Annotated in this window: 57 protein-coding genes and 4 tRNA genes (2 of these 61 cut by a window edge); 24 read left to right on the forward strand and 37 right to left on the reverse strand. The window is 73.2% G+C overall.

Going from position 1 to position 56850, the window contains the following annotated elements:
* Window positions 1-768, forward strand: partial view of an aldo/keto reductase gene (locus tag ASG36_RS00555; protein WP_055758048.1) — the 3' portion only. 102 nt of this gene lie to the left of the window's left edge; only the last 768 of its 870 coding nucleotides appear in the window; the start codon falls outside the window, past its left edge; its stop codon occupies window positions 766-768.
* A gap of 285 nt (window positions 769-1053) precedes the next feature.
* On the opposite strand, the gene ASG36_RS22480 is transcribed toward ASG36_RS00555, so the two are convergent.
* Window positions 1054-1203: a hypothetical protein gene (locus ASG36_RS22480; protein WP_235494451.1), complete on the reverse strand. Its 150-nt coding sequence runs from the start codon at window positions 1201-1203 to the stop codon at window positions 1054-1056.
* A 343-nt stretch (window positions 1204-1546) separates the two neighbouring features.
* Between ASG36_RS22480 and ASG36_RS22485 the strand changes: the two genes are divergently transcribed.
* Entirely contained in the window at window positions 1547-1855 is a 309-nt protein-coding gene (locus tag ASG36_RS22485; protein WP_055758055.1) for a hypothetical protein, read from the forward strand.
* 81 nt (window positions 1856-1936) lie between these two features.
* Here ASG36_RS22485 and ASG36_RS00570 read toward each other — a convergent pair whose 3' ends face one another.
* From ASG36_RS00570 to ASG36_RS00590, 5 genes are read right to left on the reverse strand one after another with little or no spacing between them, the layout of a single operon-like run.
* On the reverse strand, window positions 1937-3022 hold the full coding sequence (locus ASG36_RS00570) for an alanine--glyoxylate aminotransferase family protein (protein ID WP_055758057.1): 1086 nt from the start codon (window positions 3020-3022) through the stop codon (window positions 1937-1939).
* Window positions 3023-3045: 23 nt separating this feature from the next.
* Window positions 3046-4785, reverse strand: a complete 1740-nt coding sequence (gene aspS, locus ASG36_RS00575) for an aspartate--tRNA ligase (RefSeq protein ID WP_235494453.1) — start codon at window positions 4783-4785, stop codon at window positions 3046-3048.
* A 31-nt stretch (window positions 4786-4816) separates the two neighbouring features.
* On the reverse strand, window positions 4817-5812 hold the full coding sequence (locus ASG36_RS00580) for an aldo/keto reductase (protein ID WP_055758063.1): 996 nt from the start codon (window positions 5810-5812) through the stop codon (window positions 4817-4819).
* On the reverse strand, window positions 5809-7074 hold the full coding sequence (gene hisS, locus ASG36_RS00585) for a histidine--tRNA ligase (protein ID WP_055758066.1): 1266 nt from the start codon (window positions 7072-7074) through the stop codon (window positions 5809-5811). The genes ASG36_RS00580 and hisS overlap by 4 nt, the downstream gene beginning before the upstream one ends.
* A complete protein-coding gene (locus ASG36_RS00590; protein WP_055758070.1) occupies window positions 7071-7754 on the reverse strand; it encodes an MBL fold metallo-hydrolase in 684 nt (227 codons plus the stop codon). The genes hisS and ASG36_RS00590 overlap by 4 nt, the downstream gene beginning before the upstream one ends.
* 143 nt (window positions 7755-7897) lie before the next feature.
* Here ASG36_RS00590 and ASG36_RS00595 point away from each other — a divergent pair, with 143 nt between their 5' ends.
* Together ASG36_RS00595 and ASG36_RS00600 are read left to right on the forward strand one after the other, a co-directional pair.
* Entirely contained in the window at window positions 7898-8743 is an 846-nt protein-coding gene (locus ASG36_RS00595; protein WP_055758074.1) for a peptidylprolyl isomerase, read from the forward strand.
* Window positions 8740-9300: a DUF3105 domain-containing protein gene (locus ASG36_RS00600; RefSeq protein WP_055758078.1), complete on the forward strand. Its 561-nt coding sequence runs from the start codon at window positions 8740-8742 to the stop codon at window positions 9298-9300. The genes ASG36_RS00595 and ASG36_RS00600 overlap by 4 nt, the downstream gene beginning before the upstream one ends.
* On the opposite strand, the gene ASG36_RS00605 is transcribed toward ASG36_RS00600, so the two are convergent.
* The 20 genes from ASG36_RS00605 to ASG36_RS00700 all read right to left on the reverse strand — a co-directional run bounded on the left by ASG36_RS00605 (window position 9290) and on the right by ASG36_RS00700 (window position 29034).
* Entirely contained in the window at window positions 9290-10375 is a 1086-nt protein-coding gene (locus tag ASG36_RS00605) for a DUF418 domain-containing protein (protein ID WP_055758081.1), read from the reverse strand. The genes ASG36_RS00600 and ASG36_RS00605 overlap by 11 nt on opposite strands.
* A gap of 178 nt (window positions 10376-10553) precedes the next feature.
* The gene (locus tag ASG36_RS00610) at window positions 10554-12983 is read right to left on the reverse strand and encodes a bifunctional (p)ppGpp synthetase/guanosine-3',5'-bis(diphosphate) 3'-pyrophosphohydrolase (protein ID WP_157498474.1); all 2430 of its coding nucleotides are present in this window, start codon (window positions 12981-12983) and stop codon (window positions 10554-10556) included.
* Window positions 12984-13073: 90 nt separating this feature from the next.
* A complete protein-coding gene (locus ASG36_RS00615) occupies window positions 13074-13670 on the reverse strand; it encodes an adenine phosphoribosyltransferase (protein WP_055758084.1) in 597 nt (198 codons plus the stop codon).
* Window positions 13667-15052, reverse strand: a complete 1386-nt coding sequence (gene secF, locus ASG36_RS00620; RefSeq protein ID WP_082522693.1) for a protein translocase subunit SecF — start codon at window positions 15050-15052, stop codon at window positions 13667-13669. The genes ASG36_RS00615 and secF overlap by 4 nt, the downstream gene beginning before the upstream one ends.
* On the reverse strand, window positions 15049-16869 hold the full coding sequence (gene secD / locus ASG36_RS00625; protein ID WP_055758087.1) for a protein translocase subunit SecD: 1821 nt from the start codon (window positions 16867-16869) through the stop codon (window positions 15049-15051). Before secD ends, secF begins: the two co-directional genes overlap by 4 nt.
* Window positions 16870-16880: 11 nt before the next feature.
* Window positions 16881-17252: a preprotein translocase subunit YajC gene (gene yajC, locus ASG36_RS00630; protein WP_055758090.1), complete on the reverse strand. Its 372-nt coding sequence runs from the start codon at window positions 17250-17252 to the stop codon at window positions 16881-16883.
* Window positions 17253-17409: 157 nt separating this feature from the next.
* Window positions 17410-18489, reverse strand: a complete 1080-nt coding sequence (ruvB, locus tag ASG36_RS00635) for a Holliday junction branch migration DNA helicase RuvB (protein WP_055758095.1) — start codon at window positions 18487-18489, stop codon at window positions 17410-17412.
* Window positions 18486-19133 carry a Holliday junction branch migration protein RuvA gene (gene ruvA / locus ASG36_RS00640; RefSeq protein ID WP_055758098.1) on the reverse strand — a complete coding sequence of 216 codons (648 nt, stop codon included), beginning with the start codon at window positions 19131-19133 and terminating at the stop codon, window positions 18486-18488. The genes ruvB and ruvA overlap by 4 nt, the downstream gene beginning before the upstream one ends.
* Window positions 19130-19729 (reverse strand): crossover junction endodeoxyribonuclease RuvC, encoded by a 600-nt coding sequence (gene ruvC / locus ASG36_RS00645; RefSeq protein WP_235494455.1) that lies wholly within the window; start codon window positions 19727-19729, stop codon window positions 19130-19132. Before ruvC ends, ruvA begins: the two co-directional genes overlap by 4 nt.
* Before the next feature lie 83 nt (window positions 19730-19812).
* A complete protein-coding gene (locus ASG36_RS00650) occupies window positions 19813-20571 on the reverse strand; it encodes a YebC/PmpR family DNA-binding transcriptional regulator (RefSeq protein ID WP_055758102.1) in 759 nt (252 codons plus the stop codon).
* Window positions 20568-21227 carry a pyridoxal 5'-phosphate synthase glutaminase subunit PdxT gene (gene pdxT / locus ASG36_RS00655; protein ID WP_055758105.1) on the reverse strand — a complete coding sequence of 220 codons (660 nt, stop codon included), beginning with the start codon at window positions 21225-21227 and terminating at the stop codon, window positions 20568-20570. The genes ASG36_RS00650 and pdxT overlap by 4 nt, the downstream gene beginning before the upstream one ends.
* Entirely contained in the window at window positions 21224-22129 is a 906-nt protein-coding gene (pdxS, locus tag ASG36_RS00660) for a pyridoxal 5'-phosphate synthase lyase subunit PdxS (protein WP_055758108.1), read from the reverse strand. The genes pdxT and pdxS overlap by 4 nt, the downstream gene beginning before the upstream one ends.
* A 45-nt stretch (window positions 22130-22174) precedes the next feature.
* A complete protein-coding gene (locus ASG36_RS00665) occupies window positions 22175-22714 on the reverse strand; it encodes a hypothetical protein (protein ID WP_055758111.1) in 540 nt (179 codons plus the stop codon).
* A 25-nt stretch (window positions 22715-22739) separates the two neighbouring features.
* Window positions 22740-23951: a glycosyltransferase family 4 protein gene (locus tag ASG36_RS00670; protein WP_055758113.1), complete on the reverse strand. Its 1212-nt coding sequence runs from the start codon at window positions 23949-23951 to the stop codon at window positions 22740-22742.
* Window positions 23948-24859 carry a phosphatidylinositol mannoside acyltransferase gene (locus ASG36_RS00675; RefSeq protein ID WP_055758116.1) on the reverse strand — a complete coding sequence of 304 codons (912 nt, stop codon included), beginning with the start codon at window positions 24857-24859 and terminating at the stop codon, window positions 23948-23950. Before ASG36_RS00675 ends, ASG36_RS00670 begins: the two co-directional genes overlap by 4 nt.
* Window positions 24856-25482 (reverse strand): phosphatidylinositol phosphate synthase, encoded by a 627-nt coding sequence (gene pgsA, locus ASG36_RS00680; protein WP_055758119.1) that lies wholly within the window; start codon window positions 25480-25482, stop codon window positions 24856-24858. The genes ASG36_RS00675 and pgsA overlap by 4 nt, the downstream gene beginning before the upstream one ends.
* Window positions 25482-26030 carry an HIT domain-containing protein gene (locus ASG36_RS00685; RefSeq protein WP_055758122.1) on the reverse strand — a complete coding sequence of 183 codons (549 nt, stop codon included), beginning with the start codon at window positions 26028-26030 and terminating at the stop codon, window positions 25482-25484. Before ASG36_RS00685 ends, pgsA begins: the two co-directional genes overlap by 1 nt.
* Entirely contained in the window at window positions 26027-28048 is a 2022-nt protein-coding gene (gene thrS, locus ASG36_RS00690) for a threonine--tRNA ligase (RefSeq protein WP_055758125.1), read from the reverse strand. The genes ASG36_RS00685 and thrS overlap by 4 nt, the downstream gene beginning before the upstream one ends.
* Before the next feature lie 63 nt (window positions 28049-28111).
* Window positions 28112-28651 (reverse strand): MOSC N-terminal beta barrel domain-containing protein, encoded by a 540-nt coding sequence (locus ASG36_RS00695; RefSeq protein ID WP_157498476.1) that lies wholly within the window; start codon window positions 28649-28651, stop codon window positions 28112-28114.
* A gap of 11 nt (window positions 28652-28662) precedes the next feature.
* Window positions 28663-29034, reverse strand: a complete 372-nt coding sequence (locus tag ASG36_RS00700; protein WP_055758128.1) for an HNH endonuclease — start codon at window positions 29032-29034, stop codon at window positions 28663-28665.
* Between the two features lie 116 nt (window positions 29035-29150).
* Here ASG36_RS00700 and ASG36_RS00705 point away from each other — a divergent pair, with 116 nt between their 5' ends.
* Entirely contained in the window at window positions 29151-30353 is a 1203-nt protein-coding gene (locus ASG36_RS00705) for an LLM class flavin-dependent oxidoreductase (RefSeq protein WP_055758130.1), read from the forward strand.
* Window positions 30354-30415: 62 nt separating this feature from the next.
* Here ASG36_RS00705 and ASG36_RS00710 read toward each other — a convergent pair.
* The 4 genes from ASG36_RS00710 to ASG36_RS00725 all read right to left on the reverse strand — a co-directional run bounded on the left by ASG36_RS00710 (window position 30416) and on the right by ASG36_RS00725 (window position 32521).
* Window positions 30416-30490, reverse strand: a tRNA-Val gene (locus ASG36_RS00710).
* A gap of 32 nt (window positions 30491-30522) precedes the next feature.
* Window positions 30523-30855, reverse strand: a complete 333-nt coding sequence (locus tag ASG36_RS00715) for a PGPGW domain-containing protein (RefSeq protein ID WP_235494457.1) — start codon at window positions 30853-30855, stop codon at window positions 30523-30525.
* A 149-nt stretch (window positions 30856-31004) separates the two neighbouring features.
* The gene (locus tag ASG36_RS00720; RefSeq protein WP_055758133.1) at window positions 31005-31874 is read right to left on the reverse strand and encodes an anti-sigma factor; all 870 of its coding nucleotides are present in this window, start codon (window positions 31872-31874) and stop codon (window positions 31005-31007) included.
* Window positions 31871-32521, reverse strand: coding sequence for a sigma-70 family RNA polymerase sigma factor (locus ASG36_RS00725; protein WP_235494458.1), 651 nt, complete (start codon window positions 32519-32521; stop codon window positions 31871-31873). The genes ASG36_RS00720 and ASG36_RS00725 overlap by 4 nt, the downstream gene beginning before the upstream one ends.
* Before the next feature lie 144 nt (window positions 32522-32665).
* On the opposite strand from ASG36_RS00725, the gene ASG36_RS00730 reads away from it, so the two are divergent.
* The 5 genes from ASG36_RS00730 to ASG36_RS00750 all read left to right on the forward strand — a co-directional run bounded on the left by ASG36_RS00730 (window position 32666) and on the right by ASG36_RS00750 (window position 34567).
* On the forward strand, window positions 32666-33118 hold the full coding sequence (locus tag ASG36_RS00730; protein WP_055758141.1) for an SsgA family sporulation/cell division regulator: 453 nt from the start codon (window positions 32666-32668) through the stop codon (window positions 33116-33118).
* 135 nt (window positions 33119-33253) lie between these two features.
* Window positions 33254-34147 carry a hypothetical protein gene (locus ASG36_RS00735; RefSeq protein WP_055758143.1) on the forward strand — a complete coding sequence of 298 codons (894 nt, stop codon included), beginning with the start codon at window positions 33254-33256 and terminating at the stop codon, window positions 34145-34147.
* 107 nt (window positions 34148-34254) lie between these two features.
* Window positions 34255-34326, forward strand: a tRNA-Gly gene (locus ASG36_RS00740).
* A gap of 39 nt (window positions 34327-34365) precedes the next feature.
* Window positions 34366-34436: transfer RNA gene (locus ASG36_RS00745), tRNA-Cys, on the forward strand.
* 56 nt (window positions 34437-34492) lie between these two features.
* Window positions 34493-34567, forward strand: a tRNA-Val gene (locus ASG36_RS00750).
* Window positions 34568-34609: 42 nt separating this feature from the next.
* On the opposite strand, the gene coaE is transcribed toward ASG36_RS00750, so the two are convergent.
* Window positions 34610-35203: a dephospho-CoA kinase gene (coaE, locus tag ASG36_RS00755; protein WP_055758146.1), complete on the reverse strand. Its 594-nt coding sequence runs from the start codon at window positions 35201-35203 to the stop codon at window positions 34610-34612.
* Window positions 35204-35396: 193 nt separating this feature from the next.
* On the opposite strand from coaE, the gene ASG36_RS00760 reads away from it, so the two are divergent.
* Window positions 35397-35663, forward strand: coding sequence for a hypothetical protein (locus tag ASG36_RS00760; protein ID WP_055758149.1), 267 nt, complete (start codon window positions 35397-35399; stop codon window positions 35661-35663).
* 182 nt (window positions 35664-35845) lie between these two features.
* On the opposite strand, the gene rpsA is transcribed toward ASG36_RS00760, so the two are convergent.
* Complete coding sequence (gene rpsA / locus ASG36_RS00765; RefSeq protein WP_055758152.1) at window positions 35846-37357, reverse strand: 30S ribosomal protein S1; 1512 nt, start codon at window positions 37355-37357, stop codon at window positions 35846-35848.
* Between the two features lie 200 nt (window positions 37358-37557).
* Here rpsA and ASG36_RS00770 point away from each other — a divergent pair, with 200 nt between their 5' ends.
* Window positions 37558-38400 carry a class I SAM-dependent methyltransferase gene (locus ASG36_RS00770; protein WP_055758155.1) on the forward strand — a complete coding sequence of 281 codons (843 nt, stop codon included), beginning with the start codon at window positions 37558-37560 and terminating at the stop codon, window positions 38398-38400.
* A gap of 3 nt (window positions 38401-38403) precedes the next feature.
* Here the strand turns inward: ASG36_RS00770 and polA are convergent, their stop codons facing one another.
* Window positions 38404-41157 carry a DNA polymerase I gene (gene polA, locus ASG36_RS00775; RefSeq protein WP_055762101.1) on the reverse strand — a complete coding sequence of 918 codons (2754 nt, stop codon included), beginning with the start codon at window positions 41155-41157 and terminating at the stop codon, window positions 38404-38406.
* Window positions 41158-41218: 61 nt separating this feature from the next.
* Here polA and ASG36_RS00780 point away from each other — a divergent pair, with 61 nt between their 5' ends.
* From ASG36_RS00780 to ASG36_RS00810, 7 genes are all read left to right on the forward strand, one after another.
* Complete coding sequence (locus tag ASG36_RS00780) at window positions 41219-41617, forward strand: PaaI family thioesterase (protein ID WP_055758157.1); 399 nt, start codon at window positions 41219-41221, stop codon at window positions 41615-41617.
* A 166-nt stretch (window positions 41618-41783) separates the two neighbouring features.
* Entirely contained in the window at window positions 41784-43157 is a 1374-nt protein-coding gene (locus tag ASG36_RS00785) for a branched-chain amino acid ABC transporter permease (protein ID WP_235494460.1), read from the forward strand.
* A gap of 4 nt (window positions 43158-43161) precedes the next feature.
* A complete protein-coding gene (locus ASG36_RS00790; protein WP_055758163.1) occupies window positions 43162-44160 on the forward strand; it encodes a branched-chain amino acid ABC transporter permease in 999 nt (332 codons plus the stop codon).
* Window positions 44150-45181: an ABC transporter ATP-binding protein gene (locus ASG36_RS00795; RefSeq protein ID WP_055758166.1), complete on the forward strand. Its 1032-nt coding sequence runs from the start codon at window positions 44150-44152 to the stop codon at window positions 45179-45181. The genes ASG36_RS00790 and ASG36_RS00795 overlap by 11 nt, the downstream gene beginning before the upstream one ends.
* Entirely contained in the window at window positions 45178-46029 is an 852-nt protein-coding gene (locus tag ASG36_RS00800) for an ABC transporter ATP-binding protein (RefSeq protein ID WP_200944297.1), read from the forward strand. Before ASG36_RS00795 ends, ASG36_RS00800 begins: the two co-directional genes overlap by 4 nt.
* 126 nt (window positions 46030-46155) lie before the next feature.
* Window positions 46156-46470 (forward strand): hypothetical protein, encoded by a 315-nt coding sequence (locus ASG36_RS00805; RefSeq protein WP_055758169.1) that lies wholly within the window; start codon window positions 46156-46158, stop codon window positions 46468-46470.
* Entirely contained in the window at window positions 46467-46892 is a 426-nt protein-coding gene (locus ASG36_RS00810) for a hypothetical protein (RefSeq protein WP_055758172.1), read from the forward strand. The genes ASG36_RS00805 and ASG36_RS00810 overlap by 4 nt, the downstream gene beginning before the upstream one ends.
* Window positions 46893-46911: 19 nt before the next feature.
* On the opposite strand, the gene ASG36_RS00815 is transcribed toward ASG36_RS00810, so the two are convergent.
* Both ASG36_RS00815 and ASG36_RS00820 read right to left on the reverse strand, forming a co-directional pair.
* Complete coding sequence (locus ASG36_RS00815; protein ID WP_055758175.1) at window positions 46912-47772, reverse strand: PaaX family transcriptional regulator C-terminal domain-containing protein; 861 nt, start codon at window positions 47770-47772, stop codon at window positions 46912-46914.
* A gap of 66 nt (window positions 47773-47838) precedes the next feature.
* The gene (locus ASG36_RS00820) at window positions 47839-48468 is read right to left on the reverse strand and encodes a GNAT family N-acetyltransferase (protein ID WP_055758178.1); all 630 of its coding nucleotides are present in this window, start codon (window positions 48466-48468) and stop codon (window positions 47839-47841) included.
* Between the two features lie 133 nt (window positions 48469-48601).
* Between ASG36_RS00820 and boxC the strand changes: the two genes are divergently transcribed.
* Genes boxC through fdxA form a run of 5 tightly spaced genes read left to right on the forward strand, consistent with a single transcriptional unit; the run spans window position 48602 to window position 54798 of the window.
* Window positions 48602-50311, forward strand: a complete 1710-nt coding sequence (boxC, locus tag ASG36_RS00825; protein WP_055758180.1) for a 2,3-epoxybenzoyl-CoA dihydrolase — start codon at window positions 48602-48604, stop codon at window positions 50309-50311.
* Window positions 50312-50313: 2 nt separating this feature from the next.
* A complete protein-coding gene (gene boxB / locus ASG36_RS00830) occupies window positions 50314-51795 on the forward strand; it encodes a benzoyl-CoA 2,3-epoxidase subunit BoxB (protein WP_082522694.1) in 1482 nt (493 codons plus the stop codon).
* Between the two features lie 3 nt (window positions 51796-51798).
* Window positions 51799-53445 carry a benzoate-CoA ligase family protein gene (locus tag ASG36_RS00835; RefSeq protein WP_235494462.1) on the forward strand — a complete coding sequence of 549 codons (1647 nt, stop codon included), beginning with the start codon at window positions 51799-51801 and terminating at the stop codon, window positions 53443-53445.
* Complete coding sequence (locus ASG36_RS00840) at window positions 53442-54446, forward strand: NAD(P)/FAD-dependent oxidoreductase (RefSeq protein WP_055758183.1); 1005 nt, start codon at window positions 53442-53444, stop codon at window positions 54444-54446. Before ASG36_RS00835 ends, ASG36_RS00840 begins: the two co-directional genes overlap by 4 nt.
* Window positions 54447-54468: 22 nt before the next feature.
* Window positions 54469-54798 carry a ferredoxin gene (gene fdxA, locus ASG36_RS00845; protein WP_055758185.1) on the forward strand — a complete coding sequence of 110 codons (330 nt, stop codon included), beginning with the start codon at window positions 54469-54471 and terminating at the stop codon, window positions 54796-54798.
* A 71-nt stretch (window positions 54799-54869) separates the two neighbouring features.
* Here fdxA and ASG36_RS00850 read toward each other — a convergent pair whose 3' ends face one another.
* Window positions 54870-56210 (reverse strand): ABC transporter substrate-binding protein, encoded by a 1341-nt coding sequence (locus ASG36_RS00850; RefSeq protein ID WP_055758188.1) that lies wholly within the window; start codon window positions 56208-56210, stop codon window positions 54870-54872.
* 249 nt (window positions 56211-56459) lie between these two features.
* Window positions 56460-56850 carry the 3' portion of an ANTAR domain-containing response regulator gene (locus ASG36_RS00855; protein ID WP_055758191.1) on the reverse strand. 212 nt of this gene lie beyond the right edge of the window, so 391 of the gene's 603 nt are visible here — the last part of the coding sequence; its start codon lies off the right edge, out of view; it ends in the stop codon at window positions 56460-56462.

A 56850-nucleotide genomic window follows, 5' to 3' on the forward strand; every position in this document is an offset into this window, starting at 1 on the left:
GACGCGGCCGACGCCGTCGTCCACGCCGCCCTCGACGCCGGGGTCACGCTGATCGACACCGCCGACGCCTACTGCCTGGACGCCTCCGAGGTGGGCCACAACGAGCGCACCGTCGCCCGCGCCGTCCGCTCCTGGGGCGGGTCGGCCGACGTCCTCATCGCCACCAAGGGCGGGCACACCCGGGAGGGCACCGAGTGGCTGCTCGACGGGTCGCCGGAGCACCTGCGCCGCGCCTGCGACGCCTCGCTGGAGGCCCTGGGCGTGGACGCGATCGGGCTGTACCAGTTCCACCGCCCCGACCCGGAGACCCCGTGGGCGGACTCGATGGGCGCCATGAAGGACCTCTGCGACGCCGGCAAGATCCGGATGATCGGCATCTCCAACGCCGACGTCGCCCAGATCGACGAGGCGCGCGCCATCTGCGGCGACGCCCTGGTCAGCGTGCAGAACCAGTTCTCCCCCGGCTTCCGCTCCTCGGCCGGCGAACTGGCGCACTGCGCGCAGGCCGGTCTGGCCTGGTTCCCCTGGAGCCCCTTCGGCGGCATGGGCGACGCAGGCTCGCTGGCCTCCACCGCGGGCGAGTTCGCCGCGGTCGCCGACGAGCTGGGTGTGTCGGTCTACCAGGTCACCCTGGCCTGGCACCTCGCCCAGGCCGACGTGGTCATCCCCATCCCCGGCGCCAGCAAGCCCAGGAGCATCCAGGACTCCGCCGGCGCCACCGAGGTCACCCTGTCCTCCGACCAGCTGAGCCGCCTGAACGCCGCCTGATCCGCCTCCCCACCCCGCAGTTGATCATCGTCAGGTGGTCGTCCGACACGCCCTTGAAGGGGTGTCGACGCCACCACCTGACGATGATCAACAGGGGGTGGCTGGTGGGAGCACACCCGGGCGGCGTGCGCTGGTCGGCGTCCCCGTCTGCGGGTCCCGTCCACAGATCACCCGCGGTCCGTGCGACGGTGCCGCCGGCGACCGAGGGTCCGCGGCATGGAGACACCCCGCGTCCTGACCTCCGCTGACGCCGGCGCGTTGGGGCTCAGCCGAGGGCAGCTGCGCTCACTGCCGTGGCTGCACCTCGCGCACGACCGGTGGGTCGACCTCGACGACGGCGTCGACCGGCTCGGTCACCTCGCCCTGCTGGCCCAGGGCCTGCCGGACGACGCCGCCTACAGCCACCTCACCGCCGCCTCGTTGCTCGGCGCGCACGTCGACGCTCCGACCCGCCCGTCGATCGTCCTGACGCCCCGGAGGGTGCTCCCCCAGCGGGCTGAGGTGCTCGTGCACGCCCGCCGACTCGAGGCGGGCGACGTCGTCCTGCACCGGGGGCTCCGGGTGACCAGTGGCGCCCAGACCTTCCTGGACCTGGCGTCCACGACGGGCCCGGCCGAACTGTGCGCGCTCGGGGACGCGCTGTGGCGGGCCGGTGCGCTCACCGCCGACAGCCTTGCCGAGAGACTCGCCCGGGCGGACCGGGTCCGGGGTGTGCTCCGGGCCCGCTTCGTCGCTCCCCGACTGGACCCGCGCGCGATGTCCCGGCCCGAGAGCCAAGGTGCGCTGGTGGATCGGACAGAGCGACCTGCCCCCGATCGAGGTCCAGGTGCCGGTCCTGGACGCGAGGGGCCGGGTGGTCGCGCACGGAGACCTCGGGTGGGAGAGGTTCCGGACGCTCGTCGAGTACGAGGGCCGGCAGCACGCGGATCCAGAGCAATTCGACCGGGACATCGACCGCTACTCGCTCATGGGCGCCGACGGCTACCTGTTGCTGCGCTTCGCTCGCCGCCACCAGCGGGCAGACGTCGTCGTCGACCGCTGCCGCCGCGCCCTGCTCAGCCGCGGCTGGGTGCCCCCGACCAGTTGATCATCGTCAGGTGGTGCCGGCGACACACCTCGACAGGCGTGTCACGCGACCACCTGACGATGATCAACTGCGGGAGGAGGGTCAGGCGAGGACGGCGTCCAGGGCCGCCAGGAAGGCGGTGACCTTGGCCTGGGTGGCGTTGTGGCCCATCAGGCCGATGCGCCAGACGGTGGCGGCGAACTCGCCGACGCCGCCGCCGATCTCCAGGTCGTAGTCGTCGAGGAGCTGCTTGCGCACGGCGGCGGAGTCCACGCCCTCGGGCACCCAGACGGTGGTGAGCTCGGGGAGCCGGTGGCCCTCGGCGGCGAACAGCTTCATCCCGCGCGCCTCCAGACCACCCTGCAGGGCGGCACCGGCGGCGGCGTGCCGGGCGTGCACCGCGTCCAAGCCCTCCTCCAGCACCCGGCCGAGGCCCGCGTGCAGCGACACGACCATGCCGGTGGGCGCGGTGTGGTGGTAGGTGCGGCCACCGGAGCCACCGGCCTCGCCCGCGTAGCCACCGAGCAGGCCGAGGTCGAGGTACCAGGACTGCGGGCGGGCGATCCGCCGCTCCCAGGCCCGGTCGTTGATCGTGAACGGGGCGAGCCCGGGGGCGACGCCGAGGCACTTCTGCGAGCCGGAGTAGGCGATGTCGACGCCCCACTCGTCCAGCGCGACCGGGATGCCACCGAGGGAGGTCACGCAGTCGGCGACCAGCAGCGCGTCGCCCTTGCCGGCACCCAGCGCGGCCATGTCGGACTCGACCCCGGTGGAGGTCTCGGCGTGCACCGCGGCGATCACCTTGGGCGAGGGGTGCGCCGACAGCACGCGGTCGGCGTCCACCGGCTGGCCCCACTCGTGCTCGACGGCCACGACCTCGGCCCCGGTGCGCGAGGCCACCTCGACCATGCGCTTGCCGAACAACCCGTTCACCGCGACGACGGCGACGTCGCCCGGGCCCAGGGTGTTGACGAACGCGGCCTCCATGCCGGCCGAACCGGTCGCCGACAGCGGCAGGGTGCGCCGGTTCTCGGTGCCGAACACGGTGCGCAACCGGTCGGAGGTCTCGTCGAGCACCTGGAGGAACAACGGGTCGAGGTGGCCCAGCAACGGCTGCCCGAGGGCGACCGTCGCCTCCGGGTAGGGGTTGCAGGGTCCGGGTCCGAGCAGGGTGCGGGCGCGCAGCATGTGAGCCACGCTACCCAGCCGGATCAGGCCTCCGCGGGGGCGGGCGGCGGCGCCGTCCAGTCGATGCCGGCTTCCTTGCGCTGGGCGTCCGAGATCGGCGTGGGAGCGCCGGTCAGCGGGTCGTAGCCGGCCCCGGTCTTGGGGAAGGCGATGACCTCGCGGATGGAGTCGACCCCCGCCAGCAGCGCGGTGAGCCGATCCCAGCCCAGGGCGGCACCGGCGTGCGGCGGCGGACCGTAGGCGAAGGCCTCCAGGAAGAACCCGAAGCGGTCCCGGGCCTCCTCGGTGGACATGCCCAGGGTCTCGAACACCCGCTCCTGCAGCGCGGCGTCGTGGATGCGGACCGAGCCGGACATGCACTCGTTGCCGTTGATCACCAGGTCGTAGGCGTCGGACAGCGCCGCGCCCTTGTCCTCGGTGAACCGCTCCCGCCACTCCGGGGTGGGTGAGGTGAAGGGGTGGTGCATGAAGGTCCACCCGCCGTCCTCGGTCTCCTCGAACATCGGGAAGTCCACGACGAACAGGAACGACCAAGACCCGGGCTCGATCAGCTCGAGCCGCTTGGCGATCTCGTTGCGGGCCGCCCCCAGCAGCTCCTGCGACGTCCGGCGCGGGCCGGCGGCGAAGAAGACGCAGTCCCCGGGGGAAGCCCCCACGGCCTCGACCAGCCCGGCGCGCTCGGCGTCGGAGATGTTCTTGGTGACCGGCCCGCCCAGGGTGCCGTCCTCGGCGACGGTGACGTAGGCCAGGCCCTTGGCCCCGCGGGAGCGGGCCCAGTCCTGCCAGGCGTCGAAGGTGCGGCGCGGCTGCGAGCCACCGCCGGGCATGACGACGGCGCCCACGTAGGGCGACTGGAACACCCGGAACGGGGTGTCGGCGAAGAACGAGGTCAGCTCGGTGAGCTCGAGACCGAAGCGCAGGTCGGGCTTGTCCGACCCGAAGCGGTCCATCGCCTCGCGGTAGGTCATCCGCGGGATCTCGCCCACGTCGTGCGTCGCGAGCTCCTTCCACAGCGCGGTGACCACGGACGAGGCGACGTCCAGGACGTCGTCCCGGTCGACGAAGCTCATCTCGAAGTCGAGCTGGGTGAACTCCGGCTGCCGGTCGGCGCGGAAGTCCTCGTCCCGGAAGCACCGGGCGATCTGGTAGTAGCGCTCCAGGCCGCCGATCATCAGCAGCTGCTTGAACAGCTGCGGGGACTGCGGCAGCGCGTACCAGGAACCCGGCTGCAGCCGCACCGGGACGACGAAGTCCCGGGCGCCCTCGGGGGTGGAACGGGTCAGCGACGGGGTCTCCACCTCGGTGAAGCCCTGGGCGGCCATCACCCCGCGGGCCACCCGGTTGACCTCGCTGCGCAGCTTGAGCACCGACGCCGGGCCCTGCCGGCGCAGGTCCAGGTACCGGTAGGAGTACCGGACGTCGTCCCCGGCGGCCTGGGTGGTCTCGATCGGGAACGGCAGCGGCGCCGAGGACGAGAGCACCTCCAGCGTCGTGGCGACGACCTCGATCTCCCCCGACGGCAGGTCGGGGTTCTCGTTGCCGGCCGGGCGGGCCTGCACGGCACCGGTGACGAGCACGCAGTACTCGTTGCGCAGGGCGTGCGCCTCCTCCTCCCGCACGACGACCTGGGCGTAGCCCGAGCCGTCGCGCAGGTCGAGGAAGACCACCCCGCCGTGGTCGCGGCGGCGCGCGATCCAGCCGGCCAGGGTGACGGTGGTGCCGGCGTCGGCGGCCCGGAGGGTGCCGGCGTCGTGGGTGCGCAACAAGGGAGTGCCTCTCAGAAGGGGTTCGGGGTCACCAGCGGTCGTGCACGTGGGCGCGGATGCGCTCGTCGTACACCCGCTCGCACGCGGCCAGCTGGTCTGCGGTGAGGGGGGCGAGGGTGGCCGCGGCGACGTTGCCGAGCACCTGCTCGACGTTGCGGGCGCCGGGGATGACGGCGGTGACGCCGGGCTGGTCGATCACCCAGCGCAGCGCGAACGCCGCGGTCGTCGTGCCCGCGGGCACGATCTCGGCGACCTCGCGGGCGGCGGCCAGGCCGACGTCGTAGGGCACCCCGGAGAAGGTCTCGCCGACGTCGAAGGCCTCGCCGTTGCGGTTGAAGTTCCGGTGGTCGTCGGCGGCGAACGTGGTCGACTCGTCGTACTTGCCGGTCAGCAGGCCCGAGGCGAGCGGCACCCGCGCCAGGATCCCGACCTGCGCGCGGACGGCTGCGGGCAGCAGCTCCTCCAGCGGCTTGCGCCGGAAGACGTTGAGGATCACCTGGATGGACTGCACGCCCTCGTGCTCCAGGGCGGTCAGGCCCTCCTGCACGGTCTCGACCGAGACGCCGTAGGCGGCGATGGAGCCGTCGGCGACGAACCCGTCGAGGGTGTCGTAGACGCGCTGGTCGGAGTAGACGGCCGGCGGCGGGCAGTGCAGCTGGACCAGGTCCAGGGTGTCCACGCCCAGGTTGCGGCGGGACCGGTCGACCCACGCCCGCAGGTTCTCCGGCGTGTAGGTGGCGGCCTCGAAGGGGTCGGCGCGGCGGCCGGCCTTGGTGGCCACGAAGGGCCGGTCCGAGCGGGTGGTCAGCGCCTGGCGGATCCGCTCCTCGGAGCGGCCGTCGCCGTAGACGTCGGCGGTGTCGAGCAGGGTGACGCCGGCGTCGAGGGCGGCGTCGAGGACCTCGGCGGCGGACTCCGAGGTCACGTCGCCCCAGTCGCCGCCGAGCTGCCAGGTGCCCAGGCCGACCACGGAGACGTCGGCGCCGGTGCGGCCGAGCGGGCGCTGTTCGAGGGAGGAAGTCACGGCAGAACCGTCGCACGCACGCGCTCGACGAGCTCACCGAGGGGGACGGCGACCTGCTCCCCGGTGGCCATCGTCTTCAGCTGCCCGACCCCGGCGGCGAGGTCGCGGTCGCCGATGACGAGGACCTGCGCAGCCCCGGAGCGGTCGGCGGCCTTCATGGCGCCCTTGAGCCCACGGTCGCCGTAGACGGTGTCGGCGGAGACCCCGGCGGCGCGCAGCTGCCCCACCAGCCGGACGGCGAGGGACTTGGCCTCGGCCCCCAGCGGGACGACGAAGGCCTGCACCCCGGGCTCGACGGCGATGTCGAGCCCCTCGGCCTGGACGGCCAGGATCGTCCGGTCCACGCCGACCGCGTAGCCGATGCCGGAGACGTCCGGGCCGCCCAGTGCGGCCGAGAGCCCGTCGTAGCGCCCGCCGCCGCCGATGCCGGACTGCGAGCCCAGCCGGTGGTGGACGAACTCGAACGTCGTCTTCGTGTAGTAGTCCAGCCCGCGCACCAGCCGGGGGGCCTCGACCCACGAGACGCCGAGGTCGGAGAGGTGCTGGCGGACGGCGTCGTAGTGCGCGCGGGTGGTGTCGGAGAGGTGGTCGACCATCAGCGGGGCGTCCACGAGCTGGGCCTGGACGTCGGGCCGCTTGTCGTCGAGCACCCGCAGGGGGTTGATCTGCGCCCGGCGCCGGGTGTCCTCGTCGAGGTCCAGCCGTGACAGGAAGTCCGTCAGCAGCTCGCGGTACTGCGGCCGGCAGGTGGCGTCGCCCAGCGAGGTGAGCTGCAGCTCGTAGTCGGTGAGCCCGAGGTCTCGGTAGCCCTGGTCGGCGAGCGCGACCATCTCGGCGTCCAGCGCGGGGTCGTCGACGCCCAGGGCCTCGACGTCGACCTGGGTGAAGTGCCGGTAGCGCCCGGCCTGGGGGCGCTCGTAGCGGAACGCCGAGCCGACGCTCCACAGCTTGACCGGCAGGGCGCCGGCGTAGAGCCGGTGCTCGATGAAGGCCCGCATCAGCCCGGCGGTGAGCTCGGGGCGCAGGGTCAGCGACCGGCCGCCCTTGTCGGTGAAGGAGTACATCTCCTTGCTCACGACGTCGGTGGACTCCCCCACCCCCCGGGCGAAGACCGCGGTGTCCTCGAAGACCGGGGTCTCCACGTAGCCGTAGCCGGCCCGGCGCAGCGGCGCGGTCAGCGTCTCCCGGACGGCGAGGAACCGGGCGGAGTCCGGCGGCAGGACGTCGAAGGTGCCCTTGGGGGCGACCAGGGAGTCGCTCACAGCCCGCGGCCCTTCGGCGCGCCCGCGGCCTCGGCCAGGTAGGGGTTGGTGGCCCGCTCCCGGCCGATCGTGGTGGCCGGGCCGTGCCCGGGCAGCACCACCGTGGCGTCGTCCAGCGGCAGGACGACGTCGCGCAGCGAACCCAGCATCGACTCCCACGAGCCGCCGGGCAGGTCGACCCGGCCCACGGAGCCCGCGAAGAGGACGTCGCCCGCGATCAGGCCGGGCGACTCGTCGAGGTCGAGGCTGAAGACCACCGAGCCGCGGGTGTGCCCGGGGGCGTGCCGCACGGTGAGGTCGACACCGGCCAGGGACAGCAGTGCCCCGTCCTCCAGCGCGCGGACCTCGGCGGGATCGGGCAGCGCCACGCCCTGCGCCAGCGGGGCCAGCGCGGGGCCGTGCCAGGCCACCGGGTCGCTGATCATCCCGAGGTCCTCGGGGTGCAGCCAGGCGGGGATGTCGTAGCCCTCGCAGACCGGGAGCACGGAGAACGTGTGGTCCAGGTGGCCGTGGGTGAGCACGACCGCGACGGGCTTGAGGCCCTCGTCGGAGAGCAGCTGGGCCAGCGGCTCCACGGCGTCCATGCCGGGGTCGACGACGACGCACTCCGAGCGGGGTCCGGCGGCGATCGCGTAGCAGTTGGTGCCGAACGCGCCGGCGGGGAAGGAGCGGATGAGCACCGGGCCAGGTTACGCGGGGCCTGGACGCTCCCGGTCTGCCTGCAGGGGACGCCCAGCACCGACACCTAGACTCCCCCTTCGACCAGCGGGGCCGGTGCGTGTGTGCTGTCCCCGAGCAGCCGCACCGAGGAGCCCCCAGACCCGTGCCCAGCAACAAGCAGCGCCGCCAGGCCGCCCAGCGTCACCTGCAGCGCCAACTGGAACGGCGGGCCGAGCAGGCCAAGAAGCGGCGGCGCAACCTGCTGCTCCTGGTGACCGTGGTGGCCGTGCTGGTGGTCGCCGGTGCGGCGTTCCTGGTCACCGGCCTCGGCGGGGACGACGACACGACGACGGCGAGCGGCACCGACGCGGCCGCGACGACGTCGGCCGCTGCGGCGCCGACCCCGGGTCCCGGTGCCGAGCGGGCCGGGCAGACCACCACCGCCGGGCCCTGCACCTACACCTACGACGCCCAGGGCAGCTCGGGCGTGGCCAACGACGCCCCCAGCGGCGACGTCGCCACCGAGGGGACGGTCGCCGAGACGGTGACCACCAGCGCCGGCGCGATCGGGCTGACCCTGGACCAGGCCGCCCCGGCCACCTGCGCCACGGCGAGCTTCGTGTCCCTGGCCTCGCAGGGCTACTTCGACGGCACCCCCTGCCACCGGTTGACCACCGGCGAGGGCCTGCAGGTGCTCCAGTGCGGCGACCCCAGCGGCACCGGCGGCGGTGGCCCTGGCTACGCGTTCCCGACCTCGACCGCCGGCAGCGAGACCTACGCCCGCGGCACCCTGGCCATGGCCAACGCCGGGCAGGGCACCGACGGCAGCCAGTTCTTCCTGGTCTACGGCGACAGCCAGCTGCCCGCCGACTACACCGTCTTCGGCACCATCGACGAGGCCGGTCTGGCCGTGCTGGACGGCATCGCCGCCGGTGGCGTGGCCGACGGCTCCTCCGACGGCGCACCGGCCAGCCCGGTGACGATCGAGTCGGTCACCCCCGCCGCGTGAGGTCCGCTCCGGCCTGGCTGGCCCTCGCGGGGCTGCTGCTGACCGGCTGCACCTCGACCGTCGGGGGCTCGGCGTCCCCGGCGGTCGAGGTGACCCTGGCCGACACCGAGGTGGCGGCCTACCCGCCCGGACAGCTGCACACCGACGAGGACGTCGACTACCCCGAGACCCCGCCGGTCGGTGGTGAGCACGACCCGCAGTGGGCCGACTGCACCGGGTCGGTCTACGACGTCGAGCTGCGTCGGGAGAACGCGGTGCACTCCCTGGAGCACGGCGCGGTGTGGGTGACCTACGACCCGGCCGAGGTCGACGCCGGCGGTGTGGCGACCCTGGCCGCGCTGGTCGAGGGCACGTCGGGGATGTTCCTGTCGCCCTACCCGGGGCAGGGGTCCCCGGTGTCGGCGCAGGCGTGGAACCACCAGCTGCGCGCCGACGACCCGGCCGACCCGCGGATCGAGGCCTTCGCGACGTTGCTGGTGTCCAACCCCGACACCACCCCGGAGCTCGGCGCGACCTGCGAGAACCCGGCCTTCCTGGCCGCCCCGCTCACCCCCTGAGCGCGCGGGCGGTCACCAGGCCGATCCCGCGTTCCAGCGGACCGCGGCCGAGGGTCTGCGACCACACGGTGCACACCACCAGCGCGGTGCCGGCGAAGAGCACCCAGTGCCCCACCCCGCCGTCGGCGGTGCTGAACACGCTGTCGCCGAGCAGGGCGATGCCGACCAGCTGCAGGCAGTAGGCGCTCAGCGGCATCGAGCCCACGGCGGCCAGCGGCAGCAGCACCCGGCGTAGCCGGTCGGCGACGAGCAGGCACACCCCGAGGACGGCGAGGGCGAACCCCCCGGAGGCGACCACCTCGGCCGGGGTGCCGCTGTGCGGTGCGGTGGACAGCAGCTGCCCGACCGGCGGCACCAGGTCCTGCCAGCGCGGCAGCTCGCCCAGCGCCGTCTCGGGGAACGTCTCGGCCTGCTCCCCCACCCCGAGCACCGGCCCGGCGGCGTAGCCGACGACCGCCCCCACGAGCCCGACGACGACGAGCCCGACGCGCACCCGGACCGCGGTGAGGTCGAGTCGGCCGACCCCCAGACCGACGACGAGGAACGCGACCCAGATCGCGACCGGGTACTGCCCGAGCAGCACGAGTCCGCCGAGGACTCCCCCGCCCCCGGTCTCGACGCTCACCCAGGGCACCAGCAGCAGGTGCACCAGCGGGTTGAGCACCACCACCACCCCGCCGGCCAGCAGGAACAGCGACCGGGGCCGCCAGCGCAGCAGCGGGACCGCCAGCACGAACAGCACCGCGTAGTACTCGAGGATCACCCCCACCGGCGTGATCAGCAGCTGCACCGCGGACCCCGCGGCGAACACCAGCACGGCCCGGACCAGCAGCACCAGCCGCGCCCGTACCAGCGCGTCCCCCGTGGGCGGCGACGTCCGCCCGGTCAGCAGCGCGACCGACACCCCCGCCAGCGTCGCGAACAGGATCGACGACCGCCCGTCCACCAGCCCGTCCCAGGAAGACGGGTCCGACCACACGAGGTCGTCGGTGGTCAGCAGGTGCGCCCCGAACATCCCGAGCACGGCCAGCCCGCGGGCCACGTCCACCCCCACCAGGCGGGAGCGACCAGCCACCGGCGTTTGGTGGGTCGTGGACTGGACCGTGGTCGTCACTCCCGAAGGGTATGGGAGCCGACCACCCGTGCAGGGTCCTGAGGAGTGGGGCCCGGAGGGTCCCGCGACCGAAGGACGGACACGCTCGTCTCAGCCGGGGGACGGCTCCTGGCCGCGGTGCGATCCGGAGGATCGCGGTCTACGCAGTGACTCTCTCCACGTCGAAGACGCCGTCGACGTTGCGCACCGTCTGCAGCACCGCACCCAGGTGGGCGGGGTCGGCGAGCTCGAAGGTGAACCGGCTGACGGCGACCCGGTCGCGGCTGGTCTGCACCGAGGCGGACAGGATGTTGACCCGTTCGTCGGCGAGGGCCTTGGTGACGTCGGACAGCAGCCGGTGCCGGTCGAGCGCCTCGACCTGGATGGCGACGAGGAACACCGCGCCCGGCGCCGAGGCCCACTCGACCTCGACGAGCCGCTCGGGCTTGCGCTGCAGGTCGTCGGCGTTGGTGCAGTCGGTGCGGTGGACGCTGACGCCGCCGCCCCGGGTGACGAAGCCGAGCACGTCGTCACCGGGCACCGGGGTGCAGCACTTGGCGAGCTTGGCCCACACGTCGGTCATGCCGTGCACCACGACGCCGGGGTCGCCACCCGCGGTGCGGGCCACCGAGCGCTTGGTGGGGATGGCGGTCTCGGCGATGTCCTCGGTGGCGCCCTCGGACCCACCGAGGGCGACCATGAGCTTCTCCACCACCGAGGCGGCGGAGACCTGGTGCTCCCCGACGGCGGCGTAGAGCGCGCTGACGTCGCTGAAGTGCAGGTCGGCGGCCAGCGTGGCCAGGGCGTCGCCGCCCATCAGACGCTGCAGCGGGAGCCCGGCCTTGCGCATGGCCTTGGTGAGGGCGTCCTTGCCGTCGTCGACGGCGTCCTCGCGGCGCTCCTTGGTGAACCACTGGCGGATCTTGGTGCGGGCCCGGGAGGAGCCGACGAACTCCAGCCAGTCGCGGCTGGGGCCGGCGGTGGGCGACCGGGAGGTGAAGACCTCGACGACGTCGCCGTTGGCCAGCTTGCTGTCCAGGGAGACCAGCGAGCCGTTGACCCGGGCCCCGATGCAGCGGTAGCCGACCTCGGTGTGCACGGCGAACGCGAAGTCGACCGGCGTGGACTCCCCGGGCAGGCTGATCACGTCGCCCTTGGGCGTGAAGACGAAGACCTCCTGCGGACCGAGGTCGTAGCGCAGGGTCTCCAGGAACTCCCCGGGCTCCTGGGCCTCGCGCTGCCAGTCCAGCAGCTGGCGCAGCCACAGCATGTCGTCGCCGGAGGAGCCGGGCTTGGGCGGAGTGACGGGGCCGCCGCCGCGCGCCTTCTCCTTGTACTTCCAGTGCGCGGCGATGCCGTACTCGGCGGTGCGGTGCATGTCGTGGGTGCGGATCTGCAGCTCGACGGGCTTGCCCTGCGGGCCGATCACCGTGGTGTGCAGCGACTGGTACATGTTGAACTTCGGCATCGCCACGAAGTCCTTGAAGCGCCCCGGGACCGGCTGCCAGTGCGCGTGCATGATGCCCAGCGCGGCGTACACGTCGCGCACCGAGTCGACCAGGATCCGGATGCCGACCAGGTCCCAGATGTCGGTGAAGTCCCGGCCGCGGACGATCATCTTCTGGTAGATCGAGTAGTAGTGCTTGGGCCGGCCGGTGACGTCGGCCTCGATCTTGCCGGCCTTGAGCTGCTCGGTGACCGCGTCGGCGACCTCGGCGAGGTAGGTGTCGCGGGACGGCGCCCGCTCGGCGACCAGCCGCACGATCTCGTCGTAGCGCTTGGGGTAGAGGGTGGCGAAGGCCAGGTCCTCCAGCTCCCACTTGATGGTGTTCATGCCCAGCCGGTGGGCCAGCGGGGCCAGGATCTCCAGCGTCTCGCGCGCCTTCTTCTCCTGCTTCTCCGGCGGGAGGAAGCGCAGCGTGCGCATGTTGTGCAGCCGGTCGGCCAGCTTGATGACCAGCACCCGGGGGTCGCGGGCCATCGCGACGATCATCTTGCGGATGGTCTCGGCCTGCGCGCCGTCCCCGAACGACACCTTGTCGATCTTGGTGACGCCGTCGACGAGGTGCGCGACCTCGGCCCCGAAGTCTGCGGTGATCGTGTCCAGCCCGACGCCGGTGTCCTCCACGGTGTCGTGCAGCAGGGCGGCGACCAGGGTGGTGGTGTCCATGCCCAGCCCGGCGAGCACGGTGGCCACGGCCAGCGGGTGGGTGATGTACGGGTCGCCGGACTTCCGCTTCTGGCTGGCGTGCGCCTCCTCGGCGACGTCGTAGGCCCGCTGCAGCAGCGCCAGGTCGGCCTTCGGGTGGTTCTGCCGGTGGAGCGCAGCCAGGGGTTCGAGCACGGGACGGACGACCGTGGAGCGCTGGCCGGCCACGATGCGGCGGGCCAGCCGGTCGCGCACCCGGCGACGCGGGACGGCGTCCAGCGCCCCGCCGGTCGAGGGCGGCTCGCTCGCGACGTCGGCGGGCCGGCTGACACCCGGGCCCTGCACGGCGGGGCGCTCCGGCAGCGTGGCGCGCTCGGCACCGGGCTGGGGTTCCGCTGGCGCGGCGGCGGCGGTGGAGGAGGCGACGACGTCAGAGGCCACGGTCACTCCTCGGGGTCCGGTGGGGTGGGACCCGCACCATGCTAGCCACGGCGAGCAGGCTCGACGCCGCCCGGCGGGGTGAGCCGTGTGTCAGGTGGTCCAGAGGGCGTGCACGGTGTGCGGCCGCAGCCGTTCGCGGCCACCCAGGGCGGGCAGCTCGACCACCACCGACACGGCCGTGACCACCCCGCCCAGCTGCTCGACCAGCCCGATCGCGGCCTCCAGGGTGCCGCCGGTGGCGAGCACGTCGTCGACCAGGAGCACCCGCTGACCGGCCACGATCGAGTCGGTGTGCAGCTCCAGCGTCGCCGTGCCGTACTCCAGCGCGTAGTCCGCGGACACCCGCTCCCGGGGGAGCTTGCCGGCCTTGCGCACGGGGACGACGCCGGTGCCGGCGTCCAGGGCGACGGCGGCGGCCAGCAGGAACCCGCGGGCCTCCACCCCGACGACCACGTCGAACCCCGGGTCGCCGTCGCCACCGGTGCGCAGGGCCGCGGCCCGGGGGTCCTCGTCCACCGGACCGGCAGCGAGAGCGTCGACCACGCGGCGGAACGCCCGCGCGTCGGCGAACACCGGGGTCAGGTCGCGGAAGACGACCCCGGGCTCGGGGAAGTCCGGCACGTCGACTGCGATCGAGGCGATCAGCTCGTCCAGCGGCAGTTCCCCGTGGGCGTCCAGCGAGGTCACCGGCGCTTCTTCTGCCCCGGTCGCTGCGGGCGCGCGCCGGGCTTCGGGCCGGCGACGGGTCCGCGGGTGACCGACGCCGGGGACTCGACCTGCTCGACGGCCTCGGGACGCTCCGGCAGCGTCTCGCGGTCGGCGAGGGCGACCCCGCCGGCCGCCGCGGCCGGACGCGTCCGGCGGGCGCTGGCGACCGGACCGGCGGCGGTGCCACCGGACCGGGCGTCGGCGGCCCGGCGGGCCAGCACCCGCTTGCGCAGCGCCTGCACCTCGGGCTCGCGGTCCTTGAGGTCGGCGAGCACCGGGGTGGCCAGGAAGATCGAGCTGTAGGTGCCGGCGGCCAGGCCGACGGTGAGCACCAGGGCCAGGTCCTGCAGGGTGCCGACGCCGAGCAGGCCGACACCGACGACGAGGAGGCCGAGCACCGGCAGCAGCGCGATGACCGAGGTGTTGATCGAGCGCATGAGGGTCTGGTTGACCGCCAGGTTGGCCGCCTCGCCCCAGGTCATCCGGGCGCCCTTCTCCAGGTCCTTGGTGTTCTCGTCGACCTTGTCGAAGACCACCACGGTGTCGTAGAGGCTGAACCCGAGGATGGTGAGGAACCCGATCACCGTCGAGGGCGTCACCTCGAAGCCGACCAGGGAGTAGACGCCGGCGGTGAGCACGATGTCGTGCAGCAGCGCGACGATCGCGCCCACGGCCATCTTCGGCTGGAACCGGATCGCCAGGAAGAGCACCACCGCGGCGAGGAACACCACGAGGGCGATCAGCGCCTGGTCGGTGATGTCCCGGCCCCAGTCCGCGCTGACGGACTCCGGGCTCACCTGGGCGGGCTGGACGCCCGCGGCGTCGGCGATGGCCGAGACGACGGTGGCCTCGGCGTCGTTGTCCAGCGCCCCGGTGCGCAGCAGGACGGTGTTGCCGCCGACCACCTGGGCGGTGGAGACGTCGGCCCCGGCGCCCTCGGCGGCCTCGCGGATCTCGGTCAGCTGGGACGACGACGCCGGCACCCGGAAGCTGTTGCCGCCCTCGAAGTCGATGCCGAAGTTGAAGCCGCGGAACACCATCGAGGCGATGCAGACCAGCACCACGACGGCGGTGACCTTGTACCAGAACCGGCTGCGGCCCACGACGTCCAGACCGGCCTCGCCGTTGTAGAGCCGATGGGCCAGCGAGGCCCTCTTCGGGGCGGCGCGGACCGCGGCGGCCTCCTCTTCCGTCTCGCCCTCGGCGGGCAGTCCGGCGTCGGCCAGCGCGGTGTCGTCGGCGTCGGCCGCGGCGTCCGCGCGCACCTCGGCGTCGGACTCGGTGGCGTCGTCGCGACCGTCGCCGTCGGCGTCGTCCAGAGGTGCGTCCTGCGGGTCGCCGTCGCGGGGGGTGCCGGTCATCGGTCGCTCCTGTCGGTGGCGCTCGCGGAGGTGCTGCCGGTGCCCGAGCCGGCGGCGGCCAGACCGGTGCGACCGGGCCGCTGGCCCGGCCGCGGCGCGGTGGCCGGCCGGCGGCTGACGTCGACGGCGCCGAGGCCGGAGAACCGGCTGGAGCCGAAGCTCCTGAACCGGCTCAGCACCGACATCAGCGGGTGGGTGAAGAGGAAGACCACGATCAGGTCGAGCACGGTGGACAGACCCAGGGTGAACGCGAAGCCCTTCACGTCCCCGATGGCCAGCACGTAGAGGATCGCGGCGGCCAGGAAGCTGACCGCGTCGGCGGAGAGGATCGTCCGGCGGGCACGCACCCAGGCGCGGGGGACGGCGCTGCGCAGCGTGCGGCCCTCGCGGATCTCGTCCTTGAGTCTCTCGAAGTAGACGACGAAGGAGTCCGCGGTGATGCCGATGCTGACGATGAACCCGGCGATCCCGGCCAGGCTCAGGGTGAACCCGATCTCCCGGCCCAGCAGCACGAGGCTGGCGTAGACCACGACCGCGGACAGGATCAGGCTGGCGATCATCACCAGGCCGAGCAGCCGGTAGTAGAGCAGCGCGTAGAGGAAGACCAGCGCGACGCCGATGCCGCCGGCGATCAGGCCCGCGCGCAGCTGCTCGCCGCCGAGCTCGGTGGAGATGGACTGCGCGGTGGCCTGGGTGAAGGTCAGCGGCAGGGCGCCGTAGGCGAGCTGGTTGGCCAGCGTGGTGGCGGTCTCCTGGTCGAAGGAGCCGGTGATCTGGGTGGTGCCGCCGGTGATCGCGCTGTTGATCGTCGGGGCGGAGACCACCCGGCCGTCGAGGACGATGCCGACCTGGTTGCCGACGTTGGCCGCCGTGTAGGCCGCCCACGTCGAGGAGCCCGAGGAGGTGAAGTCGACGTTGACGATCCACTCGCCGGTCTGCTGGGCGGTGCCGGCGCTGGCGTCGGACACCTGGGTGCCCTCGACGACCGTCGGGCCGAGCAGGTACTTGGCGGTGCCGTCCTCCGAGCACGCCGCCAGGTAGGAGTCCGAGAGGTCGATCTCGCGGGTGTCCTCGGGGCTGCAGGTCAGCGTCGCGAGGTCGGCGGTGGCCTGCTCCTCGGTCAGCGGCGTGGCGCCCACCGGGTCACCGGTGGCCGGGTCGGTCTCGGCGGAGCTGCCGGTGGCCGGTGCGGAGTCCGAGGCCGGGGCGGAGGAGGTCGCCGGGGCGGCGTCGCTGGTGGGAGCGGCCGACTCGGTGGCCGTCGGCTCCGGGGCGAAGGAGTCCGGCGCGAAGGAGTCCGGCGCGGCCGAGGAGGTCGCTGCCGGGTCGGTCACCGCAGGATCCGTCACAGCGGGATCCGTGGTCGCCGGGTCCGTGGTCGCCGGGTCCGTGGTGGCCGGGTCCGTGGTCGCCGGGTCGGTGGTCGTCGCGTCGCTGGTGGCCGGCAGCGGGCCCTGCAGCACCGGGCGGAACCGCAGCTGGGCGGTCTGGCCGAGCTCGCGGGCCTGGTCGCCGTCCTCACCGGGCACCGAGATGACGATGTTGGAGTCGCCCTCGGTGACCACCTCGGCCTCGGAGACACCGAGGCCGTTGACGCGCTGCTCGATGATCTGCCGAGCCAGCTCCAGGTCCTCCCGGTCGGGGGTGCCCCCGCCGGGGACCTGGGCGGTCAGCGTCACCGTGGTGCCGCCCTGCAGGTCCAGGCCCAGCTGCGGGGTGCGCTGGGAGCCGGTCCCGAAGACCAGTCCGTACATGGCCGCGACGATCAGGACGAAGGCCCCGAAGTAACGGGCGGCGGGGAGCTGGCGAGCGGCCACGGTGCGCGGCCTCAGCGGGTGCGGTCGGAGGGACCCGAGGGGTCACCGTCGCCGTCGACGTAGCCGTGCCGCTCGTCGCTGGGGGGCACGATCTCCCCGGCGGTGGCGTCGAGGACCGCACCGTCGGGCTTGCGGATCTCCATCACCGCGGGGCGGGCGAAGGTGGCCACCACCCCGGGGGCGATCTCGATGTCCACGGTGCCGTCGCCGAGGCCGGCGACCGTGCCGTGCAGGCCGCTGGTCAGCATGACCGGGGCGCCCACGGACAGCGACTCCTGCAGGGTCTGCGCGTTGGCGGCCATCTTCTTGCGCTGACGGGCCGGCAGCACGATGAGCAGTGCGAAGGCGATCACCAGCAGGATGAGCGGGAAGAACTGCTCCACGGTTGTCGTGCCTCTCCACCGCGCAGCGTTCGCGCGGTCATCGTGACCGCACGCTGGCGGTCACTCGGGTACGTCGGGTGCGGTCCGCCCGGGGGGCGCGACCGGCGCAGGGCGCAGCACCGACGTGCGGTGCGGTTGCGCTCCAGCGGCGGTGAGTCTAGGCGTCGAAGAGCGTGGGTGAGGCAGCCCGGTCCGGCGGCGGGTCGCCGAAGCCACCGGTGAGCCACGTGCCCTGGGGCACCGGGAGGTCCAGGTGACGCCACGCGGCCTCGGTCGCGACCCGCCCGCGGGGGGTGCGGGCGAGCAGCCCGGCCCGCACCAGGAAGGGCTCGCAGACCGCCTCCACGGTGTGCGGCTCCTCCCCCACGGCGACCGCCAGGGTGGACACCCCGACCGGTCCGCCGCCGAACCCGACGACCAGGGCACGCAGCACCTCGCGGTCGAGGCGGTCCAGGCCGAGCTCGTCGACGTCGTAGAGCGCCAGGGCGGCCTGCGCCACGGGCAGGGTGATCCGGCCGTCGGCGCGCACCTCGGCGTAGTCGCGCACCCGGCGCAGCAGCCGGTTGGCGATGCGCGGCGTGCCGCGGGACCGGCCGGCGATCTCCGCGGACCCCTCGGCGTCGATCTGCACGCCCAGCAGGTCGGCGCTGCGCTGGAGCACCAGCTGCAGGTCGGCGGTGTCGTAGAACTCCATCTGGCCCACGAAGCCGAACCGGTCGCGGAGCGGACCGGTCAGCAGACCGGCCCGGGTGGTGGCCCCGACCAGGGTGAAGGGCGCGATCTCCAACGGGATCGCGGTGGCACCGGGCCCCTTGCCGACCACGACGTCGACCCGGAAGTCCTCCATCGCCATGTAGAGGAGCTCCTCGGCCGGGCGGGCGATGCGGTGGATCTCGTCGATGAAGAGCACGTCGCCCTCACCGAGGTTGGACAGCATCGCCGCCAGGTCGCCCGAGCGCTCGATCGCCGGACCGGAGGTGATCTTCACCGACGTGCCCAGCTCGGAGCCGATGATCAGCGCCAGCGACGTCTTGCCCAGCCCGGGCGGGCCGGACAGCAGCACGTGGTCCGGTGGCCGGCCGCGCCGCTTGGCGCCCTCGAGCACGAGGTCCAGCTGGCGGGACACCTTGGGCTGGCCGACGAACTCGGCCAGGGAGTGCGGGCGGAGCGCGGACTCGACGACCCGCTCCTCCTCACCGGCCCAGGCGCTGGCCTCCGAGGCCTCGGGCGAGCTCACGCCCGACCCAGCATCCGCAGCGCCTGCCGCAGCAGGACGGCGACGTCCACGCTGCCGGTGTCGGCGACCTGCTCCTCGGCGACCGGGGCGAGCTGGCCCAGGGCGCCGTCGGCCTCCCGGACGCTCCAGCCCAGCCCGACCAGCGCGGTGGTCAGCTGGTCGCGCCACGGTGCGACCGGGGCCACGAAGTACCCGGTGGCACCGGCCGCGGCGGTGGCGGCGTCCAGGCTGACGTCCCCGGAGCCCACGCCGAGCCGGTCGCGCAGCTCCAGCACCAGCCGCTCGGCGCCCTTCTTGCCGATGCCGGGCACCTGCATGAGCGACTTCAGGTCCCCGGTGGTGACGGCGCGGCGCACCTCACGGGGCGGGTGGACGGCCAGCACGGCCTGGGCCAGCCGGGGGCCCACGCCGTTGGCGGTCTGCAGCAGCTCGAACAGCTGGCGCTCGTCGTCGTCGGCGAACCCGTACAGGGTCAGCGAGTCCTCCCGGACGACCAGGCTGGTGGACAACCGGGCGGCCTCACCCACCTGGAGGCGGGCGATCGTGCCCGGGGTGCACTGCACGGCCAGCCCGATCCCGCCGACCTCGACCACGGCGCCGTCCGGGGACACCGCGGCGACCCGGCCCGCGACGGAGGCGATCACCGGTACACCCCGCCGGTGCCGATGCCCTGCCAGCGGCTCGCCCGCACGGCGGGGCGGGGCGCGGTGGTGAGCGGTCCCTGGGCGATCCCGGCGCCGGTGGCCAGCGCCGCGACCCGCAGCCGGTCCTGGGTCGGCCCGCGCCAGACGTGGCACACCGCCAGGGCCAGCGCGTCAGCCGCGTCGGCCGGCTTGGGGGCCACGGTCAGCCCCAGCACCCTCGTCACCATCAGGGTCACCTGCTCCTTGTCCGCCCGGCCGTTGCCGGAGATCGCGGCCTTGACCTCGCTGGGGGTGTGCCAGGCGACCGGTCGGCTGGCCTGGGCCGCGGCCAGTGCGGCCACCCCGGCGGCCTGCGCGGTGCCGGTCGCCGTCCCCTTGTTGTTCTGCAGGAACACCCGCTCGATGGCCACCACGTCGGGCCGGTGCTCGCGCACCAGCGCGGTCACCGCGGTGTGCAGCTCGAGCAGCCGCAGCTCCAGGGCCAGGTCGGCGTCGCTGCGCACGACGCCGACGCCCACCGCGGTGGGGCGGGCGCCGGGCCGGCCGTCGACGACGCCCCAGCCGCACCGGGTCAACCCCGGGTCGATGCCGAGCACGCGCACTGGAGACCCTCTCGCCGACGAACAGGTGTTCGAGGGAACGCTAGGCGGACCGGCCACCGCGGCGGCCGGCGACACGCCTAGTCGTCCGCGGCGATCTTCTCCATGACGTCGTCGGGGACCTCGTAGTTGGCGTAGACGTTCTGCACGTCGTCGCAGTCCTCCAGGGCGTCGATGAGCCGGAAGACCTTGCCGGCCCCCTCCTCGTCGAGCTCGACCTGCACGCTGGGCACGAAGGCGGCCTCGGCGGAGTCGTAGTCGATCCCGGCGTCCTGCAGGGCGGTGCGGACGGCGACCAGGTCGGTCGGCTCGCTGACCACCTCGAAGGTGTCCCCGAGGTCGCGGACCTCCTCGGCGCCGGCGTCCAGCACGGCCTCCATGACGGCGTCCTCGCTGGTGCCCGCCGACGGGACCACCACGACGCCCTTGCGGCTGAACATGTAGGACACCGACCCGGGGTCGGCCATCGACCCGCCGTTGCGGGTCATGGCGGTGCGGACCTCCATGGCCGAGCGGTTCTTGTTGTCGGTGAGGCACTCGATGAGCACCGCGACCCCGGCCGCGGCGTAGCCCTCGTAGGTGATGCCCTGGTACTCGACGCCACCGGCCTCCAGGCCCGCCCCGCGCTTGACCGCGCGGTTGATGTTGTCGATCGGCACCGAGGACTTCTTGGCCCGCTGGACGGCGTCGAACAGCGTCGGGTTGCCCTGCACGTCACCGCCGCCGGTGCGCGCCGCGACCTCGATGTTCTTGATCAGCTTGGCGAAGAGCTTGCTCCGCTTGGCGTCGATCCCGGCCTTCTTGTGCTTGGTCGTCGCCCACTTGGAATGGCCGCTCATCGCTGCGTCTCCTCACCTGGCGCCGTCGTCGGCGCCGTCCACGTCTCCTCCGCCGGGCGCTGGCGCACCAGTTCGACGAAGAACCGGTGCAGCCGGGTGTCACCGGTGAGCTCCGGGTGGAAGCTGGTGGCGACGACGCTGCCCTGGCGGACCGCGACGATCCTACCGTCGGCCGGTCCACCGGAGACCCGGCCGAGCACCTCGACGCCCTCGCCGGCCTGCTCCACCCAGGGCGCCCGGATGAACACCGCGTGCACCGGGCCGCCGGCGACACCGGTCACGTCGACCTGCGACTCGAAGCTGTCGACCTGCCGACCGAAGGCGTTGCGGCGGACCGTGACGTCCAGCCCGCCGATGGTCTGCTGGTCGTCGGGGGCGTCCAGCAGCCGGTCGGCGAGCAGGATCATCCCGGCGCACGACCCGTAGGCCGGGAGCCCGCCGCGGATGGCGGCCCGCAGCGGCTCGAGCAGCCCCCAGCGGTGCGCGAGCTTGGCGATGGTCGTGGACTCCCCGCCCGGGAGCACCAGGCCGTCGAGACCGGTGAGCTCCTCGGGCCGGCGCACGGCCGACGTCCGGGCGCCCTGCGCCTCGAGCACGGCGCGGTGCTCCCGGACGTCGCCCTGCAGCGCGAGCACCCCGATGTGGGGCGTGCTCACCAGCCGCGGTTCGCGTACCGCTGCTCGGCCGGGATCGAGTCGATGTTGATCCCGACCATGGCCTCGCCCAGCCCGCGGCTGACCTTGGCGATCACCGAGGCGTCGTCGTGGAAGGTGGTGGCCTGCACGATGGCCGCGGCGCGCTGCGCCGGGTCGCCGGACTTGAAGATGCCCGAGCCGACGAAGACGCCGTCGGCGCCCAGCTGCATCATCATCGCCGCGTCCGCCGGGGTGGCGATGCCACCGGCGGTGAACAGCACGGTCGGCAGCTTCCCGGTGCGGGCGATCTCGGCCACCAGCTCGTAGGGCGCGCGCAGCTCCTTGGCCGCGACGAACAGCTCGGTCTCGTCCAGGGTGGTCAGCCGGCGGATGCCCGCGCGGATGGCGCGCATGTGCCGGGTGGCCTCCACGACGTTGCCGGTGCCGGCCTCGCCCTTCGAGCGGATCATCGCCGCGCCCTCGGAGATCCGGCGCAGCGCCTCGCCCAGGTCGGTGGCCCCGCAGACGAAGGGCACGGTGAAGTCGCCCTTGACGATGTGGTGCGCCTCGTCGGCCGGGGTCAGCACCTCGGACTCGTCGATGTAGTCCACGCCCAGGCTCTCGAGCACCCGGGCCTCGACGAAGTGCCCGATCCGGGCCTTGGCCATCACCGGGATGGACACCGCGGCGATGATCCCGTCGATCATGTCCGGGTCGCTCATCCGGGCGATCCCGCCCTGCGCGCGGATGTCGGCGGGCACCCGCTCCAGGGCCATCACGGCGACCGCGCCGGCGTCCTCGGCGATCCGGGCCTGCGCGGCGTCGACGACGTCCATGATGACGCCGCCCTTGAGCTGCTCGGCCATGCCGCGCTTGACCCGGTCGGTGCCGGTGCTGGAAGTGGGGGTGACGTTCTCGGTCACGGTGCGGCCTCGCGGTTCTCAGGGTGGGTCGGGGGACCTTAGATGCTAGGCGGGGTGCACGCCGGGCCCCCGCCCGCCTGCGGTCGCCCCCACGGCGTCCAGTCCGTCGTCGATGTCGAAGAACCGGGGCTGGGGACGGCCGGCGTGCAGCCGCAGCACCCGGGCCACCGGACGGCGGCGCAGCGCCCGGGTGTCGCGGACCGCGTCGTTGTAGAACCGGCGGGCCAGGCCGACCCGCCAGCCGGCGTCGTCCAGCCCGTCGGCGCGCAGCTCGGCGGGCACGTCGCGCAGCACCCGGCCCAGCACGTTCTCGGCCACCTCGCGGTCCCCGCCCCCGGGGGCGCGGGCATCGGCGGCAGCGCGCTCGAGTGCGGTGACCAGCCCCGGCCCCAGCTCCTCGTGGCGCTCGCGGGCCAGCGCGGCGGCGAGCTCGGCCCGGCGGGCCAGGGCGGCGAGCAGCACGTCCCAGGCGCGGGCCACCCGCCCGGCCAGCCGCCGCAGCCGGGTCAGGGTCCAGACCGCCCAGGCCAGCACGAACACGGCGAACGCCCCGACGCCGACGAGCACCCATGCCGACGACGTCACGGCCGGTCACGCTACCGGCGCCGGGTCAGTCCTCGGCGGAGCGGCGCAGCCACCGGGGCAGGAACGAGCGGTCCTCGGGATCGACCGGGGTCTCCAGCACCGGTTCGGCGTCGCTGGCGGTCACCCCGCGCCCGCCGGCCGGGGCGACCGTCTCGTAGACGGCCAGGATCCGCTGGGCCACCGTGGACCAGTCGTACTCCACGGCGCGCAGCCGGCCGGCCGCGGTGAGCGCGGCCCGCCGCTGCGGGTCACCCAGCAGGTCGGTGAGGACGGCGGCCAGCGCGGTGGCGTCCCCGCGGCGCACCAGCACCCCGGCCGCGCCGTCCTCGAGCACGCGGGCGAAGGCGTCCAGGTCGCTGGCCACCACCGGGGCGCCCGCCGCCATCGCCTCGACCAGCACGATGCCGAAGCTCTCCCCCATCAGGTTGGGCGCGCAGTAGACGTCGACCGAGCGGAGGAACGCCGCCTTGTCGGCCTCGGCCAGCTCGCCCAGCAGGGTCACGTGAGGGGCGAGGTCGGGGCCGATGAGGGCCTGCAGCTCCTCGGGGTCGCCGCGGCCGGCGACCAGCAGCTCGGCCGTCGGGTGCGCCCGCACGACGGTCCGCATCGCCTCCAGCAGCACCGGCAGGCCCTTGCGCGGCTCGTCGTAGCGGCCCAGGAACCCGACGGTGGGGCCGGTGCGGGGCCGGGGCAGCAGCGGGCCGTCGGCGAAGGCCGGCACGTGCACCCCGTTGGGGATCACCACGGCGTCCCCGCCCAGGTGCTCGACCTGCAACCGGCGGGCGAAGTCCGACACGGCGATCCGTCCGGAGATCTTCTCCAGCCACGGCCGCACGACCGGGCCCCAGGCCGACAGGAACAGCGACCGGGTGGCCGCGGCGTGGAAGGTGGCCACGATCGGGCCCTGGGCGAGCATGCACACCAGCAGGGACACCGACGGCGGCGCCGGCTCGTGCACGTGGACGACGTCGAAGCGCCCGTCCCGCAGCCAGCGGCGCACCCGGGCGCCGGAGACCAGGCCGAACTGCCAGCTGGCCATCGACCCGTTGTAGGGCACCGCGTTGGCCTTGCCCGACCAGGTCACGTGCTCGGCGGGCACGTTCTCCTCGTGCTCGGCCGGGGTGAGCACCTCGACCTCGTGGCCGAGCCCGCGCAGGGTCTCGGCGAGGTCGCGCACGTGGTACTGCACCCCGCCGGGCACGTCCCACATGTAGGGGCAGACCAGGCCGACCCTCACCGGGGCGGGTCCGGGGGCACGTCGGCCCAGATGCGGCCCAGCTGGTGCCAGTCCACCGGGCGGGCGGCGATCGACACGGCGAAGGCGTCGGCGACGCCCTGGGTGCCGGCGTGCACCCGCTCGCGCAGCCGCCCGGTGCCGTGCACGTCGACCTCGGGGTGCACCACGTGCCGCCAGCCGGCCCCGTCGAACTGCGGGACGACGGGGTGCAGCGCGGCCCCGGTCTGCGCGGCCAGCAGCGCCGGCCCGCCGGGCATGGTGGTGGGCCGACCGAAGAAGGAGACCGGGATGCCCGCCGCGGACAGGTCACGGTCGACGAGCAGGCACACCGGTCGGCCCTGGCCCAGCCACTCCTTGAGCAGGGTGGAGCTGGGCCGGTCCCCGCCGGTGAGCGGCACCACCCGGAACCCGAGGGACTCCCGGTAGGCCAGGAACCGGCGGTAGAGCTGCTCGGGTCGCAGCCGCTCGGCCACGGTCATGAACGGGCCGCCCAGCCGGTCGACGAACCAGACCCCGGCGGCGTCCCAGTTGCCGCTGTGCGGCAGCGCGAGGACGACCGGCCGGTCCTGGGCCTGGGCGGCGTCCAGGTGCTCGGTGCCGACCACGACGGTGTCCCGCAGCACCCGCGCCGTCCCCAGCGTGGGCAGCCGGAAGGCCTCCAGCCAGTACCGGGCGTAGGACCGGACGGCGTCCCGGGTGAGGGCGTCGAGCTCGGCGTCGGACAGCCGGCCACCGGTGGCGACCCGCAGGTTGGCCCGCAGCTGCCGGACCCCCTTCCCGTCCCGGCCGGCCGCCCAGCCGCCGGCACCGGAGAACGCCGCCGCGGCCAGCGGTTCGGGCAGCGCCTTGACCGCGCCCCACCCGGCGGCGTAGCCGGTGTCGACCAGCCGGGCCCGCAGGTCGCTCACGGGGTGGTGCTGGGCAACGGGCGCCCCCGGGACTGCTGGTACACCGTCGCGAAGCGCTGTCCGACGGTGACGGCGCTGCCGATCATCAGGACCCAGAGGCAGACCTGGATCGCGTACGGGATGCCGATGCCGGTGAAGCCGGTGCCCACGAGCACCAGGATGAGCCGCTCGGTGCGCTCGAACAGCCCGACGTCGCAGGTCAGGCCCATGCCCTCGGCGCGGGCCTTGACGTAGGAGGTGAGCACGCCGAGCACCAGGCAGACCAGCGACAGCCACACGACCATCCGGTTGTCGCCGCCGCCGGAGAACCACCAGGCCAGCCCCGCGAAGACCGCCGCGTCGGCCGCCCGGTCGCCGGTGGAGTCCAGCACCGCGCCGAACACCGAGCCACCGCCCCGGGCCCGGGCCAGCGCCCCGTCCAGCATGTCCAGCAGCACGAAGACGGTGACCGCGACCGCGCCCCACCACAGGACCCCGTTGCCGATCAGGAAGACCGCCGACCCGACGGCACCCACGGTGCCCAGCAGCGTGACCTGGTCGGCGGTGACCCCGATGCGCAGCAGGAACCGCACGACCGGTGCCCAGACCCGGCCCACGGCCGGGCGCAGGTTGACCCCCAGCATCAGGCGGCCGGCCCGGGAGCGGGCGGGTGGTCCGGCCAGGCGTCGGCCAGCAGCTGCCGGGTCTCGGCCAGCACCTGCGGCAGCACCCGGGTCAGCCCGAGCACCGGCATGAAGTTGGTGTCCCCGCCCCAGCGGGGCACGGCGTGCTGGTGCAGGTGGTCGGCGATGCCGGCCCCGGCGACCGCGCCCTGGTTCATCCCGACGTTGAACCCGTGCGCACCGCTGACCTCGCGGACGACCCGCATCGCCGTCTGGGTCACCGCGCCGAGCTCGGCCACCTCCGCCGTCGTCAGGTCGGTGTAGTCGGCCACGTGCCGGTACGGCACGACCATGAGGTGCCCGGCGTTGTAGGGGAACAGGTTGAGCACGGCGAAGACCGTCTCCCCGCGGGAGACGATCAGGCCGTCCTCGTCGGTCATCGCCGGGATGAGGCAGAACGGGCAGTCGTGGTCGCCGGTCGGCTTGCCCTCGCCCTTGATGTAGGCCATCCGGTAGGGCGTCCAGAGCTGCTCGAAGACCGAGGTGGGTCCGCCGTCCCCGGCCGTCACGACGCCGGCTCGGACACGGGGGCGGCCGGGTCGTCGTTGCGGCGGGATCCGACCCACTCCCGAACGGCCTCGATCGCGTCCTGCACGGGCACCCCGTTGCGCTGGCTGCCGTCGCGGTAGCGGAAGGACACCGCGCCGGCCTCGGCGTCGGTGGCCCCGGCGATGAGCACGAAGGGCACCTTCTGCTTGGAGGCGGTGCGGATCTTCTTCTGCATCCGGTCGTCGGAGTCGTCGACCTCGACCCGCAGACCCTGCCTGCGCATCTCCCGGGCCAGGTCGGTCAGGTAGGGCACCTGCTCGTCGGTGATCGGGATGCCCACCACCTGCACCGGGGCCAGCCAGGCCGGGAACGCCCCGGCGTAGTGCTCGGTGAGAACGCCGAAGAACCGCTCGATCGAGCCGAACTTGGCCGAGTGGATCATGACCGGCTGCTGGCGGGTGCCGTCGGCGGCGCTGTACTCCAGGCCGAACCGGGCCGGCTGGTTGAAGTCGTACTGGATGGTCGACATCTGCCAGGTCCGGCCGATGGCGTCGCGCGCCTGCACCGAGATCTTGGGGCCGTAGAAGGCCGCGCCGCCCGGGTCGGGCACCAGCTCCAGGCCGGTCTCCCGTGCCGCGTCCTCCAGCACCCGGGTCGCCACCGCCCACTCCTCGTCGGAGCCGATGAACTTGTCCGACTCCCCGCGGGTGGACAGCTCCAGGTAGTAGTCGTCCAGGCCGAAGTCCTTGAGCAGGCCGAGCACGAAGGCCAGCAGGTGGCGGATCTCCTCCGGTGCCGCCTCCGGGGTGACGTAGGAGTGCGAGTCGTCCTGGGTCAGTCCGCGCACCCGGGTCAGGCCGTGCACGACGCCGGACTTCTCGTACCGGTACACCGACCCGAACTCGAAGAACCGCAGCGGCAGCTCGCGGTAGGACCGCCCGCGCGACCGGAAGATCAGGTTGTGCATCGGGCAGTTCATGGCCTTGAGGTAGTACTTCGAGTTCTCCAGGTCCATCGCCGGGAACATCGTGTCCTCGTAGTACGGCAGGTGCCCCGAGGTCTCGAACAGCCCGCCCTTGGAGATGTGCGGGGAACCGACGTAGGAGAAGCCCTCCTCGATGTGCCGGTTGCGGACGTAGTCCTCCATCTCCCGCTTGACCACCCCGCCCTTGGGGTGGAAGACGGCCAGTCCGGAGCCGATCTCGTCGGGGAAGCTGAAGAGGTCCAGCTCGACCCCGAGCCGGCGGTGGTCGCGCCGCTCCGCCTCGGCCAGGTGCTCCTGGTACGCCTTCAGCGCGTCCTTGGACTCCCACGCGGTGCCGTACACCCGCTGCAGCTGCGGGTTCTTCTCGCTGCCGCGCCAGTAGGCAGCGGCCACCCGGGTCAGCGCGAACGCCGGGATGTTCGAGGTGCGGGGCAGGTGCGGGCCGCGGCACAGGTCGGTCCAGACCCGCTCCTTCGACCTCGGGTCGAGGTTGTCGTACATGGTCAGCTGCGCGCCGCCCACCTCGACGTCGGCGCCCTCGGCCACGTCACCCGCGCCGCCCTTGAGCCCGATCAGCTCCATCTTGTAGGGCTCGTGCGCCAGCTCGACCCGGGCCTCGTCGTCGGAGATCTCCCGGCGGGCGAAGAACTGGCCCTCCTTGACGATGGCCTGCATGCGCTTCTCGATCGCCTGCAGGTCCTCGGGGGTGAAGGGCCGCTCGGGGTCGACGTCGTAGTAGAAGCCGTCGGTGACCGGCGGGCCGATGCCCAGCCGGGTGCCCGGGAAGAGGTCCTGCACGGCCTGGGCCAGCACGTGGGCGGCCGAGTGCCGGATGACCGCGCGCCCGTCCGGGCTCGACGCCGGGACCGGCTCCACGACGGTGGCCACGTCCGGGGTCCACGCGAGGTCCTTCAGCTCGCCGTCCACCCGGACGACGACGGCGGCGTCGGCGCCCTTCAGGGGGACGCCGGCGTCCTTGAGCGCCTGGGTGGCCGTGGTCCCGGCCGGCACCTCGACGGTGACGACGGCGGACTCGGCAGGCGCGGCTGACACGGGAGGACTCCTGGGGGTGGGGCGGGACGGACGTCCCGAGAGTACGGCCCACCCGACCCGGTCTCAGCCGAGTTCGACCGGGTCCCCCACCCCGACCGGGCCGGGGGTCACCACGTCGGCGTAGACGCCCAGGCAGTGCCGGGGCAGCCGGGTGACCAGCAGTCGGGTGCCGCCCAGGACGAGCTCACGGCCGACCCAGTCCCGCTCGTCGTCCTCGGGCAGGTCCAGCCGGACGTTGGCCCGCGGGTCGTGGGCCGAGCAGCCCGCCGGCACGTCGCCGGCCGCGGCCCGTTCCAGGGCCTGGCGGCTCACCAGGTGCACCGCGGCCACCATCACCTGCGGTGCCCCGGCGTCCTCGATGCGCACGGTCCGCCCCAGCGCGGCCGAGACCCGGGCGGCGTCGTCGTCCCCGGTCGGGTCGATCGCAGCGAGTCCCGGCGCGGTCTTCTCCCGCAGCCGCTCTCCGGTCGCCGCGTCGACCACCACCCGGCCCCGGTCCCCGGCCAGGCCGGCGGAGGTGACCTCGACCCGCTCCAGCGGGGTGGCCGCCATGCTCTTCACCGGGTGCACCAGCAGCTGCTCGACCCGACCGACGACCGCCACGGCGGCGGACGCTACCCGGCCCGCAGCCGGCGCAGCTGGGCGTCCAGGTGCGGCCGGGCCCGCCGCTGGCCACCCCGTCGGGCGACCGCCGCGGCCAGGGACTCCAGCGCCCGGGCGACCCGCTCGGCGTCCGGGGACCACCCCCGGGCCCGGCACTCCCCCAGCCACTCCACCGCGCCCCGGTGCCCACGGGCCCCGTTGCAGCGACTGCACGCAGCGACCTCGTTCTCCGGCCACGACGGGCCGCCCTTGACCCGGGGCACCACGTGCTCGGTGGTGGGCCGGACGTACCGGTCGAAGGCCCGCCCGCACCAGACGCAGGTGGGCCCGTCCCGCTCCACCGCGGCGGCCAGCCGGGCGGCGCGGTCGGGCTGGGAGGTCACGCTCCCATGGTCGTCCCCGGTCCGGTCTCCCGCCCGTCAACTGGGTCGTTGACAGACGAGTCGGGAGTGGGCAGGGTCACACCCGCACACCGGACGCCACCGTCGAGGAGACCCCCATGGCCCGCAAGCGCTTCGGCATCTTCCTGCCCCCGCACCACGTCCCGGTCGGCCAGAACCCGACCTACTCGCTGCAGCGCGACGTCCAGCTCGTCCAGACCCTGGACCAGATGGGCTACGACGAGGCCTGGTTCGGCGAGCACCACTCCTGCGGCGTCGAGCCGCTGGGCGACCCGCTGATGTTCATCGCGCACTGCGCGCAGGTCACCAAGCACATCAAGCTCGGCGCCGGCGTGCTCTCCCTGCCCTACCACAACCCCTTCCTGGTGGCCGACCGCGTCGTGCTGCTGGACCACCTGACCCGCGGCCGGGCGATGCTGGGCGTGGGCCCGGGCGCGCTGGCCACCGACGCGCTGATGCTGGGCATCGACCCGAAGGACACCCGCGCAGCGCTGGAGACCGACGTCGAGGTGCTCATGCACCTGCTGCGCAGCGACGAGCCGATCTCGATCAAGACCGACCGCTACGAGCTGGTCGACGCCCGGCTGCAGCTGGACTCCTTCTCCGACCCGCACCTGGAGGTCGCCACCGCGGCCATCGTGTCGCCGTCCGGGCCCCGCCTGGTGGGCAAGCACGGGCTCGGGATGATCTCCATCGGCGCGACCATGAGCCAGGACGGCTTCGACGCGCTGAAGATGCACTGGGACGTCGTCGAGGAGCGGGCGCAGGAGTTCGGCCAGACCGTCGACCGCTCCGGCTGGCGCCTGGTGGGCCCCATGCACATCGCCGACACCCGCGACCAGGCCATCAAGGACGTCGCCTACGGCATCGACGCCTGGTTCGACTACCTGCAGCACACCGCGGCGGCCCCGCAGCTGGGCGTGCTCGGGGAGAACACCAAGGAGCGCATCGAGTTCGTCATCGAGAGCGGCATGGGCGTCATCGGGACCGTGGACGACGCGATCCAGAAGATCGAGCAGCTGGAGGAGCAGTCCAACGGCGGCTTCGGCGCCTACCTCATGTTCGCCCACAACTGGGCGCCGTGGGAGCAGACGCTGCACCACTACCACCTGTTCGCCAACCACGTGATCCCCCAGTTCAAGGGCACGACGAAGAGGCTCAAGGCGAACGAGGCCTGGACCCGCAGCGTCCGCGAGCCGCTCGCCGCCCGCCAGTGGGATGCGATCAACTCCTGGACCGCCCAGCACGCCGAGGAGCGCGCCCAGGCCACCGGCGGGAAGGTCGTCACCGCGCAGGCCTGATCGGAGTCCCGGACCACGGACGACAGCAGCCCCCCTCCCGGACGGGAGGGGGGCTGCTGTGCTGGTGGGCGATACTGGGATCGAACCAGTGACCTCTTCGGTGTGAACGAAGCGCTCTACCGCTGAGCCAATCGCCCGGCTGCGGTGCTCCAGCAATCATGCCAGACGCCTACCGCCAGAGCGGCACCCACCCCGGGACCCAGTCGGGCACCCCGGTCAGGTGCAGCACGCACACGATGACGCCGTAGACGAAGGCCGCGGTGGCCAGGCCGATGAGCACCCGGACCCACATCGACTGCCGGCCGATCCAGTCGGTCCAGAGCTTCACGTAGCGCTTGGTGAACTCCAGGACCTGCTCGGCCCAGGTGAACTCCGAGGCCAGCACGAACAAGGCCGCGATGACCGTCAGCCAGCCGGGGCCCGGCAGCGGGATGGTGACCAGCCCGACGACGAGCAGCAGCGCACCGACGACGCCGACGCCGGCCCGGTAGGCGGTGTCCACGGTCTTGCGCGCGGCGATCCGCCGGCGCCACTTCCGCCGGCCGATCCGCTCGCGGAGGCTCTGGTGCTCGTCGGTGTCGTACCGGGTCCGTCGCTGCTCGGAGGTCTCGCGCTCCGGCCGCCGGGACGGGGTCCTGGTCTCCTGCTCGCTCAGCTGGTCACCTGCCCGTTCGCCACGATGTCCGTCGGGGAGGACGGAGCCTGACGACCGGGCTCGATGCTGATGCCGTAGGCGGAGTAGTCGTCCAGCCCGGTCGCGTCGGAGCCTACGGTCTGCAGGTCCATCCCCGGGGAGGTCACGTCGAAGGTGCCCAGCGCGACCGGGCTGCCCTCCGTCATCCCCCACAGCACGTAGGTCGTGGCGGCGGTGTCGTTCACGCCCATGCCGTCGGTGACCACCTGGGCCTGACCGTCGCGGGCCACCACGGTGGCCACGGTGCGCCCGTCGTGCTCCATCGGCGCGATGGTGGCGCGGCCCGGTGCCAGCAGGGCGGACATGACGTCGGACTGGGCGGACGCGGTGGCGCGGGCGGCGTCCCGGTCCTGGGTGACCGCGACGTTCCAGGCACCCAGGCCCAGGACGGCGGCCACCCCCGCGGCCACCAGGGCGCGCGGGACCACCCGGCGCCACGCCGGGGTCTGCTCGGTGTGCCGCACCGGGCGCGGCCCGAAGAACCGGGGCCGGGAGACCGGCCCGTCGGCGTCGGCGGGGACGGTCGGCCTCGGGGCACGGCGGATCGGCGTGGGCGGGGCCACCGCCTGGGGTGCGGGGTCCTGCTCGGTCTCCTCGACGGCGGCGCGCAGGCGGGCCCGCAGGTCCACGGAGGGCTCGGCCACCGGGAGGTCGGTGGCCATGGCGGCCATCACCTCGTGGGTCTCGGCCACGGTGCGGGTGCAGCGGGCACACCCGGCGAGGTGGCCGGCGAAGGCGTCCTCGTCCTCGGGCTCCAACGCGTGCAGGGCCCAGCCGACGGCGAGCTCGTCGAAGGCCTCGTGCTCGGCGTCCTGGTCGCGGGTCATCGCGTGCCCCCCTCGACCGCCGTACCCAGGGCACTGCCCAGGGCGGACCCGACGACGACGCCGCCCAGGTTCTCCTTCAACCGGCGCATCCCGGCCAGCATGCGGGTCTTGACCGTGCCCAGCGGGGTGCCGGTCAACGCCGCGACCTCACGCTGGGTGTAACCGCCGTAGTAGGCCAGCGTCAGCGCCTCGCGCTGGGGAGCCGGCAGTGCCTGCAGGGCGCTGCGCACCCGCTCGGAGACCACCCGGTCCCACGCCTCGTCCTCCACGTCCCGGTGCGAGACCGGTTCGGTGAGCCGCAGGTCGTCCTCGACCCGGGTCTGACGGCGGCGGTGGGACTCCTCGCGCCGGACCGCGTCGACGGCCTTGTGGTGGACCATCGCCAACAGCCAGGAGGCGAAGGAGCCCCGCGCGGTGTCGAAGGCGTGCGGGGACTTCCAGACGGTCAGGAACACGTCCTGCAGCACGTCCTCGGCCAGCGTGTCGTCGGCGAGCACCCGCCGGGCGAGGGCGAACGCAGGCCGGCGGAAGCGGTCGTAGAGGTCTTCGACGGCGGTCCGGTCCCCGGCCTGCAACCGACGGATCAGCTCGAGGTCGCCGGCGGAGGAGTCCTCCGGGCGCCTGGCAGGTCGGGTCACGAGTCCCATGGTCACACGGGGCGTTCGCCACCGGGGGGTCCTGCGGTTCACCTGGTCCTCGGTGTAGCCCGGTCGGGTGGGACCGGTCCCGCGGTCCTGCTCCCGACACCCCGGGGACGCGTCACCTCCCGGGGGGTGGGTCGTTGTGCGGGCATGGCGAGTCCTGCCCCGGGGTGCACGACCCGGACCACGCTGCACCTGGTCGGTCCGCGGTCGTGGACCGAGGTCCCCGCCACCCTCGTCTACGACCCGGCCGACCCCTTCGCCGTCCGCGTCCGCTTCGGTGGCCGGCCCGGCGAGGACGGCGGCGTCGACGGTGTCGAGTGGCTGCTGGGCCGCGACCTCGTGCACGCCGGCCTCTCCCGTCCCGCCGGGGACGGCGACGTGCGCCTGTGGCCGGCCCGCACCGCCGTGGACGTCCTCTTCCTCGAGCTGCGGGCGCCCTCGGGCCACGCCCTGTTCGAGCTCTCCCGCAGCGTGGTCGCGGACTTCCTCCGGGCCACCGAACGGCTCGTCCCCCGCGGTGCCGAGTCCGAGGCACCGGGCGTGGACGCCGAGCTGCTGGCCCTGCTCCACGACGGCGGTGCCGACCCGACCGGTCGCTGACCGACTGCAACGGGGCTCTCACACCCCGTCGGCAGCGCGCTGACCTGCGCGTTCAGCGCAGCACGAGACGCTCCGGTCTCGTACGGTCGAGGCGTGGGACGTCATACGACACGCCGGCGGACACGCCGGGCAGCAGTGCGGCCGCTCGCGGTCGCCGTCGCCGTCGGGGTGGTGACCGTGGGCACGGGCACCCTCGTCCTGCTCCAGACGCTGCGCCCGGCGCCGCCCGCGGCGCAGGAGGGGACCGGGGCCCCGCCGACGACGGTCAGCCTCGCCATCGGCGGTGCGGTCTCGTTCGGCGGCCGCACACTGCCCCTGCTCGACGACCCGGCGGGGCCCTTCGCCGGCACGGCCGACGTCCTGCGGGCGGCCGACGTCGCCCTGGTCGACCTCGTGGCCCCCTCGGACGGGTCCGCTCCCCCGGCGGCGGCGATCACCGCCCTGGCCGACGCCGGGGTCGACGGCGTCGGCCGGCTGGACCCCCGGTGGTCCGGCCCGGCGGGAACGGAGACCACGGCGGGGCTGGCCGCCGCCGGGCTCGGGCACGGCGACACGTGGGTCGCCCGCACCGGTCCGCTGGCCGTGTCGGTGCTCAGCGGCACAGCCAACCCCACCGACCGCAGCCGGCTGCTGGCCGGTGTGACCGGGGCGGACCGGGCCGGGGACGTCGTCGTCGTCCGGCTCGCGGCCCCTCCCGGCGGGGACTGTCCCGGCGGAGCGCCCCATGAGCTCACCGCGGCTCTCGTGGCCGCAGGTGCCGACGTGGTGGTCGGCGGCGCCCCGGCGGGCGGGCCGGGGTCGTGGGCCGGCGCGGACGACGCTGCCTGGGTGCTCCCTGCGCCCGGCCCCCTGCTCCTCGCAGCCGACGGCGGTCCGGTGGACTCCGAGGTCGTCGTCCTCCGGGTGGGCCTCGACGGGGTCCGGCACGTCGAGACCGTCCTCCTCCGGACCGACGCCTTCGGCCGGGCGCTGCCGGCGGCCGCAGCACCGCCCCGGACACCCCCCTGCACCCCTTCCGTGAGCCGCTGAGCTGCAGGTACGCGCGAGGAGGCCGGCCCCGGGACCCCCCGGTGCGCACCCCCCTGGAGGGTCGTCTAGAGTTCTCCATGCACTGCAGACGAGCGATCGTCTGCGTCGCGGATGTGGCTCAGTGGTAGAGCATCACCTTGCCAAGGTGAGGGTCGCGGGTTCGAATCCCGTCATCCGCTCGGAACCCGGGTGCTGGTCTCAGACCGGCGCTCGTGTGCGGTGGAGTGGCCGAGAGGCGAGGCAACGGCCTGCAAAGCCGTCTACACGGGTTCAAATCCCGTCTCCACCTCGACAGCCCCCGGGCTGGCTCGAGGCGGGGCCGGGGGTGACAGCGAGGTCACAGACGGGCGATTGGCGCAGCGGTAGCGCGCTTCCCTGACACGGAAGAGGTCACTGGTTCGATCCCAGTATCGCCCACCAGCACGAAGGCCCCGGAGCAGCTGCCCCGGGGCCTTCGTCGTGTCAGCGGCCGGGTGCGACCCGGTCGGACCAGAACCGGTCCACCTGCGCCAGGAGCTGCTCCCGGTCGCCGTCGTTGTCCAGCACCACGTCGGCCACCGCGGCCCGCTCGGCATCGGTGGCCTGACTGGCGATGCGGGCCCGGGCATCGGCGGCGGTGAGACCCCGACCGACGAGTCGGGCCACCCGAGTCCCCTCGTCGGCGCGGACGACCAGCACGAGGTCGTAGGAGCCGGCCTGGCCGGTCTCCACCAGCAGGGGCACGTCCTGGACCACCACGGCGTCCTGGGGGGCCGTTGCGACCAGCTCGGCGGCCCGGGCGCGCACCAGGGGGTGCACGATCCCGTCCAGCCGCGCTCGCTGGCCGGCGTCACCGAAGACCACCGCTGCCAGCGCCGGACGGTCCAGCGAGCCGTCCTCGGCGAGCACGCCGTCCCCGAAGGCCGCCGCCACCGCCGCCAGGCCGTCGGTCCCGGGCTCCACCACCTCCCGGGCGATCCGGTCGGCGTCCACCAGCACGGCGCCGTGCTCCACCAGCCGGGCGGCCACGGTCGACTTGCCCGACCCGATGCCCCCGGTCAACCCGATCCTCAGCACGGGCCGACCCTGGCACAGCTCCGGCCGGCGCACCGCACGAGCCCCCAGGTCACGATCCGGCCACGAACACCCAGGGTGACCACATCCGTCCGGCGCGTCGCACCAGTCACACCCGTCACACGACCTAGCGTCCGTCCCGGCGACCTCACCTCCACCGTTCCCGAGGTCACCGCGCAGAGAGGCGGACCCGACCATGTCCCGACACACGTCCCTGGAGCCCTCGCCCGCCCTCGGCAGGCGTCGCGGTCCGGGCCGGCACCGGAACGACGTCCCCGGTGGCGTGCGGTGTGCCGACCTGCCCGCCGTCGCCGCCCGGCTGCAGCCGAGCACCCCCCGCTCCACGGCGTCGTTCCTGCGCTCGCTGCTGAGCTCGGTGCCCAGCGGCCGGCACACCTGGGACGCCCTGACCTCGGCCGGTGGCCGCCCGCGCACCGCGTTCGCGATCATCCTCAGCCTCTGACGGGAAGCGGCTGACCCCCCGGGGTCGCACCACCCCGACCACGACGTCCCCGTAGGCCACCGGCCCACGGGGACGTCGTCGTGCTGTCCGGACCCTGATCAGACCCCGGACACGACGGTGCGCCGCCCACCCGGAGGTGGACGGCGCACCGTCGTCAGCTGATCAGCTCAGCGGGGACGAGCTCACTCGCCGCCGGCGAGCTTGGCGCGCAGGGCCGCCAGGGCCTCGTCGGAGGCCAGGGTGCCGCCGCCGCTGCTGCTGCCACCGGAGGAGGAACCGGTGCTGGCAGCCGGACCGGAGTCCGAGTCCACGGGGGCGTCGCTGGAGTAGCTGCCACCGGCAGCCGCCTCGGCGTCGGCCTCGCGGGCCGCGGTGATCTGCTTCTGGTGCGCCTCGAAGCGCGCCTGGGCGTCGGCGTACTGCTTCTCCCACGCCTCACGAGCGGCGTCGAAGCCCTCGAGCCACTCACCGGTGTCGGAGTCGAAGCCCTCGGGGTAGACGTAGTTGCCCTGCTCGTCGTAGGCAGCGGCCATGCCGTAGGCAGCCGGGTCGAACTGGTCGTCCTCGGCGATGACGCCCTCGTTGGCCTGCTTCAGCGACAGCGAGATGCGACGACGGTCCAGGTCGATGTCGATGACCTTGACCAGGAGCTCGTCGCCGACCTGCGCGACCTGCTCCGGGATCTCCACGTGGCGCTCGGCCAGCTCGGAGATGTGCACCAGGCCCTCGATGCCCTCGTCGACGCGCACGAACGCACCGAAGGGGACCAGCTTGGTGACCTTGCCGGGCACGACCTGCCCGATCTGGTGGGTCCGGGCGAACTGACGCCACGGGTCCTCCTGGGTTGCCTTCAGCGACAGGGAGACGCGCTCACGGTCCAGGTCGACGTCGAGGACCTCGACGGTGACCTCCTGGCCGACCTCGACGACCTCGGACGGGTGGTCGATGTGCTTCCAGGACAGCTCGGAGACGTGCACCAGGCCGTCGACGCCACCCAGGTCCACGAAGGCACCGAAGTTGACGATCGAGGAGACCTGCCCGGTCCGGACCTGGCCCTTGGCGAGCTTGTTGAGGAACTCGCTGCGGACCTCGGACTGGGTCTGCTCCAGCCACTGACGACGGGAGAGGACGACGTTGTTGCGGTTCTTGTCCAGCTCGATGATCTTCGCCTCGAGCTCGCGGCCCACGTAGGGCTGCAGGTCGCGGACGCGACGCATCTCCACCAGCGACGCCGGGAGGAACCCGCGCAGGCCGATGTCCAGGATGAGACCGCCCTTGACGACCTCGATGACGGTGCCGGTGACGACCTCGTCGGCGTCCTTCTTGGCCTCGATCGTGCCCCAGGCGCGCTCGTACTGGGCGCGCTTCTTGGACAGGATCAGACGCCCTTCCTTGTCCTCCTTCTGGAGGACCAGGGCTTCCACCTCGTCGCCGACGGAGACGACCTCGTTGGGGTCGACGTCGTGCTTGATGGACAGCTCACGCGAGGGGATGACGCCCTCGGTCTTGTAGCCGATGTCCAGCAGCACCTCGTCGCGGTCGACCTTGACGATGACGCCCTCGACGATGTCGCCGTCGTTGAAGTACTTGATCGTCTGGTCGATGGCCGCGAGGAAGTCCTCCGCGGTGCCGATGTCGTTCACGGCGACCTGCGGTGCGGTGGTGCTGTCGGGACGGACCTGAGTGGAGGTCATGTGGTCGGGTGCTCCGGACGGGGGGTGTGGAGGGACGGGGACGACCTGCAGCCGATGCGGCCGCAGGGGTTGTGCACGGGAGAGGCGAGGAGGGCGCCGCAGCGGGCACCGCACCACAGACCTCTGGCGCCCCTCCATCGTACGTACCGCCGACGGCCCGGTCCACCAAGGGTCCGACCCGCCCGTGCCACCATCCCCCGATGCCCACCGACGCTCCGCTGCCGCTGGCCTCCGACGGCTACCCGCTGGCCGGCGGGGTCGAGCGTCGGGACGTCGACGACGCCGAGTCGGTGCGGGCCAACCGGGGCTGGTGGGACGCCGCGGCCCCGGCCTACCTCGCCGAGCACGGTGCCGACCTCGGTGACGCGGACTTCCTGTGGTGCCCGGAGGGACTGCGCGAGGCCGACGCGCACCTGCTGGGCGACGTGGCCGGCCGGCGGGTGCTGGAGCTGGGCTGCGGCTCGGCACCGTGTGCCCGCTGGCTGACCGCCGCCGGCGCCGAGGTGCTCGCCCTGGACCTGTCGGCCGGGATGCTGGCCCGGGCCCGCGAGCTCGCGGACACGACCGGGCTGCACCCGACGCTCCTGCAGGCCGACGTCGGTGCGCTGCCGCTGGCCACGGACTCCGTCGACCTGGCCTGCTCGGCATTCGGCGGGCTGCCGTTCGTGGCCGACGTCCGCGGCGCGCTCGGCGAGGTGGCCCGGGTGCTGCGGCCGGGCGGCCGGTTCGTCGCGTCGGTGAACCACCCGCTGCGCTGGCCCTTCCCCGACTCCCCCGACCCGGCCGACCTCACGGTGGTGGGCTCCTACTTCGACCGCACGCCCTACGTGGAGACCGACGGCGCGGACACCGTGGTCTACGTGGAGCACCACCGCACGGTCGGGGACTGGGTGCGCGACGTGGTGGGTGCCGGCTTCGTGCTCACCGACCTGGTGGAGCCGGAGTGGACCCCGGGCCGCACCCAGACGTGGGGCCAGTGGTCCCCCGCCCGCGGCGCCCTGGTCCCCGGCACCCTCGTCCTGGTCTGCGACCTGCCTGCCTGACCCTCAGTGGGCCGCGGCGTCCCAGCTCTGGCCGACGCCGACGGAGACGTCCAGGGCCACCGACAGGTCGGCGGCGCCGGCCATCTCGGCGCGGACGAGCTCCTCCAGCTGCTCCCGCTCCCCCGCGGCCACCTCGAGCACCAGCTCGTCGTGCACCTGCAGCACCATCCGGGAGGACAGCCCCCGCTCGGCGATGCCCTGCTCGACCCGCAGCATCGCCACCTTGATGACGTCGGCGGCCGAGCCCTGGATGGGGGCGTTGAGCGCCATCCGCTCGGCCATGTCCCGACGCTGCTTGTTGTCGCTGGTCAGGTCGGGCAGGTACCGGCGGCGACCCATGGTGGTCTCGGTGTACCCGGTCTGGCGGGCGTCCTCCACCACGCCGTCCAAGTAGTCGCGGATCCCGCCGAAGCGCTCGAAGTACGCGGTCATCTGGCCCCGCGCCTCCTCCGGGGTGATCCGCAGCTGCTGGGCCAGCCCGTAGGCGCTCAACCCGTAGGCGAGCCCGTAGCTCATCGCCTTGATCCTGCGCCGCATCTCCGGGTCGACCTGCTCGATGGGGATGTCGAAGGCCCGCGAGGCCACGAAGGTGTGCAGGTCCTCCCCCGAGGTGAACGCCTCGATGAGCGCGGCGTCCTCGGACAGGTGGGCCATGATCCGCATCTCGATCTGGCTGTAGTCCGCGGTCATCAGCGACTCGTAGCCCTGACCGACGACGAAGGCCTGCCGGATCCGCCGGCCCTCGGCGCTGCGGATCGGGATGTTCTGCAGGTTCGGGTCGGTCGAGGACAACCGTCCGGTGGCCGCGATCGTCTGCTGGAACGTGGTGTGGATGCGCCCGGCGTCGTCGACCATCGGGATCAGCCCGTCGATGACGGTGCGCAGCCGGGTGACGTCGCGGTGCCGCAGCAGCGCCTCGAGGAACGGGTGCGGGGCGGTGGCCTGCAGCGTGGTGAGGGCGTCGGCGTCGGTGGTGTAGCCGGTCTTGTTCTTCTTGGTCTTCGGCAGCCCGAGCTGGTCGAACAGCACCGCCTGCAGCTGCTTGGGCGAGCCCAGGTTGATCTCCTGGCCGCCGATCGCCTCGTAGGCGTCGGCGGCGGCCTCGGCGACCGAGGCGGCGAACTCGGCCTGCAGGTCGTGCAGCAGGTCGACGTCGGCGGCGATGCCGCGCTGCTCCATCCGGGCCAGCACCCGGGTGAGCGGCAGCTCGAGACCGGTGAGCAGCTGGTCGCCGCCCTTCTGGCCGAGCAGCTGCTCCAGGGCGTCGGAGAGGTCGTTGACCGCGACGGCCTTGCGGGCATCGGCGACGGCGGCCTCCCGGGCCACGTCCTCCTCGGTCGGGCCCATGCCGTCCAGGCTCAGCTGCTGCTCGACCGGCTCGGGGTCGGTGAGCTCGCGGCGCAGGTAGCGGACGGCGAGGTCGCCGAGGTCGAAGGACCGCTGGCCGGGCAGCGCCAGGTAGGCGGCCAGGGCGGTGTCGCTGACCTCGCCGGCGAGGTCCCAGCCCCGGGCCCAGACGGCGAGCAGCGGGCCCTTGACCTCGTGCACGACCTTCTTGGCCGACGGGTCGGCCAGCCAGGTGGCCAGCGCCTGCTCGTCGGTGACGTCGAGGTCGGGGCCGAGGTCGACGAAGACGGTGTGGTCGTCGCCGGCGGCCAGCGCGATGCCGGTCAGCTCACCGGTGCCCCGGCCCCAGGTGCCGCGGAAGACGATGCCGGTGTGCCCGGTGCGGGCGTGGGCGTCCAGCCAGTCCGACAACCCGCCGGGGACCAGCTCGTCGACGGTCACGTCGATGCCGCCGTCGACCTCGGGCTCGGCGCTGGTGAGGGTGGAGAACAGCCGGTCGCGCAGCACCCGGAACTGCAGGTTGTCGAAGAGGGTGTGCACCTCGGCGCGGTCCCAGGCCTGGACGGCGAGGTCGACCGGGTGCAGGTCCAGGGCGACGGCACGGTCGAGCTCGGTGAGCCGCCGGTTCTGCAGCACCGAGGACAGGTGCTCGCGCAGCTTCTCCCCGACCTTGCCCTTGACGGTGTCGACCTGGTCGACGAGCTGGTCGAGCGAGCCGTACTCGCGGATCCACTTGGAGGCCGTCTTCTCCCCGACGCTGGGGATGCCCGGCAGGTTGTCCGACGGGTCGCCGCGCAGCGCCGCGAAGTCGGGGTACTGGGTGGGGGTGAGGCCGTACTTCTCCTCGACCGCCTCCGGGGTGAACCGGGTCAGGTCCGAGACGCCCTTGCGCGGGTAGAGCACGGTCACGTGCTCGTTGACAAGCTGCAGCGCGTCGCGGTCCCCGGTGCAGATCAGCACGTCCATGCCCGACTCGACGGCCTGCACCGTGAGGGTGGCGATCACGTCGTCGGCCTCGAAGCCCGCGGCGGTGAGCACCGGGACGTGCAGGGCGGCCAGCACCTCCTGGATGAGGCTCACCTGGCCGCGGAAGTCGGTCGGGCTCTCGCTCCGGTTGGCCTTGTACCCGGCGAAGATCTCGCTGCGGAAGGTCTGCCGGCCCACGTCGAAGGCCACCGCGAGGTGCGAGGGCGCCTCGTCGCGCAGCACGTTGATCAGCATCGAGGTGAACCCGTAGACGGCGTTCGTCGGCTGACCGGTCGTGGTCGAGAAGTTCTCCACCGGCAGCGCGAAGAAGGCGCGGTAGGCCAGCGAGTGGCCGTCGAGCAGCAGCAGCCGGGGCCGCGGCTGCGAGCCGTCGGGGGTGCTGTCGGTGGGCGTGGACGCGGGGGCGGAGACCGGAGCGGACATCGGGGTCACCCTAAGACCGGGGTACGACAGTCCGGCAGCCCTCGGCGGTTACCTTCCACCGGTGCCCACCCCCCGCCCCGACTGGGCCCCGGAACCGACCGGGCTCGACGCGAAGCTCGGCATCGTCATCACCGACTTCACCGCCGACCGGATGGTCGCGACCATGCCGGTGGCGGGCAACGAGCAGCCCCACGGCCTGCTGCACGGCGGGGCCACCTGCGCCCTGGTGGAGTCGATCGGCTCCTGGGCCGCGGCCCTGCACGCCGGCCCCGGCCGCCAGGTGGTCGGCATCGAGCTCAACGCCTCCTACCTGCGCGCGGCCACCGAGGGCGTCGTCACCGCCGTCTGCACCCCGGTGCGCCGCGGACGCACGCTGGCCACCTTCCTCGTCGAGGTCACCGACGACCAGGGACGCCCGACGGCGACAGCACGACTGACCTGTCTGGTCAAGCAGGACTGACGCGGGAAGACCTGCTGGCCGCGGCGGGTCGCGAAAGGGTCACGGCCCGTCCGGAGGACCCGAAACCGCAACAAACGTGGGTTACGGTTCCGCCCGTTCAACCGACGGCTGCCCGGTGTCCACCCCGACCCCGGCCGTCGTCCCCACTCCACGGCCAGGAGGTCGAGTGACGCACGCACTCACCCGTGCTCCCGAGCACGGTGCCCGGACGGGCCCGCCCCGCGGGCGCCCGCCGGGCCGGTTCCGCCGGCTGTTCGCCAGGACGGCGGGCCGCAGGTCCCTCGTGCTGGCCATGCTCGTCGCCGCGTTCGCGATGTCGGTGGCCACGCTGCTGCCCTCGGGCGTCGCCAGCGCCGAGGGCGAGCGCATCGTCGGCACCCTGCAGACCAGCGTCAGCGGCCCGATCCCCGACGTCGAGGTCACGGTCACCACCGCGAGCGGCGACGAGGTCGACTCCGCGACCACCGACGAGAACGGCCGCTTCGCCATCGACCTCCCCGACGGGGCCGGCGACTACACCGTCAGCATCGACGGGGACGCGCTGCCCGACGGGGTCACCCTCGGGCCGCAGGGCGACACCCGCGACGTCACCGTCGACAACGGGCGCTCCCAGCCGGTCAACTTCGGCCTGCAGGACGGCACCGCCAACAGCGGCGGCGGCAACGTCCGCGCGATCCAGCTGCTCGTGGACGGGCTGCGCTTCGGGCTGATCATCGCCGTCTGCGCGGTGGGTCTGTCGCTGATCTTCGGCACCACCGGGCTGACGAACTTCGCCCACGGCGAGCTGGTCACCATCGGCGCGATCGTCGCCTGGTACGTCAACGTGCAGGGCGGGGTGCCGCTCATCGCGGCGACGCTCATCGCGATGGTGGTCGGGGCCGGGGTCGGTGCACTCCACGAACTGGCCCTGTGGCGCCCGCTGCGCAAGCGCGGCACCGGCCTCGTCGCGGCCCTGGTGGTCTCGATCGGCCTGTCGCTGCTGCTGCGCTACCTGCTGCAGATCATCTACGGCGGGTTCTCCAACCCCTACGCCGAGTACCAGTCCCAGCGGGCCCAGAGCTACGGCGTGTTCACCCTGACCAACCGGGCCCTGGCGTCGATCGTCATCGCCCTGGTCGTGCTGGTGCTCGTCGCGCTCATGCTCCAGAAGACCAAGATCGGCAAGGCCATGCGGGCGGTCTCGGACAACCGGGACCTCGCCGCCTCCTCGGGCATCGACGTCAACCGCGTCATCCTCATCGTCTGGATGATGGGCGGGGCCCTCGCGGCCCTCGGCGGCGTGCTGCTCGGACTGTCCGACCAGGTCCAGTGGGACATGGGCTTCCGCCTGCTGCTGCTGATGTTCGCCGGGGTCACCCTCGGCGGGCTGGGCACGGCCTACGGCGCCCTGGTCGGCAGCGTCATCATCGGTGTGTTCGTCCAGATGTCCACGTTGGTCATCCCGGACGACGTGAAGTACGTCGGAGGTCTGCTCCTCTTGATCGTCATCCTCGTCATCCGGCCCCAGGGCATCCTGGGCAGCCGGGCCCGGATCGGCTGACCCGGTGAGCGACCTCCTCGACGCCCTCGCGATCGCGCTGAAGTCCGGCCTGGGGTTCCAGGCCATCTTCTTCGCGCTGCTCGCCATCGGCATCAACGTGCACTTCGGCTACACCGGACTGCTGAACTTCGGCCAGATCGCCTTCGCCATGCTCGGTGGCTTCGGCATCGCCATCTCGGTCAGCAAGTGGGGCATGCCGTTCTGGGTCGGCGTCGTCGTCGGCATCGTGGCGGCGATCGTGCTGGCCCTGCTGCTGGGTCTGCCCACCCTGCGACTGCGGGCGGACTACCTGGCGATCGTCACGATCGCCACGGCCGAGGGCCTGCGCCTGCTGTTCCGGTCGGTCTCGGCCACCCCGGTCACCAACGGCACCCGCGGCCTGTCGGCGTTCAACCAGAGCTTCATCGCCCTGGCCCCCTGGGACACCCAGCGTCGCTACGCGATCCTGGGCACCTCGTGGAGCGGTGGTGAGCTCTGGGTCGCCACCGTCGGCTGGGTGCTCGTGGCGCTGGCCAGCCTGCTGGTCTTCCAGCTCATGCGCAGCCCCTGGGGCCGCGTGCTGAAGGCCATCCGCGAGGACGAGGACGCCGTCCGCGCCCTGGGCAAGAACGTCTACAGCTACAAGATGCAGGCGCTCGTGCTCGGTGCGGTCTTCGGTGCACTCGGCGGCATGGTCTACGCCGTCGGCACCGGCTCCGCGATCCCCGACCAGTACCAGAACGCCAACACGTTCCTGGCCTACGCCGCCCTCATCCTGGGTGGCGCGGCCCGCGTGCTGGGCCCCGTCGTGGGGTCGATCATCCTGCTGTTCATCCTGCAGTTCGCCGACACCGGCCTGCGCTCGCTGATCAGCAACGGGATCATCCCCGACACCCTGCTGTCCTCCACCGACGTCGCGCAGATCCGCTTCGTCCTGGTCGGCATCGGGCTCATGCTGCTGTTGGTGTTCCGACCCCAGGGCATCTTCGGTGACCGACGAGAGGTGATGCTCGATGCCCGCTGACCCCACTCCCGTCCAGCCGGCCGACCGTCCTGCCCCGGCCCGCCTCGCGCAGGCGGCGCTGGCGGACCTGCCCTGGCAGGTCGGCGTCGCCAAGCCCGACCCGGCGCTCGTCGTCGACGGGGTCACCCGCACCTTCGGTGGGCTCACCGCGGTGTCGGTGGACCACCTGGAGATCCAGCGCGGTGGCATCACCGGGCTGATCGGGCCCAACGGCGCCGGCAAGACGACGCTGTTCAACCTGCTCACCGGGTTCGACCAGCCCGACACCGGCACCTGGACCTTCGACGGCCAGTCGCTGGGCAAGCTGTCCCCGCACAAGGTGGCCCGCCTCGGCGTCGTCCGCACGTTCCAGCTGACCAAGGCGCTCTCGCGCCTGACCGTCATGCAGAACATGCTGCTGGGCGCCCAGGACCAGAACGGGGAGTCCTTCCTCAAGGCCCTGGTGCCCGGCACCTGGCGTCGCCAGGAGACCGCGAACACCGAGCGGGCCATGGAGCTGCTCAAGCGCTTCAAGCTCGACGCCAAGAAGGACGACTTCGCCGGCATCCTCTCCGGCGGGCAGCGCAAGCTGCTGGAGATGGCCCGCGCGCTCATGAGCGACCCCAAGGTCGTCATGCTCGACGAGCCGATGGCCGGGGTGAACCCGGCGCTGACCCAGTCCCTGCTGGGCCACGTCAAGGACCTCCGCGAGGACGGCATGACCGTCGTCTTCGTCGAGCACGACATGGACGTCGTCCGCGACATCAGCGACTGGGTCGTGGTGATGGCCGCCGGCAAGATCATCGCCGAGGGGCCCCCGGAGTCGATCTCGCAGAACAAGGACGTGGTCGACGCCTACCTGGGCGCCCACCACGACGCACCGCTGACCAACGAGGAGGAGGACCGCGTCCTCGCCGAGGCGGAGGCGGCCATCGCCCGCGAGGAGGGCGTCCCCACCGGCGACCGCCCCGCGGAGACGCTCTCCAGCGAGCGGACCGGCTCGCACCGGTCGACCACCGACGGGACGGACACCACACGATGAGCGAACCGCTGTTCGAGGTCGACGAGACGGGTGAGGACGTCACCCGCGCCGACACCGTGGCCTCGGCCGAGCTCTCCCCCGCGGAGAAGGCGGCCACCCGCGAGGAGCACCTCAAGCTCGCCGAGGGTGCGCTGGTGCGCGCCGACGACCTGGTCGCCGGCTACGTCCCCGGGGTGAACATCCTCCGGGGCTGCGACTTCTACCTGAAGGACGGCGAGCTGGTCGGGATCATCGGTCCCAACGGGGCCGGCAAGTCCACCCTGCTCAAGGCGCTGTTCGGGCTGATCCCGGTCCGGTCGGGCGGGGTCACCCTGCGCGGGGAGACGATCACCTCGGCACCGGCCCACCGGCTGGTGCAGATGGGCGTGGGCTACGTCCCGCAGAACAACAACGTCTTCCCCTCCCTCACCATCGCCGAGAACATGCAGATGGGCGTCTACCTGCGGCCCAAGACGTTCAAGGACCGCTTCGACTACGTCATCGACCTGTTCCCGTTGCTCGGTGAGCGGCGCAACGGCAAGGCCGGGTCGCTGTCCGGTGGCGAGCGGCAGATGGTCGCCATGGGCCGGGCGCTGATGATGGACCCGTCGGTGCTGCTGCTCGACGAGCCCTCGGCGGGGTTGTCCCCCGCCTACCAGGACGAGGTGTTCATCCGCTGCCGGCGGATCAACGCCACCGGCGTCTCGATCATCATGGTCGAGCAGAACGCCCGCCGGTGCCTGCAGATCTGCGACCGCGGCTACGTGCTGGACCAGGGCCGCAACGCCTACACCGACACGGGCAAGTCGCTGATGAACGACCCCAAGGTCGTCGAGCTGTACCTGGGCACCCTCGCCAAGGCGCAGTGAAGGACCACGTCGCCCCCCGACGCACGCTCCGCGCGCGCCGGGACCCTGCGACGTAGCCGTTCCACCCGGTGCGCTGCCGGTCGTCCCGCACACGCGGGGCGGCCGGCATCGTGCTGTCATGGGCCGGTGACGCGGGAGGAGCTGGTGAGCCGCTACCGCGAGCTGGTGCTCGGTGAGCTGCCGCGCCGGGCCCGGGCCGAGGGGTGGGTGGTGACCGCCGACCACTGCTTCGGCCGGATCGTGCTCGACCACGCCGTCGGGGGCCGCTGGTACGACGTGCTCGACCGCCGTCGCTCCCCCGCCTTCGCCCAGCTGGACGACGACCGCCTCGCCGCCGCCGTGGCGCTGGCCGACCGCATCGCCGCCGAGGGCGACCCGCTGCTGCGCGAGCTCGACCGGCAGAGCCTCGTCTGGCGGGGCAAGCCCACCACGACCCGATGAGCCTGCTCGCGGTCGCCCACCTGGCCCTGGTCGCCGGCTACGCCGGGTTCCAGTGGACCGTGCGGGTGCTGGTCTACCCCCAGTTCGCCGGGGTGGGCGAGGGCTTCGCCGCCTACGAGCGGGCCCACCAGCAGCGGGTGACCCGGGTGGTCGGCCCGCTGTTCGTGGGCCAGGGCGCGACCACGGTCTGGCTGCTGGTGCTCCTGCTGCGCGGCGACGTCCCGACCCTGCCCGTGCTGGGCAGCGCGGTGTGCCTGGCCGTCGTCCTGGGCGTCACCGCAGCCGGCGCCGTCCCGCTGCACCGCCGGCTCGACGTCGGGTGGGACGCCGACGCGCACCGCCGGCTGCTGCGGGTGGACTCGGTGCGGGTGGCCGCTGCGAGTGCGAACGTCGTGCTCGCCGGGTGGCTCGTGCTGGGCTGAGGCACCCCGTCGAGGCCGCTCAGTCGGTGCGGGCCAGCGACTCCCAGGCGCTGCGGGCGCGCGGGGCCCAGGTGGCGTGCCGCTCGCGGAAGACCTGGGCGGCCCGGTTGCCGCTCCACCGCGGCGGCAGCAGCTCCCGCGGCAGGCCCGGGTCCAGCAGCGGGAAGCGCCGCCACTCCTGGACCAGCCGCACCTGGGCGACCAGCGCCTGCCGGTCGGTGCGCGGACGTCGGGAGCCCACCAGCTCCAGGAACTCCTCGTAGCGGGTCTCGATCGCGTCCAGGTCCCAGGCGCTGCGCACCAGCGACCGCTGGTCGCCGATCTGTCCGGACCGGGCCACGAACGACCAGCTGCCCGCGGTCAGGCCCAGCTCCTCGAGCACCCGGGCGGCCTCGGCCTCGCGGTCGACCCGGGGGGTCACCCACACGCCCGGGCTGGACGAGCCGAGCCCGGCCCAGCCGAGCTGGGTGCGCAGCCGTTGCCGCAGCGCCCGGGCGTTCTCCGGCACGGTCACGGTGAGCACCAGCCAGCTGCCGTCCCACGGCTGCTCCTCCGACGCGGCGTCGTAGATCCGCCGGGTGCCGTCGGTCAGCAGCCGGGTGCCCTGCTCGGTGAGCCCCCAGCGGGTCTCCCGGCCGATCCGCTGGGCGGCGATCCACCCGTCGTCGGCGGTGCGCATCAGCGCCTGCCGGGCGGCCTTCTCGGCCACGTCGAGGTCGGCGGCCAGCTCCAGGAGGGTGGAGGTCCACACCTGCTCCCCGCGCGGCAGCACGAACTCACCGAGCACCGTCAGGAGCAGGCTGCGGGCGCTGGCCGCGCCGAGCTCCTGCCGCCGGGTCAGGGTCGGCCCCTCGATCGGCGTCTCCCGCGCAGCTGTCACCGGTCCATGGTGGCACCCGGTGCCACCCGCGGGCACCGGACGTGGGGAGACCGACACCCGCCCGGACTAGTACCGGTGCTGCTCGGGGTCGACGTACCCGCCGCTCTCCTCGGCACCGGGCCCGCGAGGCGCGGAGCCGACCGGGTCGGCCCCCTCGTGGCGGTGCCCGGCGACCCGGTCCCGCTCGGCCTCGTACCGGGCCTGCGCGCCGTCGTCGGGGCGGGGTGCCGGTCCGGTCGCCGGTGACCCGCCGGTGTCCTGGCCGACCCGCCGGCCGCCCACCCGCTTGCGCAGCCGCCCGTCCTCGGCCGCGCTGAACCCGCGGGCCAGCAGCCAGCCGGTCACCGCGTCCCGGTCGGGGTGGGCGTCCCGCACCACGTTGACCACGTAGTTGAGCCCCCGCGCGGACGCCTCGGCCTCGAGCCGGGCCAGGCAGAACGAACCGGCGCCGGTGCCCCGGGCCCTACCGTCGACGGCCAGCAGGACCTCCGCGTCGCCCCAGACGTCGTCGAGCCACCCGTAGCCGAGCACCTCGCCCCCGGCCGAGCGCACCGACCACCAGTCTCCGGTCAGCTGCTCCCCCGCCGTGCGCTCCTGGTCGGGGAAGACGCCGGGCGGCACGGATGCGAACACCCGCGTCCGGTCGTCGTCCCAGCGCGGGTCGGGATCGGCGACCCACTGCAACGTCTCGGGCACGACGGCCTCCTCGGCGACTGCGGTCTACACGTCATGTGCACCTTGCGTAGCAAGGTGTAGCACGTCATAGTGAGCCGCGACACCCCCGGGACACCGGGCCGACCCACCGCCGTCCGGCGGGCCAGGAGGCAGCGTGACCACCCTCGAGGACCGCCCACAGACCGACGAGGCACCAGCAGGCCCGGCCGAGGTCTCCTTCGACACCTCCCCCGCGCAGTACCGGCACTGGACGCTGAGCACCGACGGGGAGATCGCCACCCTCACCCTCGACGTGGCCGAGGACGGCGGGATCGTGCCCGGCTACGAGCTGAAGATGAACAGCTACGACCTGGGCGTGGACATCGAGCTGCACGACGCGGTCCAGCGGATCCGGTTCGAGCACCCCGAGGTGCGGGCCGTCGTGGTCGCCAGCGGCAAGGACCGGATGTTCTGCGCCGGGGCCAACATCCGGATGCTGGCCGGCTCGGCACACAGCTGGAAGGTGAACTTCTGCAAGTTCACCAACGAGACCCGCAACGGCATCGAGGACGCCACCGCGCACTCGGGCCTGCCCTTCATCGCCGCGGTCAACGGCACCGCGGCCGGCGGCGGGTACGAGCTCGCCCTGGCCTGCGAGCAGATCGTGCTGGTCGACGACAGCTCCTCGGCGGTCTCGCTGCCCGAGGTCCCGCTGCTCGGCGTGCTGCCGGGCACCGGCGGGCTCACCCGGCTGGTCGACAAGCGCGGGGTCCGCCGCGACCTCGCCGACGTCTTCTCCACCACCTCGGAGGGCGTGCGCGGGGAGCGGGCGGTGCAGTGGCGGCTGGTCGACGCCGTCGCCAAGGCCCGCGACTTCCACGACGTCGTCCGTACCCGGGCCACCGAGGCCGCCGCCGGCTCCTCCCGCCCAGGCGCCGGCGCCACCGGGGTCGAGCTCACCCCGCTGGTCCGCGAGACGGACGGCGACACCACGGCCTACGCCCACGTCCGCGTCGTCCTGGACCGGGCCGCCGGGACGGCCACGATCACCGTCCTGGGGCCCACGACCCTCCCGGGGTCGGTCGAGGAGCTGCACGCCGCCGGTGCTGCCGCCTGGCCGTTGGCCGTCACCCGCGAGCTGGACGACGCGATCCTGCGGCTGCGCACCAACGAGCTGGGCATCGGCACCTGGCTGCTGCGCACCGAGGGCGACGTCGAGACCGCCGCGGCCTGGGACGCCTTCCTGCTCGAGCACCGCGACGACTGGCTGGTCAACGAGACCTGGGGCTTCTACAAGCGGACCGTGAAGCGGCTGGACACCACCAGCCGGAGCCTCTTCGCGCTGATCGAGCCGGGCTCCTGCTTCGTCGGCCTGCTCGCCGAGATCGCGCTGTCCGCCGACCGGCAGTTCATGCTGGAGGGCCGGTTCGAGGACGACGAGGAACCCGCGGCACCCGCGGTGATCCGGCTCACCCCGGCCAACACCGGGCCGCTGCCGATGGGCAACGACCTCACCCGGCTGCAGGTCCGGTTCCTCGGCAGCGCCGCCGAGCTGGCCGCGGCCGAGGGTGCCGTGGGTCGCGACCTGCTCGCCGCCGACGCCCGGGAGCTCGGGCTGGTGACCACGACCCCGGACGACATCGACTGGGAGGACGAGGTGCGCCTGGTCGTGGAGGAGCGGGCCAGCTTCTCCCCCGACGCGCTCACCGGCATGGAGGCCAACCTGCGCTTCGCCGGTCAGGAGACCGCCGAGACCAAGGTCTTCGGTCGGCTCACCGCCTGGCAGAACTGGATCTTCCAGCGGCCCAACGCCGCTGGCCCCGAGGGAGCACTGCGCCGCTACGGCTCCGGCCAGCGGGCCGACTACGACAGGAAGCGGGTCTGACCATGACCACGACCGAATCGACCCCCAGCACCGGCACGCTGACCGGCCAGGCCCCGGCTCCCACCGGTCCGACGTCGACCATCGACTACTCCGAGCGCATCCCCAACAACGTGGACCTGGCCGGGAACCGCAAGCTGCAGCGCGCCCTGGAGGGCTGGCAGCCCAAGTTCCTGGACTGGTGGGGCAGCCTCGGCCCGTCGATCCCCACCCAGGACGTCTACCTGCGCACCGCGATCGCGGTCGGCCGGGACGGCTGGGCGCACTTCGACCGGGTGCCCATGGAGCAGTACCGCTGGGGCATCTTCCTGGCCGAGCAGGACCCGGACCGGACCATCTCCTTCGGCCAGCACAAGGGCGAGAAGGCCTGGCAGGAGGTGCCCGGTGAGTACCGCTCTGACCTGCGCCGGCTGATCGTCGTCCAGGGCGACACCGAGCCCGCCTCGGTCGAGCAGCAGCGGCACCTGGGCATGACCGCGCCCTCGCTGTACGACATGCGCAACCTGTTCCAGGTCAACGTGGAGGAGGGCCGGCACCTCTGGGCGATGGTCTACCTGCTGCACGCCCACTTCGGGAAGGACGGCCGCGAGGAGGCCGAGGAGCTGCTCAAGCGCAACTCCGGGGACTTCGACTCCCCCCGCATCCTGGGCGCCTTCAACGAGGAGACCACCGACTGGCTGCAGTTCTTCATGTTCACCTACTTCACCGACCGGGACGGCAAGTACCAGCTCGGCACGATGAAGGAGTCCGCCTTCGACCCGCTGGCCCGCACGTGCGAGTTCATGCTCAAGGAGGAGGCCCACCACATGTTCGTGGGCACCACCGGGGTGCAGCGGACCGTGGAGCGCACCGCAGCGTTGATGGCGGAGCACGGCACCGACGACCTCTGGCAGCACGGGGCCATCCCGCTGACCGTGATCCAGAAGTACCTGAACTTCCAGTTCTCCGTCTCGATGGACCTCTTCGGCTCCGAGACGTCGTCCAACGTGGCGAAGTACTACACCGCCGGGCTCAAGGGCCGGTGGATGGAGACCCGCCGCAAGGACGACCACCTCCTGCACGACCTGACCATGGACGTCCCGGGCATCGAGGACGGCGCGCTGACCACCCGCACCGTCCCGCTGCTGACCGCACTGAACCTGGACCTGCGCAACGAGTACACCGCCGACTGCGTCAACGGCGTGCGCCGCTGGAACCAGGCCCTGGAGGACGCCGGCCTGGAGGAGCGCCTGTACCTGCCCCACGACGGCTTCAACCGCCGGGTGGGGGCCTTCTCCGGCCACCACGTCAGCCCGCAGGGCGAGATCGTGGACGACGCCACCTGGGAGCGCTCGGTCGGTGACTGGCTGCCCACCCCCGACGACCGCGAGCAGGTCGCGGCGCTCATGACGCCGCACTACGAGGAGGGCGAGTTCGCCTCCTGGATCGCGCCGCCGTCGGTGGGCATCAACGACATGCCCGTCGAGTACGACTACGTCCGCTTCTAGGAGATGACCACCCTCGACGTCAGCGCCGACGCCGTGACCGGGCCCGTCCCCTCCGCCGCAGGGGCGGCGGGCCCGGAGCTGTTCAACGCCGCCGAGTGGCTGGTGACCCGGCACGCCCGGGCCGAGGCCGGCCGGCTCGCGATCACCGCCATCGACCTGGACGGCAGCGTCCGCACGCTGACCTACGGCGAGCTCGACGCGGCCGTGTCCGCGCTGGCCGCGGCCTTCCTGGCCTCCGGCGTCCGGCCGGAGGAACGCCTGCTGCTGTGCATGGGCGACACCCCGGAGCTCCTCACCGCGTTCCTGGCGGGCCTGCGCATCGGTGCGGTCCCGGTACCGGTGTCGACCATGCTCACGCCCAAGGACGTCGCCGTGCTGGCCCGGGACAGCCGGGCCCGGCTGTTCGCGACGAGCTCGGAGTTCCTCGCACTGGCCCCGGCCGTCGGCGGGCTGCCCGGCCTGGCCGACGTCGTCGTCCTCACCGACGGCGACCTGCCCGAGGTCCGGGGCGCCCGGGTGCACCGGTGGACGGACTTCGTGGCCACCGGACAGGGCCGGGAGGTCCACACGTACCCGACCGTGGCCGACTCCCCGGCGTTCTGGCTTTACACCTCGGGCACCACCGGCACCCCCAAGGGCGCGATGCACCGGCACGGCTCGCTGCGCGACACCTACGAGACCTACGCCTGCGACGTGCTGGCGATGCGTCCGGACGACGTCACCTTCTCGGTGGCCAAGTTCTTCTTCGCCTACGGCCTGGGCAACACCCTCACCTTCCCGTTCGGCGCCGGGGCCAGCACCGTCCTGGACCGCAACCGGCCCAGCCCCGCGGGGACGCTGCGCGTGCTCACCGAGCTGCGGCCCACCCTGTTCTTCGGCGGGCCCACCTACTTCGCCGCGCTGATGGCGGCCCAGCTGCCCCCCGACGCGTTCGCCTCCGTGCGGGCCTGCGTCTCGGCCGGCGAGGCGTTCCCGGCCGCGCTGTTCACCCGGTTCACCGACCGTTTCGGCGTGGAGATGCTCGACGGCATCGGGTCGACCGAGATGCTGCACATCTTCATCAGCAACCGTCCCGGGCGGGCGCGGGCCGGCTCGACCGGGGAGCTGGTGGCCGGGTACGACGCCAGGATCGAGGACGACGACGGCCGGCCCGTCCCCGACGGCACCCCGGGCAACCTCTACGTGCGCGGGTCCTCGGCCGCCACCGGGTACTGGCAGCGCGCCGAGGTCAGCCGCCGGGTCTTCCAGGGCCCGTGGGTGCGCACCGGGGACACCTACGTCCGCGGGGCCGACGGGTACTTCGCCTCCCTGGGGCGCACCGACGACATCATCAAGGCCGGTGGCATCTGGGTCTCCCCCACCGAGGTGGAGACCCGGCTGCGCGAGCACGTCGACGTCAGCTCCGTGGTCGTGGTGTCCATCCCCGACGCCGACGGGCTGGACAAGCCGGTCGCCTGCGTGGTGCTCGACCCCGCCTCGACCACGACCGGGGCGGACCTGGTCGCCTTCTGCCGGGAGGGCCTGGCGGCGTTCAAGCGCCCGCGGCACGTGCTGGTCTTCGACGAGCTCCCCATGACCGCCACCGGCAAGCTGCAGCGCTTCCGGGTGCGCGAGCTGGCCGTGGCCCGGCTGACCGGGGCCGACGCGTGAGGGACGTCGAGGTCGACCTGCTCGTCGTCGGTGCCGGACCTGCCGGGCTCTACGCGGCCTACTACGCCGGGTTCCGCGGGCTGCGCACCGCGATCGTGGACAGCCTCAGCGAACCCGGCGGGCAGGTCACCGCGCTCTACCCGGAGAAGCAGATCTACGACATCGCCGGCATGCCCGCCGTCCGCGGCCGGGACCTGGTGGCCGGGCTCGTCGCCCAGACCGGGCGCTTCGACCCGACCTACGTGCTGGGCGAACGGGCCGAGGAGCTGGAACGCCGTCCAGACGGCCGGCTGGTGGTCACCACCGACCGGGGCACCCGGATCGACACCGGTGCGATCGTCGTGACGGGTGGGATCGGCACCTTCACCCCCCGCCCGCTCCCCGGCGGGGACGTCTGGGAGGGGCGCGGCCTGCACTACGTGGTCCGCGAGCTCGCCGCCCACGCCGGCCAGCACGTCGTCGTCGTCGGCGGCGGGGACTCCGCCGTGGACTGGGCGCTGGCCCTGGAGCCGCTGGCCGCCTCGGTCACCGTCGTGCACCGGCGGGCCGCCTTCCGGGCGCACGCGGCCAGCGTGGCCGACATGCACGCCGGGTCGGCCGTCGTCGTCACCGACGCCCAGGTGCACGAGCTCACCGGGGACGACGTCCTGCGCGCCGTGCACGTCCGCGCGAAGGACGGCACGGTGACCGAGCACCGGGCCGACGCCGTCATCGCCGCGCTCGGCTTCACCGCCGACATCGGCCCGCTCGAGCGGTGGGGCATCGACGTGGTCGACCGCAAGATCACCGTGGACACCGCCATGCGCACCACCGTCCCCGGGGTCTACGCGGCCGGGGACATCACCGAGTACCCGGGCAAGGTGCGGTTGATCTCGGTCGGGTTCGGGGAGGCCGCCACCGCCGTGAACAACGCCGCCACCCACCTCTTCCCCGACCAGCCGCTGTTCCCCGGACACAGCAGCGACGACCCCGCCGGCACCCCCGCGCTCGCCACCGCCTGAACCGACTGGAGACAGATCAACCGTGCCCTACGTGATCGGCAACGAGTGCATCGGCACCACCGACATGTCCTGCGTGGACGAGTGCCCCGTGGACTGCATCTACGAGGGCGACACCAAGCTCTACATCAACCCCAAGGAGTGCATCGACTGCGGGGCGTGCGAGCCGGCCTGCCCGGTAGAGGCCATCGCCCAGGACCGTCGGGTCACCGAGGAGAACGAGCCGCACGTGGAGGACAACCGGCGGTTCTTCCTGGAGCTGCTGCCCGGGCGGGACGCGCCCCTGGGCAACCCCGGCGGGGCGAGCAAGACCGGCCGGATCGGCGTGGACACCGAGCTGGTGGCAGGTCTCTGACCCCCGGCACGCAGAACGGCCCGGCTCCCTGACGGGGGCCGGGCCGTTCGTGCGTACGGGTGGTGCTGGGGTCAGCGCTGCGGGCCGATGCCCTGGGCGTTGAGACCCTGGATGATCCGCGAGGACTCCTCGAAGCCGATCACCACGATGGCGTCGGGGTTGAGGTCGACCATCTGCTGCACCTCGGAGTCGAAGTTCGCAGCCTGCGGGTCGTAGGTGATCGAGACGACGTCGTCCTCGGACAGACCGTCGCTGATCAGGTTGTTGCGGGCGTTCTCGGCCAGGCCGGTGCCGTACGGGTCGTTGATCGCGAGGATCCCGACCGTGTTGTTGCCGTCGGCACCGATCAGGTCGGCCAGCGCACGGGCCTGCAGCGTGTCCGCGGGCGCGGTACGGAAGTACAGGCCCGAGTCGTCGTAGGTCGTGAACTGGTCGGAGGTGTTCGCCGGGGAGAACTCCAGGACGCCGGCACCGGTGATGGTGTCGATGACCGTGAGGCTCACACCCGAGGAGGCAGCGCCGATGATCGCGTTGACGCCGGACTGCAGGAGGCGGTCCACGGTCTGGGTGGCGGTGTCGGTCGAGGCGTCACCGGAGTCACCCTCGACGAGCTGGACCGGCTGGCCCAGGACGCCACCGGCGGCGTTGATGTCGTTGATCGCCAGCTGGACGCCGGCGACCTCCGGCGGCCCGAGGAAGGCCAGGTTGCCGGTCAGCGGCAGCAGCGTGCCGATGATCAGCGGGTCGCCCGTGGCGCCGGCCGCGGCGTAGGCCGGGCCCTCGTCGGAGGCGGCGTTGGCCTCGTCGCCCGCGAGGGCGAACTCGGTCAGGCTGTCGTCGATCTGGTTGTCGTCACCGAACTGCAGCAGGCCGAAGCTGGCCTCGGCCGGCTCGCCGGCGTCGGCGAAGCTCAGCGGACCGGTGATGCCGTCGTAGTCGACGTTCCCGCCGGCGGTGATGATGTCCAGGCAGGCCTGGAAGTCCGAGCAGGCGTCCCCACCGAAGGTGATGCCGTTGACGTACGGCCCGAAGGTCGTCGCCTGGTTGGTGCCGGCGGCCTGCGCGGCGAGCGCGGTGATGATCACCGCGTCGTAGGACTCACCCGCGTAGTTGTAGTCCTGCAGGTCGGGGTTGATCTCGAGCAGACGGTCGGTGAAGTCCCCCGACAGCTCGGTCAGCGGCGTGGTGCCCCGCATGCCGGCCAGGGCGCCCGGCTCGGAGAAGTCGTTGCCGAGGGCGTTGCCCATGTTGCCGTCGGTGCCGTAGACGTTGACCTGCCGTGAACCGCTGTCCCCGCTGCCACCGCTGGTGGCCGCGGCGTCGTCGCTGTCGCTGCCGCCGCCACAGGCGGTTGCAGCGAGCAGGACGGCCCCGGACACGGCGACAGCGCGGGCGAAGGTGCCAGTGCGCATCAAGTGACTCCCAGTGAGGTGTTCCATCGCTCGGCCGGACCCGGGCCAGGGCGCGGATGCACCCGGGCCTGTCCGACCAGTGGGGGGAACCTAGCTGTGTGGTGGGACACCGAGAGCCCTCTCGACCGCACCGTGATGAGGTCGTGACCTGATCGGTCGGAACCCGTGACACGCGTGGTTCTGGGCAACACGCCCGTCACCCGGGCGACCCCGGTCCCGAACGGACCCGAACGGGTCCGCGCGGGGCGATCAGGCGGTGGGGGTCTCCGCCGGGCCGACACCGTCGGTGAGGACCAGCTGGGCCAGTGCCTTCATCGAGGTGCGCTCGTTCATCGCCGTGCGCTGGATCCACCGGAAGGCCTCGGCCTCGCTGATCCCGCGGTCGGCCATCAGCTTGCCCTTGGCCTGCTCGACCACCTTGCGGGCCTCCAGGCGCTCCTTGAGGTCGCCGACCTCGGCGTCCAGCGCGGTCATCTCGACGAACCGGGCCCGGGCCACCTCGATGGCCGGCACCAGGTCGGCCTTGGAGAACGGCTTGACCAGGTAGGCCATCGCGCCGGCGTCGCGGGCCCGCTCGACCAGCTCGCGCTGGGAGAAGGCCGTCAGCACGATCACCGGGGCGATCCGCGAGGCCGCGATC

Source organism: Geodermatophilus sp. Leaf369 (assembly GCF_001424455.1).
GTDB lineage: Bacteria > Actinomycetota > Actinomycetes > Mycobacteriales > Geodermatophilaceae > Klenkia.

Coding starts and splice junctions, on each gene's coding strand:
- boxB (WP_082522694.1), top strand. CDS start 50,314: ATGACCACGACCGAATCGACCCCCAGCACCGGCACGCTGACCGGCCAG.
- polA (WP_055762101.1), bottom strand. CDS start 41,157: ATGTCCGCTCCGGTCTCCGCCCCCGCGTCCACGCCCACCGACAGCACC.
- ASG36_RS00850 (WP_055758188.1), bottom strand. CDS start 56,210: ATGCGCACTGGCACCTTCGCCCGCGCTGTCGCCGTGTCCGGGGCCGTC.
- pgsA (WP_055758119.1), bottom strand. CDS start 25,482: ATGCTGGGGGTCAACCTGCGCCCGGCCGTGGGCCGGGTCTGGGCACCG.
- ASG36_RS00730 (WP_055758141.1), top strand. CDS start 32,666: ATGGCGAGTCCTGCCCCGGGGTGCACGACCCGGACCACGCTGCACCTG.
- rpsA (WP_055758152.1), bottom strand. CDS start 37,357: ATGACCTCCACTCAGGTCCGTCCCGACAGCACCACCGCACCGCAGGTC.
- ASG36_RS00570 (WP_055758057.1), bottom strand. CDS start 3,022: ATGCTGCGCGCCCGCACCCTGCTCGGACCCGGACCCTGCAACCCCTAC.
- ASG36_RS00725 (WP_235494458.1), bottom strand. CDS start 32,521: ATGGGACTCGTGACCCGACCTGCCAGGCGCCCGGAGGACTCCTCCGCC.
- secF (WP_082522693.1), bottom strand. CDS start 15,052: ATGACCGGCACCCCCCGCGACGGCGACCCGCAGGACGCACCTCTGGAC.
- ASG36_RS00770 (WP_055758155.1), top strand. CDS start 37,558: ATGCCCACCGACGCTCCGCTGCCGCTGGCCTCCGACGGCTACCCGCTG.
- ASG36_RS00705 (WP_055758130.1), top strand. CDS start 29,151: ATGGCCCGCAAGCGCTTCGGCATCTTCCTGCCCCCGCACCACGTCCCG.
- ASG36_RS00795 (WP_055758166.1), top strand. CDS start 44,150: ATGCCCGCTGACCCCACTCCCGTCCAGCCGGCCGACCGTCCTGCCCCG.
- ASG36_RS00650 (WP_055758102.1), bottom strand. CDS start 20,571: ATGAGCGGCCATTCCAAGTGGGCGACGACCAAGCACAAGAAGGCCGGG.
- ASG36_RS00720 (WP_055758133.1), bottom strand. CDS start 31,874: ATGACCCGCGACCAGGACGCCGAGCACGAGGCCTTCGACGAGCTCGCC.
- ASG36_RS00810 (WP_055758172.1), top strand. CDS start 46,467: ATGAGCCTGCTCGCGGTCGCCCACCTGGCCCTGGTCGCCGGCTACGCC.
- ASG36_RS00760 (WP_055758149.1), top strand. CDS start 35,397: ATGTCCCGACACACGTCCCTGGAGCCCTCGCCCGCCCTCGGCAGGCGT.
- ASG36_RS00835 (WP_235494462.1), top strand. CDS start 51,799: ATGACCACCCTCGACGTCAGCGCCGACGCCGTGACCGGGCCCGTCCCC.
- ASG36_RS00800 (WP_200944297.1), top strand. CDS start 45,178: ATGAGCGAACCGCTGTTCGAGGTCGACGAGACGGGTGAGGACGTCACC.